Annotated in this window: 54 protein-coding genes (2 of these 54 running past the window's edge); 17 read left to right on the top strand and 37 right to left on the bottom strand. The window is 61.1% G+C overall.

Annotation, left to right across the window (positions count from 1 at the left end):
- The 6 genes from purH to rodA all read left to right on the top strand — a co-directional run.
- Positions 1 to 660, top strand: the 3' portion of a protein-coding gene (purH, locus tag KLP40_RS10180) for a bifunctional phosphoribosylaminoimidazolecarboxamide formyltransferase/IMP cyclohydrolase (protein ID WP_215593664.1). Its footprint begins 921 nt before the window's first position; only the last 660 of its 1,581 coding nucleotides appear in the window; its start codon lies beyond the left edge, outside the window; it ends in the stop codon at positions 658 to 660.
- A gap of 252 nt (positions 661 to 912) precedes the next feature.
- Complete coding sequence (locus KLP40_RS10175; protein WP_215593663.1) at positions 913 to 1,938, top strand: rod shape-determining protein; 1,026 nt, start codon at positions 913 to 915, stop codon at positions 1,936 to 1,938.
- 96 nt (positions 1,939 to 2,034) lie between these two features.
- Positions 2,035 to 2,958 (top strand): rod shape-determining protein MreC, encoded by a 924-nt coding sequence (gene mreC, locus KLP40_RS10170; RefSeq protein ID WP_215593662.1) that lies wholly within the window; start codon positions 2,035 to 2,037, stop codon positions 2,956 to 2,958.
- A complete protein-coding gene (locus KLP40_RS10165) occupies positions 2,955 to 3,491 on the top strand; it encodes a hypothetical protein (protein ID WP_215593661.1) in 537 nt (178 codons plus the stop codon). Before mreC ends, KLP40_RS10165 begins: the two co-directional genes overlap by 4 nt.
- A 234-nt stretch (positions 3,492 to 3,725) precedes the next feature.
- Positions 3,726 to 5,570, top strand: coding sequence for a penicillin-binding protein 2 (mrdA, locus tag KLP40_RS10160; RefSeq protein ID WP_215593660.1), 1,845 nt, complete (start codon positions 3,726 to 3,728; stop codon positions 5,568 to 5,570).
- 120 nt (positions 5,571 to 5,690) lie between these two features.
- On the top strand, positions 5,691 to 6,986 hold the full coding sequence (gene rodA, locus KLP40_RS10155) for a rod shape-determining protein RodA (protein WP_215593659.1): 1,296 nt from the start codon (positions 5,691 to 5,693) through the stop codon (positions 6,984 to 6,986).
- Between the two features lie 37 nt (positions 6,987 to 7,023).
- On the opposite strand, the gene KLP40_RS10150 is transcribed toward rodA, so the two are convergent.
- Together KLP40_RS10150 and KLP40_RS10145 are read right to left on the bottom strand one after the other, a co-directional pair.
- Positions 7,024 to 8,076 (bottom strand): hypothetical protein, encoded by a 1,053-nt coding sequence (locus KLP40_RS10150; protein WP_215593658.1) that lies wholly within the window; start codon positions 8,074 to 8,076, stop codon positions 7,024 to 7,026.
- Positions 8,077 to 8,178: 102 nt separating this feature from the next.
- Positions 8,179 to 9,348 carry a hypothetical protein gene (locus KLP40_RS10145; protein WP_215593657.1) on the bottom strand — a complete coding sequence of 390 codons (1,170 nt, stop codon included), beginning with the start codon at positions 9,346 to 9,348 and terminating at the stop codon, positions 8,179 to 8,181.
- Positions 9,349 to 9,382: 34 nt separating this feature from the next.
- On the opposite strand from KLP40_RS10145, the gene KLP40_RS10140 reads away from it, so the two are divergent.
- The 4 genes from KLP40_RS10140 (at position 9,383) to recO (ending at position 13,914) form a co-directional block, all read left to right on the top strand.
- On the top strand, positions 9,383 to 9,706 hold the full coding sequence (locus tag KLP40_RS10140; protein WP_215593656.1) for a 2Fe-2S iron-sulfur cluster-binding protein: 324 nt from the start codon (positions 9,383 to 9,385) through the stop codon (positions 9,704 to 9,706).
- A gap of 273 nt (positions 9,707 to 9,979) precedes the next feature.
- Positions 9,980 to 10,591, top strand: coding sequence for a thymidine kinase (locus KLP40_RS10135; protein WP_215593655.1), 612 nt, complete (start codon positions 9,980 to 9,982; stop codon positions 10,589 to 10,591).
- Between the two features lie 93 nt (positions 10,592 to 10,684).
- Entirely contained in the window at positions 10,685 to 13,048 is a 2,364-nt protein-coding gene (porZ, locus tag KLP40_RS10130; RefSeq protein ID WP_215593654.1) for a type IX secretion system anionic LPS delivery protein PorZ, read from the top strand.
- 149 nt (positions 13,049 to 13,197) lie between these two features.
- On the top strand, positions 13,198 to 13,914 hold the full coding sequence (recO, locus tag KLP40_RS10125) for a DNA repair protein RecO (RefSeq protein ID WP_215593653.1): 717 nt from the start codon (positions 13,198 to 13,200) through the stop codon (positions 13,912 to 13,914).
- A gap of 93 nt (positions 13,915 to 14,007) precedes the next feature.
- On the opposite strand, the gene KLP40_RS10120 is transcribed toward recO, so the two are convergent.
- The 7 genes from KLP40_RS10120 to KLP40_RS10090 all read right to left on the bottom strand — a co-directional run bounded on the left by KLP40_RS10120 (position 14,008) and on the right by KLP40_RS10090 (position 19,570).
- A complete protein-coding gene (locus tag KLP40_RS10120) occupies positions 14,008 to 14,979 on the bottom strand; it encodes an FKBP-type peptidyl-prolyl cis-trans isomerase (protein WP_215593652.1) in 972 nt (323 codons plus the stop codon).
- A gap of 95 nt (positions 14,980 to 15,074) precedes the next feature.
- On the bottom strand, positions 15,075 to 15,563 hold the full coding sequence (locus KLP40_RS10115; RefSeq protein ID WP_215593651.1) for an FKBP-type peptidyl-prolyl cis-trans isomerase: 489 nt from the start codon (positions 15,561 to 15,563) through the stop codon (positions 15,075 to 15,077).
- Between the two features lie 8 nt (positions 15,564 to 15,571).
- On the bottom strand, positions 15,572 to 16,117 hold the full coding sequence (locus KLP40_RS10110) for an FKBP-type peptidyl-prolyl cis-trans isomerase (protein WP_215593650.1): 546 nt from the start codon (positions 16,115 to 16,117) through the stop codon (positions 15,572 to 15,574).
- 38 nt (positions 16,118 to 16,155) lie between these two features.
- Positions 16,156 to 16,638: an FKBP-type peptidyl-prolyl cis-trans isomerase gene (locus tag KLP40_RS10105; RefSeq protein WP_215593649.1), complete on the bottom strand. Its 483-nt coding sequence runs from the start codon at positions 16,636 to 16,638 to the stop codon at positions 16,156 to 16,158.
- Between the two features lie 26 nt (positions 16,639 to 16,664).
- On the bottom strand, positions 16,665 to 17,177 hold the full coding sequence (locus KLP40_RS10100) for an FKBP-type peptidyl-prolyl cis-trans isomerase (protein ID WP_215593648.1): 513 nt from the start codon (positions 17,175 to 17,177) through the stop codon (positions 16,665 to 16,667).
- 117 nt (positions 17,178 to 17,294) lie between these two features.
- Positions 17,295 to 18,353: an FKBP-type peptidyl-prolyl cis-trans isomerase gene (locus KLP40_RS10095; RefSeq protein WP_215593647.1), complete on the bottom strand. Its 1,059-nt coding sequence runs from the start codon at positions 18,351 to 18,353 to the stop codon at positions 17,295 to 17,297.
- A 173-nt stretch (positions 18,354 to 18,526) separates the two neighbouring features.
- A complete protein-coding gene (locus KLP40_RS10090) occupies positions 18,527 to 19,570 on the bottom strand; it encodes a DHH family phosphoesterase (RefSeq protein WP_215593646.1) in 1,044 nt (347 codons plus the stop codon).
- A gap of 309 nt (positions 19,571 to 19,879) precedes the next feature.
- Here KLP40_RS10090 and KLP40_RS10085 point away from each other — a divergent pair, with 309 nt between their 5' ends.
- On the top strand, positions 19,880 to 20,299 hold the full coding sequence (locus KLP40_RS10085) for a nucleoside-diphosphate kinase (RefSeq protein WP_044014304.1): 420 nt from the start codon (positions 19,880 to 19,882) through the stop codon (positions 20,297 to 20,299).
- 146 nt (positions 20,300 to 20,445) lie between these two features.
- Here the strand turns inward: KLP40_RS10085 and KLP40_RS10080 are convergent, their stop codons facing one another.
- The 9 genes from KLP40_RS10080 to KLP40_RS10040 form a co-directional block, all read right to left on the bottom strand.
- Positions 20,446 to 21,738 carry a nucleoside permease gene (locus tag KLP40_RS10080; RefSeq protein WP_215593645.1) on the bottom strand — a complete coding sequence of 431 codons (1,293 nt, stop codon included), beginning with the start codon at positions 21,736 to 21,738 and terminating at the stop codon, positions 20,446 to 20,448.
- Positions 21,739 to 21,942: 204 nt separating this feature from the next.
- Entirely contained in the window at positions 21,943 to 23,052 is a 1,110-nt protein-coding gene (locus tag KLP40_RS10075) for an alkene reductase (protein WP_215593644.1), read from the bottom strand.
- Positions 23,053 to 23,214: 162 nt separating this feature from the next.
- Positions 23,215 to 23,820, bottom strand: a complete 606-nt coding sequence (locus tag KLP40_RS10070) for a superoxide dismutase (protein WP_215593643.1) — start codon at positions 23,818 to 23,820, stop codon at positions 23,215 to 23,217.
- Positions 23,821 to 23,988: 168 nt separating this feature from the next.
- Positions 23,989 to 24,435 (bottom strand): nucleoside deaminase, encoded by a 447-nt coding sequence (locus KLP40_RS10065; RefSeq protein WP_215593642.1) that lies wholly within the window; start codon positions 24,433 to 24,435, stop codon positions 23,989 to 23,991.
- Positions 24,436 to 24,528: 93 nt separating this feature from the next.
- Positions 24,529 to 25,098 carry a hypothetical protein gene (locus KLP40_RS10060; RefSeq protein ID WP_215593641.1) on the bottom strand — a complete coding sequence of 190 codons (570 nt, stop codon included), beginning with the start codon at positions 25,096 to 25,098 and terminating at the stop codon, positions 24,529 to 24,531.
- Positions 25,099 to 25,236: 138 nt separating this feature from the next.
- Complete coding sequence (locus KLP40_RS10055; RefSeq protein ID WP_215593640.1) at positions 25,237 to 25,695, bottom strand: T9SS type A sorting domain-containing protein; 459 nt, start codon at positions 25,693 to 25,695, stop codon at positions 25,237 to 25,239.
- Between the two features lie 189 nt (positions 25,696 to 25,884).
- Entirely contained in the window at positions 25,885 to 29,514 is a 3,630-nt protein-coding gene (locus tag KLP40_RS10050) for an ABC transporter permease/M1 family aminopeptidase (protein ID WP_215593639.1), read from the bottom strand.
- A 96-nt stretch (positions 29,515 to 29,610) separates the two neighbouring features.
- The gene (locus tag KLP40_RS10045; RefSeq protein WP_215593638.1) at positions 29,611 to 30,498 is read right to left on the bottom strand and encodes an ABC transporter ATP-binding protein; all 888 of its coding nucleotides are present in this window, start codon (positions 30,496 to 30,498) and stop codon (positions 29,611 to 29,613) included.
- Positions 30,499 to 30,848: 350 nt separating this feature from the next.
- Positions 30,849 to 31,565, bottom strand: coding sequence for a hypothetical protein (locus KLP40_RS10040; RefSeq protein ID WP_215593637.1), 717 nt, complete (start codon positions 31,563 to 31,565; stop codon positions 30,849 to 30,851).
- A 642-nt stretch (positions 31,566 to 32,207) separates the two neighbouring features.
- Here KLP40_RS10040 and aspS point away from each other — a divergent pair.
- Complete coding sequence (gene aspS, locus KLP40_RS10035; protein ID WP_215593636.1) at positions 32,208 to 33,971, top strand: aspartate--tRNA ligase; 1,764 nt, start codon at positions 32,208 to 32,210, stop codon at positions 33,969 to 33,971.
- Between the two features lie 63 nt (positions 33,972 to 34,034).
- Here the strand turns inward: aspS and KLP40_RS10030 are convergent, their stop codons facing one another.
- Genes KLP40_RS10030 through KLP40_RS10020 form a run of 3 tightly spaced genes read right to left on the bottom strand, consistent with a single transcriptional unit; the run spans position 34,035 to position 35,514 of the window.
- The gene (locus KLP40_RS10030; protein WP_215593635.1) at positions 34,035 to 34,853 is read right to left on the bottom strand and encodes a hypothetical protein; all 819 of its coding nucleotides are present in this window, start codon (positions 34,851 to 34,853) and stop codon (positions 34,035 to 34,037) included.
- A 20-nt stretch (positions 34,854 to 34,873) separates the two neighbouring features.
- A complete protein-coding gene (locus KLP40_RS10025; protein ID WP_215593634.1) occupies positions 34,874 to 35,260 on the bottom strand; it encodes an HNH endonuclease in 387 nt (128 codons plus the stop codon).
- A 20-nt stretch (positions 35,261 to 35,280) separates the two neighbouring features.
- Positions 35,281 to 35,514, bottom strand: coding sequence for a hypothetical protein (locus KLP40_RS10020; RefSeq protein WP_215593633.1), 234 nt, complete (start codon positions 35,512 to 35,514; stop codon positions 35,281 to 35,283).
- Between the two features lie 118 nt (positions 35,515 to 35,632).
- Here KLP40_RS10020 and KLP40_RS10015 point away from each other — a divergent pair, with 118 nt between their 5' ends.
- A complete protein-coding gene (locus KLP40_RS10015) occupies positions 35,633 to 36,424 on the top strand; it encodes a 3'-5' exonuclease (RefSeq protein ID WP_215593632.1) in 792 nt (263 codons plus the stop codon).
- A gap of 39 nt (positions 36,425 to 36,463) precedes the next feature.
- Here the strand turns inward: KLP40_RS10015 and KLP40_RS10010 are convergent, their stop codons facing one another.
- From KLP40_RS10010 to nuoK, 6 genes are all read right to left on the bottom strand, one after another.
- A complete protein-coding gene (locus tag KLP40_RS10010) occupies positions 36,464 to 37,564 on the bottom strand; it encodes a S41 family peptidase (protein WP_215593631.1) in 1,101 nt (366 codons plus the stop codon).
- 290 nt (positions 37,565 to 37,854) lie between these two features.
- A complete protein-coding gene (locus KLP40_RS10005; RefSeq protein ID WP_215593630.1) occupies positions 37,855 to 39,267 on the bottom strand; it encodes an NADH-quinone oxidoreductase subunit N in 1,413 nt (470 codons plus the stop codon).
- Positions 39,268 to 39,396: 129 nt separating this feature from the next.
- Positions 39,397 to 40,866: a complex I subunit 4 family protein gene (locus KLP40_RS10000; protein WP_215593629.1), complete on the bottom strand. Its 1,470-nt coding sequence runs from the start codon at positions 40,864 to 40,866 to the stop codon at positions 39,397 to 39,399.
- Positions 40,867 to 40,909: 43 nt separating this feature from the next.
- On the bottom strand, positions 40,910 to 41,533 hold the full coding sequence (locus tag KLP40_RS09995) for a hypothetical protein (protein WP_215593628.1): 624 nt from the start codon (positions 41,531 to 41,533) through the stop codon (positions 40,910 to 40,912).
- A 28-nt stretch (positions 41,534 to 41,561) separates the two neighbouring features.
- A complete protein-coding gene (gene nuoL, locus KLP40_RS09990; protein ID WP_215593627.1) occupies positions 41,562 to 43,508 on the bottom strand; it encodes an NADH-quinone oxidoreductase subunit L in 1,947 nt (648 codons plus the stop codon).
- A 131-nt stretch (positions 43,509 to 43,639) separates the two neighbouring features.
- Complete coding sequence (gene nuoK / locus KLP40_RS09985; RefSeq protein ID WP_215593626.1) at positions 43,640 to 43,972, bottom strand: NADH-quinone oxidoreductase subunit NuoK; 333 nt, start codon at positions 43,970 to 43,972, stop codon at positions 43,640 to 43,642.
- Between the two features lie 210 nt (positions 43,973 to 44,182).
- Here nuoK and KLP40_RS09980 point away from each other — a divergent pair, with 210 nt between their 5' ends.
- The 4 genes from KLP40_RS09980 to KLP40_RS09965 all read left to right on the top strand — a co-directional run bounded on the left by KLP40_RS09980 (position 44,183) and on the right by KLP40_RS09965 (position 47,981).
- Positions 44,183 to 46,198: an SWIM zinc finger family protein gene (locus KLP40_RS09980; protein WP_215593625.1), complete on the top strand. Its 2,016-nt coding sequence runs from the start codon at positions 44,183 to 44,185 to the stop codon at positions 46,196 to 46,198.
- Positions 46,199 to 46,236: 38 nt separating this feature from the next.
- A complete protein-coding gene (locus KLP40_RS09975) occupies positions 46,237 to 46,698 on the top strand; it encodes a MaoC family dehydratase (RefSeq protein WP_215593624.1) in 462 nt (153 codons plus the stop codon).
- 189 nt (positions 46,699 to 46,887) lie between these two features.
- Complete coding sequence (locus tag KLP40_RS09970) at positions 46,888 to 47,493, top strand: RNA polymerase sigma factor (protein WP_246558749.1); 606 nt, start codon at positions 46,888 to 46,890, stop codon at positions 47,491 to 47,493.
- A gap of 122 nt (positions 47,494 to 47,615) precedes the next feature.
- A complete protein-coding gene (locus KLP40_RS09965; protein ID WP_215593623.1) occupies positions 47,616 to 47,981 on the top strand; it encodes a hypothetical protein in 366 nt (121 codons plus the stop codon).
- 57 nt (positions 47,982 to 48,038) lie between these two features.
- Here KLP40_RS09965 and KLP40_RS09960 read toward each other — a convergent pair whose 3' ends face one another.
- The 10 genes from KLP40_RS09960 to KLP40_RS09915 all read right to left on the bottom strand — a co-directional run.
- Positions 48,039 to 48,614: a hypothetical protein gene (locus KLP40_RS09960; RefSeq protein WP_215593622.1), complete on the bottom strand. Its 576-nt coding sequence runs from the start codon at positions 48,612 to 48,614 to the stop codon at positions 48,039 to 48,041.
- Between the two features lie 125 nt (positions 48,615 to 48,739).
- Positions 48,740 to 49,252 (bottom strand): NADH-quinone oxidoreductase subunit J family protein, encoded by a 513-nt coding sequence (locus KLP40_RS09955; RefSeq protein ID WP_190784932.1) that lies wholly within the window; start codon positions 49,250 to 49,252, stop codon positions 48,740 to 48,742.
- Positions 49,253 to 49,353: 101 nt separating this feature from the next.
- Positions 49,354 to 49,917 (bottom strand): NuoI/complex I 23 kDa subunit family protein, encoded by a 564-nt coding sequence (locus KLP40_RS09950; RefSeq protein ID WP_044014266.1) that lies wholly within the window; start codon positions 49,915 to 49,917, stop codon positions 49,354 to 49,356.
- A gap of 153 nt (positions 49,918 to 50,070) precedes the next feature.
- The gene (gene nuoH, locus KLP40_RS09945; protein ID WP_215593621.1) at positions 50,071 to 51,150 is read right to left on the bottom strand and encodes an NADH-quinone oxidoreductase subunit NuoH; all 1,080 of its coding nucleotides are present in this window, start codon (positions 51,148 to 51,150) and stop codon (positions 50,071 to 50,073) included.
- 90 nt (positions 51,151 to 51,240) lie between these two features.
- Positions 51,241 to 52,242, bottom strand: a complete 1,002-nt coding sequence (locus KLP40_RS09940; RefSeq protein WP_044000927.1) for a 2Fe-2S iron-sulfur cluster-binding protein — start codon at positions 52,240 to 52,242, stop codon at positions 51,241 to 51,243.
- 119 nt (positions 52,243 to 52,361) lie between these two features.
- Positions 52,362 to 53,702 (bottom strand): NADH-quinone oxidoreductase subunit NuoF, encoded by a 1,341-nt coding sequence (gene nuoF / locus KLP40_RS09935; RefSeq protein ID WP_215593620.1) that lies wholly within the window; start codon positions 53,700 to 53,702, stop codon positions 52,362 to 52,364.
- Between the two features lie 20 nt (positions 53,703 to 53,722).
- On the bottom strand, positions 53,723 to 54,292 hold the full coding sequence (locus KLP40_RS09930; RefSeq protein WP_215593619.1) for an NADH-quinone oxidoreductase subunit NuoE family protein: 570 nt from the start codon (positions 54,290 to 54,292) through the stop codon (positions 53,723 to 53,725).
- Between the two features lie 22 nt (positions 54,293 to 54,314).
- Positions 54,315 to 55,583: an NADH-quinone oxidoreductase subunit D gene (locus KLP40_RS09925; protein ID WP_246558748.1), complete on the bottom strand. Its 1,269-nt coding sequence runs from the start codon at positions 55,581 to 55,583 to the stop codon at positions 54,315 to 54,317.
- 102 nt (positions 55,584 to 55,685) lie between these two features.
- Positions 55,686 to 56,249, bottom strand: coding sequence for an NADH-quinone oxidoreductase subunit C (locus tag KLP40_RS09920; RefSeq protein ID WP_231569784.1), 564 nt, complete (start codon positions 56,247 to 56,249; stop codon positions 55,686 to 55,688).
- Between the two features lie 99 nt (positions 56,250 to 56,348).
- On the bottom strand, positions 56,349 to 56,405 hold the 3' portion of the coding sequence (locus KLP40_RS09915) for an NADH-quinone oxidoreductase subunit B (protein WP_044000931.1). The gene runs 498 nt beyond the window's last position; the window shows 57 of its 555 coding nt (coding positions 499-555); the start codon falls outside the window, past its right edge; it ends in the stop codon at positions 56,349 to 56,351.

Here is a 56,405-nt window from a genome sequence, read left to right as displayed (position 1 = left end):
CTGAGCTGCGACCCGGTGTCGGCTTTCGGGGGCGTGATTATCGTGAACAAGCCCGTGGACGCGGCTACGGCCGAGGAGCTGGGCAAGCTGTTCTTCGAGGTGCTGATTGCCCCCGAGTTTGAGGCCGACGCGTTGCCGATCCTGCAAGCCAAGAAAAACCGCATCCTGCTCCGCCAGAAGCCCGTGGCGCTGCCCGCCAAGCAAGTGAAAACGTTGCTCAACGGCTTTATCGAGCAGGATTTCGACCGCGTGGTGGAAGGCCGGGCCGACTTCAAAACCGTGACCGAGTCGGTGCCGACGGCGGACGAGGTGGCGGCCCTGGAGTTTGCCCTCAAAATCTGCAAGCACACCAAGAGCAACACCATCGTGCTGGCCCGCCCCGGCCAGCTGCTGGCCTCGGGCGTGGGCCAGACCTCCCGCGTAGACGCCCTGCGCCAGGCCATTGAGAAGGCCGGCAGCTTCGGCTTCGACCTGAACGGGGCCGTAATGGCCTCCGACGCCTTCTTCCCCTTCCCCGACTGCGTGGAAATTGCCGGCGCGGCCGGCATCCGGGCCGTGGTACAGCCCGGCGGCTCCATCAAGGACCAGGACTCCATTGACGCCAGCAACCGCCTCGGCATGGCCATGGTCCTGACCGGCGTGCGCCACTTCAAGCACTAGCCAGCCCGGCGTACATCAGCCTGGCCGGCCTGAAAAACAAGCCCTTGCACAAGCCCCGGATGCCTGCCCAGGCGTCCGGGGCTTTCTGTTTCCCGGGCTGAGCTGCTGCCGACCAGATGAATTGGGCGGCATTGCCCGGCGCGCCGCCCGATATGCGCGTCCGACCGTTCAGCCTTACTTAAATCCTGCGTACTTTTGCCCCCACTTTTGATGGGCGCAAGCCGCCCGTTCTCATTTACTTGCCGTTACTCGATGGGTTTCTTTAATTTCTTGACCAGCGACATTGCCATTGACCTGGGCACGGCCAACACGCTCATCATTCACAACGATAAAATCGTGGTGGATGAGCCGAGCATCATTGCGAAAGACCGCACGACCAATAAAGTAATTGCCGTGGGTCGGCAGGCGCAGCAGATGCACGAAAAAACCCACGACAACATCAAAACCATCCGGCCCCTCAAAGACGGCGTTATTGCTGACTTCCACGCTGCCGAGGAGATGATCAAGGGGTTGATCAAGATGATTGACACCCGCAACCGCCTGTTTCAGCCTTCCCACCGCATGGTGATCTGCATTCCCTCGGGCATTACGGAAGTGGAGAAGCGCGCCGTGCGCGACTCCGCCGAGCACGCCGGGGCCAAGGAAGTCTGGATGATTCAGGAGCCCATGGCCGCCGCCATCGGCATCGGCATTGATGTAGAGCAACCCATCGGCTCGATGATTATCGACATCGGGGGCGGCACCACCGAAATTGCCGTCATTGCCCTCTCGGGCATCGTCTGCGACCAGTCGATCAAAACGGCCGGCGACGTGTTCAATCAGGACATTCTCGACTACATGCGCCGCCAGCACAACCTGCTGATCGGGGAGCGGAGCGCCGAGCGCATCAAGATTGAAGTCGGCGCGGCCCTGACCGAGCTGGAAGTAACCCCGCCCGATTTCGAGGTGCGCGGCCGCGACCTGATGACTGGCATCCCGAAGGTAATCAAGGTCACGTCGTCGGAAATTGCCATTGCCCTCGATAAGTCGGTGGCTAAAATTGAGGAAGCCGTGCTCAAGGCCCTCGAAATCAGCCCGCCCGAGCTGTCGGCCGACATCTACGAAAACGGCATCCACCTGACCGGCGGCGGGGCCCTGCTGCGCGGCCTCGACAAGCGCCTGGCCGCCAAAACCAAGCTGCCCATCCACATTGCCGAGGACCCGCTGCGCGCCGTGGTGCGCGGTACCGGCGCCGCCATCAAGAATATCCAGGGCTTCCGCGGCGTACTTTTGACTTAGAAGTGAGATATGAGAAGTGAGAAATGAGACTGACGAACCCAGCATGAGCCCGTCAGTCTCATTTCTCGCTTCTTACCTCTCATATCTCACTCCAGAATGAATAACCTGTTCGCCTTTCTGTTTCGCTACCGGGGTATCCTGGTATTTGCGGTGCTGGAAGTGCTGAGCCTGTACCTGCTGGTGCGCAACAGTACCTACCAGCGGGCCGCCTTCTTCAACTCGGCCAACACCTACGTGGGCCAGGTGCTGGACTGGCGTAATCAGGTGCAGGATTATTTCCGGCTCGTGGACATCAACCAGGAGCTGATGCAGGAAAATGCCCGCCTGCGCCAGCAGTTCTACAAGCCCGACCTGAGCGACCGGGCCCCCGATTCGCTGCCCGTGCGCCAGGACAGCGTAACGCGGGCCCGCCTGGCCCTGCTGGACCGCCCCGATTCGCTGCTGCTGGGCCTGCGTACCCTGGCCGCCCACGACCCCGACTACCCCCTGATTCCGGCCCGTGTAGTGAGCAGCACCAACCGCCCCGTGGATAACTATCTGACCCTGAATGTGGGGCGGGCAGACGGCGTGCGCGAGGGCATGGGCGTGGTATCGGCCGAGGGCGTGGTGGGCCGGGTGAAGGTGTTTTCGGAGCACTACGCCACCATTACCTCGGTGCTGCACTCGCAGTCGCGGACCTCGGCCCGCCTCCAGCGCGACGGCACCATCGGCACCGTCCGCTGGCTCGGCGACGACCCCACCCACGTGCTGCTCGACAACATTCCGCGCCAGAACAAGCTCCTGAAGGGCGATACGGTCGTGACCTCGGGCTACAACGCCGTTTTCCCGGAGGGCGTGCTGGTGGGCACCGTCGATTCGTTCGTGAAGGAGCCGGACAAGAACTTCTGGACGGTACGCGTGCGGCTGGCCGTGAATTTTTCGCGTCTCACCTACGTGTACCTCGTCACGAGTGGCCCCAAGCCCGAGCGCGATACGCTGGAAGTGCGCGCCGGCGTCCATATCGAAACCAAACGGCCATGAGGGGAGGGATTTTTGAAATTCTGTGGCAGGCACTGCGCGGGGGCATCTACCTGGCCCTGTACGTGCTGCTGATCAGCGGTTCCGACTTCGTGCTCTTCGACCTGGCCTGGTGCTTCGTGTACCTGGGCTTTCTGCTGTTTCTGCCCATCGGGACGCCCATTGTGGTGCAGCTGCTGCTGGGTTTTGGGGTGGGCATTTCCCTGGACATGGTCTTCGATACCGGCGGGGTGCACGCCGCCGCCGCCGTGCTGGTGATGTATCTGCGGCCCTGGGTGCTGCGCCTGCTCACGCCCCGCGACGGCTACGACGCCCAGGATTCGGTGAATATTCACCAGATGGGCTGGCAGTGGATGGTGGTGTACCTGACCCTGCTCACGGCCATTCACCACGTGGCGTTTTTCGTGCTGGAGCTGGGCTCGTTCCGGGCCCCGGGCCTGATGCTGGCCAAAATTCTGCTCAGCACCCTCTACACCGGCCTCACCCTGCTCATCATTCAACTGGTGTTCTTCCCTACCCGGCGGCGCAAGCGGTAGGGGAGGAGGTGAAATGGCTCAAGGTGGGCTAGTGAAATAGTGAGATGGTGAGTTAAGGTTCAGTGGTCCTGGTGGCGCCCCTTGCGCAGTTAGGACCACTGAACCTCAATGCACCATTTCACCACCTCACTATTTCACCAGCTCACCGCCGCGCACTATTTCGCCGCGGCTGGGGTTATCTTTGTCTTTCGACCGCTAACGGGCGGAACCCTTTCCTTTTCAGATTCTTCTGCTTTGCAATACCTCGAAGGCCGCAAGTACGTAGTCCAGGCAATTTTCCTGGCCGTCGCGTTGGTTTTTGCGACGCGCCTTTTCTACATCCAGGTGCTGGATGGCAGCTACAAGCTGGCCGCTGACCGCAACACGCTCCAGCGCATCGTGCAACCTCCCTACCGGGGCCTGATTTACGACCGTAAGGGCCAGATTCTGGTGCAGAACACGCCCGTGTACGACCTGATGGTGGTGCCCCGGGAAGTGAAAAACCTCGACACCCTGCGCTTCAGCGAGCTGCTCCAGCTGCCGCTGGCCGATGTGCGCGAGGCCCTGCAGGCCGCCCGCAAGTTCAGCCGGGTGAAGGCCTCGCCGCTGGTTCAGAACCTGAGTACGCCCGAGCTGGCCGCCATTCAGGACAACCTGATTGACTTTCCCGGTTTCAGCGTGAAGGCCCGGATGGCCCGCTCCTACAACACCCACACCATGGCCCACGCCCTGGGCTACGTGGGCTCCATTACGCCCAAGCTGCTGGAGCGGCCCCAGTACGCCAAGTACCAGCCCGGCGAGTTTCTGGGCATTACGGGCCTGGAATCCTACTACGAGAAGCAGCTTATGGGCCGGCGCGGGGTGCAGTACCGCATGGTGAACGTGCGCGGCATCGAGAAGGGCGCCTTCCGGGGCGGCGAGTACGACACGCTCTCGGTGGCCGGGCAGGACCTGCACCTGAGCCTCGACTCCGACCTGCAGGCCTACGCCGAGCAACTCATGGCCGGCAAGCGCGGCTCCGTGGTGGCCCTCGACCCCAAGACCGGCGAAATACTGGTCTTCGTCTCGGCCCCGATGTTCGACCCCGAGATGCTGTCGGGCAAGGGTATGGGCAACCGCTACATGGAGCTGCTCAACAACCCCGAGCAGCCGCTCTTCAACCGCCCGCTGATGGCTACCTACCCGCCCGGCTCCACGTTCAAGCTGGTGAACGAGCTGGTGGCCCTGCAGGCCGGCGTGGTGACGCCCCAGACGCCGTTTCCGTGCAACTGGAAGCTGGTGCGCTGCACCCACCGCCACGAGTATCCCAGCAACGTGGGCATTGCCATCAAGCAGAGCTGCAACCCCTACTTCTACCAGGTGATGCGGGCCACCGTGCTGCGCGGGCGTTCCACCAACCGCTTCGAAGATGCCCGCCTGGGCCTGGGCGAGTGGCGGCGCAAGGTGCGGCAGTTCGGCCTGGGCGAAAAGCTGGGCGTAGACATGGGCCAGGAGAAGAAGGGCCTGATTCCCTCGCCCGAGTTCTACGACAAACGCAACGGCTACCACCGCTGGAGCTTCCGCACGGTGTATTCGCTCAGCATCGGGCAGGGCGAAATCGGGATTACCGGCCTGCAGATGGCCAACATCATGGCCACCATTGCCAACCGGGGCTGGTACTATACGCCCCACTTCGTGAGCAGTGTGGGCCAGAGCGGTCCGCTGCCCGAGTACAAGGTGAAGCACACCGTGGGCGTCGACCCCATCCATTTTGAGCAGATAATTCCCGGCATGCAAAGCGTGGTGGATGGCAAGGGCGGCACCGGCAACAACGCCAGCCTGCTGGATATGGGCATTTCAGTGGCCGGCAAAACCGGCACCGTGCAAAACCCCCACGGCGAGGACCACGCCACCTTCGCCGCCTTCGCCCCGGCCCAGGACCCTAAAATTGCCATCGTCGTCTTCATCGAAAACGCCGGCTTCGGCGGCAGCTCAGCGGCCCCGCTGGCCGCCCTCATCATGGAGAAATATCTGCGTGGCGAAGTAGCGCCCTGGCGGAAGCGCTGGGAAGCATGGCTGCCCGGCTCCGCCGACCGGTTTATCGTCCGCCGCCGGCATTAGAAGTAAGAACATCCTTTGACTGCCTTGAAAGAGTCCAGCATGAAGTAAGACGGAAGATTGGGCGCAGTGAACGACTGGCTTGCAATTCTTACTCCTTACTTCTTAATTCCTAATTCCAAATTGAACACTCCCGCCCGCTACAACCGCAGCATCGACTGGGTGACGGTCCTGCTCTACCTGCTCATGGTGGGCGTGGGCTGGCTCAACGTGTACGCGGCCAGCTACTCGCCCGACGCGCCCGATAATCCGCTCAGCAGCCTGAGCTTTTCGCAGCTCATGGGCTACGATTGGTTCAAGCAGATTATCTGGATTGGAACGGCTTTGCTGCTGCTGGTGATAGTGCTCGTCATTGACCCCAAGGTGTACGATACGTTTGCCTTCGGACTGTACGGGGTGATGATTGTGCTGCTCATCGTGACGCCCTTTATTGCCCGGCCCATTGCCGGGTCGCGCTCCTGGCTGGAGCTAGGGCCGGTGCGCCTGCAACCGGCCGAATTTGCCAAGTTCATCACGGCCCTGGCCGTGTCGCGCTACCTGGCTTCCATCAACCTGCGCCAGCAAAGCTTCCGCGACCAGCTCGTGCTGGCCGGTCTCACGCTGCTGCCGCCACTGCTCATTATTGCGGCCAACGAAACGGGGCAGGCACTGGTGTTCGGCGCCTTTCTGCTGGCGTACTTCCGGGAAGGCATGTCGCCGCTGATGCTGGTGATTCTGGCCGCCGGCGGGATTATTCTTATCCTGGCTTTGCTCGTGCCCAAGCTCTGGCTGGTGCTGGCCCTGACCGGCATCCTGGTCGCCGTGCTGGTGGCGAACCGCCGGGCATTGCGTCATCATTTGCCGCTGTCGGTGGGCGTGTGGGCAGTTGTGGTTGGCATGGTGTTCGGAGTGGATTTCTTCTTTAACAACGTGTTGCAGGACCATCAGCGCAAGCGCATCGAAGTGCTGATCAATCCCTCCGCCGACCCGCTGGGCGTGGGCTGGAACGTAACCCAGTCGAAAATTGCCATTGGGTCGGGCGGTCTGGCCGGCAAGGGCTTTCTGCAGGGCACGCAAACCAAGTTTGATTTCGTGCCGGCCCAGAGTACCGACTTTATTTTCTGCACCGTGGGAGAGGAGTGGGGCTGGGTGGGCACCACCGTAACCATTGTGCTCTTCATGGTGCTGCTGATGCGGGTGGTGTACGTGGCGGAGCGCCAGAAATCGGTGTTCGGGCGCACCTACGGCTACTGCGTGGCCAGCATCTTCTTCTTCCACTTCTGCGTCAACATCGGCATGACCATCGGGCTGGCCCCGGTAGTGGGCATTCCGCTGCCCTTTTTCAGCTACGGCGGCTCTTCGCTCTGGTCCTTTACCACCCTGCTGTTCATTCTGCTGGCCATTGATGCCGCCCGCAAGCAGGACCTGGAACGGTACTAGGCCGAGCAGGGCGGGAAAAACAGGCGCGGGCCGGGAACTAAGCAGGCGGTGAAGCCGGGGTGATTCGCAGCCAGGCGAAAAGTGAATCCCGGCTTAGAATCAGGGAAAACGCCACGGCGAAAACCGGGGCGGCCAGATAGCCCATGCGGCCCAGATCCCCCGACAGCAGCATGTGTACGCCCACAATCATAACCAGCCAGGTGCCCGCGGCGCCCAGGACCGGCAGCCAGTTGCGACGGGCCGCCCGGTTGCGCAGGCCCACCAGCATCACCAGGCTGAAAAACCCGAAAATGCTGAAGATTTCGCCCCCGCCCTTGACCGAAAGCAGCCGCCGCAACGAGTAAATCAGGTTTTCGGAGTGGCCCAGGGCATTGCTGACGCTTTCGGCGGCCGTGGCCCCGGCCTGCCCGTCAATCCAGTGGCGCAGGGCCAGGGTAGCCGCGCCCCCCGCCGCCAGCCAGGCCAGCTGGGCCGGCCAGTCCAGGGCCCGCCGCCCGTACACCAGCAGCCAGGGCGCCAGCAGCAGCCCCGATTCCTTGGCCGCAAACCCCAGCAGCAGCGCCGCTGCCACCGCCGCTGCCGAGCCACTCCGGGCCCCGTACCAAGCCAGTGCGAAAACCAGCAAGTAAAGGCTATCGACCAGGGGCAGTCCGGCCGTATACACGGCCCAGCGGCTGGTGAGCACCCCGGCCACGGCCAGCGCGGCCGCGGCCGGGGAGGCCCCGTAGAGCAGGCAGGTGCGAAACAGCAGCAACCCCACTCCGGCCAGCAACAGGCAGTTCACGGCGTAGAAACCCAGCCGCAGGGGCCACTCGCTGGTGGCGCGCTGGGGCCAGACGCGGGCGTATACTTTTTCCAGTGGCCAGGCCAGGGCGGCGGCGGCGGCGGGCACCAGCACCCGGTAGCGCCGCGTTACGTTCACGCCCGCAAACTTCCCCTGGGCCAGGCTCAGGTAGCTGAGCGTGTCGCGGGAGTGCGTGAAATCGTAGTGCAGGTACATGGGATAGGCAGGCCCGGCCACCAGCCCCAGCGCCAGCAAGTACACCAGCAGCCACCGGGGCCAACGCAGGGAAAGAGGAGGAGAAAGCATAGGCGCAAAAAAGTCAGGAGGAAAAAAGAGCGTCACTCCCCGCCTATGCGCGGAATGACGCTCTTCTGTGCACCAAAGCACGCGGGATATGCGCCCGCGCCATTATCCGTTGAATTTGCGGTCGATCAGGCGCAGCAGTTTGTTGATGTGCTCGTCCTTGCGCACCCATTGGTACTGGGCGGCCAGGTTATCGGTCACGTACTGCCTGGCCGTTTCGGCGTCGGGCAGCGAGTCGAGGTGCTGGATGGCGGCGTGGTACTGCATGTTTTCGCCGTTGAACAGCTCGTTGATGAAGCTGAACCGCTGGTTGATGGAAATGGCTTCCCGCAGCGTCTCCACCTTGGGGCCCTTGTCGGCCAGCGTGGCGCTGCGGTCCTGACGCAGGGTTTCGCTCAGGGAAGGGGCGGCGGCGTGCTCGGCCTTAAGCTTGGCGTAGAGCGGCACTGCCCCGGCCGGTTCCGATTCGGTTACTGACTGCGGTGCCGGCGCGGGTTTTGGGGTAGGAGACGGAGTAGGAGCCGCAACCGGAGCCGGAGCCGGAGCCGGAGTGGGGGCCACCGGTGCCGGCGTGGCAGAAACAGGAGCAACAGGGGCCGGTTCCGACGGCCCGGTGGCGGCTGGCTGCTCCGGCTCGGCGGGCCCGCCTTCGTACAACTCCTGCTCGGTGAGGGGCAGCAACTCGTTGAACTGGGCCACCAGTGTCGCTATCGGTTCCAGGGGTTGACCGGCGCTGCTCTGGTGCATGCGGAACCGGCTCACCAGGTAGTCGCGGGTTTGCTCCTGGCCGGCGGGCAGCGCGTGGATAAAGCTTTCAAACACCGCCTTGTTGGTATCGAGGTAGCGCAGGGCTTCGCGCAGCTGCTCGGGCGTGCGGGGGCCGGGCTCGCCCAGCAGCTTGCCGGCAAACGTATCCGAGGGGTCGAGCACGCCGGCCAGCGTATCGGTAATGGCCTGGGCCAGCAGGGGCTCGTAGGCGGGCCGGCTGAGCTTGATGCGCCGCGAAAGCACGTTCATGAACTGGGTGAGGGCCTGGCGTACGTCGGCATCCTCAAAATCGAAATAGGGGCTGCGCAGCTGGGCCATTTCGGCCGTCCACTTGGTCAGCAGCTGCTGCACCACGAACAGGTTCACCTGCCGGATAGGGGTGAAGCGCAGCACCGCCGGCCCGTCGAGGGTGGTGGTGGGGCGGGCCCCGAAGTACTGGTCGCAGAGCAGCGCCGCCAGCAGGCGGCCGTATTGTTCACGCTGGGCGTGGCTATATTTGGTTTTCATCGAAAGCCTGGTTCAAGGGGCAATTTAGGGAAAGATGCCCACTCTGATTATTGAAAATATGGGCCCCACGGCCATTCCCGTGCCCGCCGGGGCCACGCTGCTGGCCGCCATTCAGGCCGCCGGCCACGACTGGCCGCACGCCTGCGGGGCCCGGGGCCGGTGCGTAACGTGCCGGGTGCGGGTGTGCGCCGGATGGGCTCTGCTAACGCCGCCCACCGAAGCGGAGTTGCGCTACCGGGCCGCCGGCCGCCTCCGCCCCGATGAACGCCTGACCTGCCAGTCTCGTCTGTCCGCCGGCGAAGTTAGGGCCCGCGTGCCCCGCGCCACCCAGCTCCCGCACGTGCAGTACGGTGAATGAGTGACTCGGTGAAGGCGTTACTGTTCGTTGTTGTGGGGCGCGGACGGCTGGCCCGGCTCTGCCGCTGCCCGCTGCGGGCCCGAAGGCGAAGCCCGGGCGGGCCGGCGGCGGCGAATTTTGCGCGGTCCGTATCGGGTTGAAGATGTGGGCGGTAGCGTAAGAGAACGAAATTCGGTTCGGGCAAGCCGGAGTAAAACCGTAATTTCGGTACGCTGCTGGCCGGCTGACTTGCTCCCCGAGTCACTCATTTCCTCATTCCCTCATTCACCGATTGTGTTTATTGAACCCCGCGTTGGTACGGGTCCGGGTGCGGTGCGCCGGGGCTGGATTGAAGTCGTGTGCGGCTCCATGTTTTCGGGCAAAACCGAGGAGCTGATCCGCCGCCTCAACCGGGCCAAAATTGCCCGGCAGCGGGTCGAAATCTTTAAGCCCGCCCTCGATACCCGCTACCACGTGGCCGATGTGGTGTCGCATAACCAGAACAGCATCCGCTCCACCCCCGTGCCGGTGGCCCAGGAAATCCTGCTGCTGGCCGCCGGCTGCAACGTAGTGGGCATTGATGAGGCCCAGTTTTTCGACGAATCCCTGGTCGACGTGTGCGTGCAGCTGGCCAACCGGGGCTCCCGCGTCATCGTGGCCGGCCTCGACATGGACTTCCTGGGCCAGCCGTTCGGGCCCATGCCGGCTCTGATGGCCGTGGCGGAGTTCGTGACCAAGGTGCACGCCATCTGCGTGTGCTGCGGCGAGCTGGCCTCCTATTCCTTCCGCGTCACGGCCTCCGCCGATAAAATCCTGCTCGGCGAAACCGACGCCTACGAGGCCCGCTGCCGCGTCTGCTTCCAGGAAGGCATGAAGGGCAAAGCGGTAAAGGGCCTGGATGGTTAAACGGTTGAATGGGTGAACTGTCATCCCCGGCACGAAAGCCCGGAGGGAGGCGTTATCTTGCCAGTCCATCCACCGCGCCGTTTGTTTCTTTCGATGATAGCACTTCTCCGCCTGCGTTACGGGGCCGCCCTGCTGGCCCTTCTGCTGCTGACTACCGGAATTCGGGCCCAATCAACGGCCGGCTACGGCGACTGGCAGCTGCATCTGCCCACCAACCAGGCCCTGGCCCTGGCCGAGGCCGATGACCGGGTGTACGTGGTAGCGGAGGATGCTTTCTTTTACTTCGATAAAACGCTCAGCACTACCCGCCTGCTGTCCCGCCGGGACGGGCTCAGCGACGTGGACGTGAGTGGCCTGGCCTACGACTCGGTGGGGCAGCAGCTGCTGGTAGTGTACCAGAACACCAATCTGGATTTGCTGCGCCGCCAGGATGGCAAAATTGTGAACCTGCCCGACATTGCCCGCAAGGAAATCAGCGGCCTTAAAGTCATCAACCAGGTTCAGATCAGCGGGCGGCGGGCCTATCTGGCAGCCAGCTTCGGCATTGTGGTGGTGGATCTGGACCGGCTTGAGATTCGGGATTCCTACACCAATATCGGCCCCGGGGGCACGGTGGTGCAGGTATTCGCCACGGCCGTGGCCAACGGTACCCTGTTTGCTGCCACCTCCAACGGCCTGATGCGCACCGCCCTCAACGGCAACCCCCTCGACTACCGCAACTGGATCACCGACCTGCCCGCCCGCGCCGACAACCCCTACCGCACCCTGGCCGTGCAGGACGGGCGGGTGGTGGCCGGCGTCAACGGCGACCGGCTGTATGCCTACGTGGCGGGTGCGGGCTGGCAGCCTTTCGTGGGCGACGCGCCGTTCTGGGTGAATTTCCGGCAGCTTACCCCTTCCCGGGCCGGGCTCATTGTAACCGATAACGAGCGCGTAACCGTGTTCAACGTGACGACGGGAGCGGCGGTGCTCCGCCTGAAGCCGGCCCAGCTGGTAGTTCCCATTGCTGCTCTGCGGGCCCGCGACGGCCGCTACTACCTGGCCGATTACACCAACGGCCTGCTGCGGACCACCGATGGCCAGCAGGTAGAGCAGTTTCTGAGCAACGCGCCCGCTTCGGCCCAGGCCTTCAGCGTGCTGGCTGATGCCCGTACCAACACCGTGAACGTGTTTACGGGCGGCTTCACCGACCGGTACTTGCAGCGGGGATTCTTCAACGGCTTCTTTGAATACAAGGATGGGCGGTGGACCAGCTTCACGCCCCTTACCCAACCCGACCGCACCCAGTATCCCAATCCCCAGGACCTGTCCCGCGGGGCCCGTACGCCCGATGGCACCCTCTATGTGGGCAGTTACGGCAACGGGTTGCTGGAGTGGAAGGGGCTGGGCGAGTTCCGCCTTTTCAACCCCACCACCAACCTGCCCAACCCCCTGCGCAGCGCCATCGCCCGCCCGGAGTTTACCCGCGTGACGGAGGTGGCCACTGATGCCGAGGGCCAGGTGTGGGTGGTAAACCGCCACCAGATTGCCGGGCAGTCGGGCCTGTACGTGTTCAACCCCACCGACAGCAGCTGGCGCATCATTGAGTACTTTGCGGGCAGCGAAAACCTCGACCGGATTGTGCTCGACGGGTTCGGGGGGGTGTGGGTGTCAAGGGCCCGGGCCGGGGGCAGCGGGCTGGGCATGATAGCCTACCAGCCCGAAACCCGCACGGCCCGCTACTACACCCAGGCCCTGGGCCGCGACGGCACCAGCTCCGATATCAACGAGATATACGACGTGGTGCAGGACCGGCTGGGCGACATCTGGGTGGCCACCATCAAGGGCCCCGCTTACTTCAGCGACCCGGCCAGCGCCTTCGACTCCAGCCAGGAGCTGGTGTTCCGGTTACCCTACCTGGCCAAGGGCAGTGAAAGTGAAGTCGGGTTTCCGACCCTGGCCAACGAAAAAATCAACGCCATTGCCGTGGACGGGGCCAACCGCAAGTGGCTGGCCACCGACCAGGGCCTGTGGCTGTTCAACAACGATGTATCGGAGGCCCTGCTCCACTTCACGACTGCCAACAGCCCGCTGCCCTCCAACCGCATCGTGGACGTGGCCGTGAACGACAAAACCGGGGAGGTATTTGCCGTAACGGATGCGGGGGTGGTCAGCTACCGGGGCGATGCTTCCGTGACGGAAGGCAAGCCCAGCTGCGCCAAAGTGTATCCCAACCCGGTGCGCCCTGCCTATGCCGGTCCGGTGGGCATTTCGGGCCTGGCCAACAACGCCTCCGTCAAAATCACCGACGTCACGGGCAAGCTCGTGTACCAGACCCAGGCCAACGGTGGCACCGTGAGCTGGAACCTGCAGGACTACAACGGCCGCCGCGTGAACACGGGCGTGTACCTGGTGCTTTCCTCGGATGCCGACGGCAAGAACGGCTGCGTAAGCAAAATAGCCGTGCTGGGAAATTAGGGAGTGTGGAGTAGGTGGTATGGGCGTTGAGTAAGGCGAAATTCTCAGCCAGAGCGTAGGGGAAGGGACGTTCTCCTGCTTTGCACCCCTACTCCGTCAGTTCCAGCTACTCAGTACTCAATACCAACTACTCCATACTCCATCAACTCATGCTGATTAAATCCCGGGGAATCGTTCTGAGCCATATCCGGTACCGCGAAACCAGCATCATTGCCCGGGTGTACACCGAGCGGCTGGGGTTGCAGAGCTACCTGGTGAACGGGGTGCGCAAGGCCAAGCCGCCGGGCCGCATTGCCCTGTTTCAGCCCCTCACGCCCCTGGATCTGGTGGCCTACACGTCCCGCAACGGCGGCCTCACCCGCCTTTCGGAGTTTCGCTGTTCCGAGCCCTTCCGCACCCTGCCCTACGATGTGCGCAAGAGCAGCATTGGGCTGTTTCTGTCGGAGATGCTCAACCGGGTGCTGCTGGAAGAGGAGGAAAACGAGCCCCTGTTCACCTTCCTCCACGATTCCATCCTGGCCTTCGACCGCCAGGCGGAGGGCTTCGAGAATTTTGCCCTGATTTTTCTGCTGCAGCTGAGCCATTACCTGGGCTTCGGGCCCGAAACCGGCGCCGAAATCACCTCCCAGGTAGCCTTTGCCACCGATGTGCCGGGCGCCGCTACGGCGCCCACCGCCCTGCGTTTCCGGGAGTTTGATGCCCATTTCGACCAGCTGATGCGCACCCCGGCCACGGCCACCATCCCCAACGGCCGGGTGCGCCGGGAACTGCTGGGCGTGCTCATTCGCTATTACCAGCTCCACGTCGAGCGCCTCGGCGACATCCGCTCCCTGGCCGTGCTGTCGGAAGTGCTGGCCGAGCTGTAGTTTCTGGTTGTTGGTTTTTGGTTGATGGTTATCAGAACAAGAGCTGACAACCATCAACCAATAACCAGAAACCAACAACCAGAAACCAACAACTCACTTCACGTCCACCAGCTCCACGTCGAAGCGCAGGATGCTGTTGGCGGGGATGTCGGGGCCGGCGGCGCGGGGGCCGTAGGCCAGGGCCGAGGGAATGAGCAGGATGGCTTTGGCGCCCTTCGTGAGCTGGGCAATGCCCTCATCCCAGCCGGCAATTACCTGGCGGCGGCCCAGCGGGAACTCGATGGGAACATTGCCGTGCTGAGCCGAGGAGTCGAATTCCTTGCCGTCGAGCAGCTTGCCGCTGTAGCGTACGGCCACGGTCTGGCCCGTCTGGGGCTTGGCGCCGGTGCCGGCCTGGGTGATAGCGTAGTACACGCCCTGGGGCGATTTGAGCACTTTTAGCTTGTTTTGGGTGGCGTAGGCCAGAATCCGGGCTTCGTCCTGGCGGGCCAGCTCGGCGGCTTGCTGGCGGGCCGCTTCCTGGGCCCGGGCGGCCTGCTGCTCCAGTTCCTGCTGCACTTCGGCCGGGGTCTGTACCTTCTCAGCCTTGGCCAGCACCGTCAGCGTGGGGCCGGCCTTGCGAACAAAGCCGGGCACGGGCTGCTGAAACGACTTGCGGAACACCGTGTCCAGGTTCAGGCGGAAGACGCCCGAGTCGCCGGGCTGAAGCAGGGCCAGGGCTTCTTCCACCGCGCCCCGCTGGGCCGCCCGGATGGTGTCGAGGGGCACGCGCACGGGCTGGTTCTGATTCTGGCGGCGGGAGTGCATGAGCACCGAGTCCTGGGCCGTGCGGAACTGCAGGTGCAGACTCAGAATGCGCCCGATACGGGCGGGGTAGGCGGCGTCGCCGGTGGGGGGCAGAGCGGGCTGGAGCACGTAGCGTCCGTTCTGAGGACGGTAAATGCGGTATTCCAGCCCGGATTTCAGCCGGTTAAACGGCGTGGGCTTACCCTGAAACGACAACAAACCGGCCACTCCGAGCAGGGCCGGAACAGCAAAACGCAGGTGCAGGAAGGCAGAAGACATACGACAGCAAAAAGACGCCCCAAGATACGGCCCTGGCGCGGGTAGCAGGCAGGGCAGCAAAACGGCCCGCCCGGACAAGTGCCGGCGGGCCGCAATTATTTTACTTTCAGAATTTCCAACTCGAAAATCAGGTCGGTGTTGGGCGGAATCAGGTAGCGCTTACCGGCGTCATCATCCGGGTCGAGGCGGCCCTTGCGTCCGTAAGCCAGGGCCGCCGGAATCCAGACCCGCGCCCGGCTGCCCTGGGGCAATAACAGCAGGGCCTCATCGAAACCCTTGATGACGGCCCGCCGGCCTGCCCGCACCTTGAGCGGCCCGCCCTGCTGCACGGAGGTATCGAAAATGTGCCCATCGGCGGCCAGAAAACCGGTGTAGTGCACCGTCACCCGGCTACCTACCTGGGCCCGGGGCCCGGTACCGGCCTGCCGGATGGCGTAGCGCAGCCCCGACGCGGTGGTGCTGGCCCGCAGCAGCAGGCTGTCGGCCGTGGGGGGCACGGCGTTGGTGAGGCTGCGCTGGGCCCAGCCCGTCAGCGGGGAACTGCTCAGCAGCAGTATAAACCCGCTTAGTACCACGTGCCGCATAGCTCCGCTTACTGAACGTCCAGGATTTCCATGTCGAACAGCAGGGGCGTGTTCGGCGGAATGCTGCCCGAGCCCTGCGCCTTGTAGGCCAGATACGAGGGAATCAGTACCAGCTTCCGGTCACCTTTGCGCATTTGCAGCGTGGCCGTGCTCCAGCCCGTAATCAGGCCCGAAGTCGGGCCGTTCACAAAAGCCAGGCAGCCGCAGGCCGTGCGGTTGTTGCTGGACGCGTCAAATACCTGCCCGTCGAGGGCCTCGCTGATAAACCGGCCCACGTAGTTCACCGTCACCGTCTGCCCGGGCTGGATGAGCGGGTTGCCCGTTGGGCCTTCCGTCACCGGAACCAGGTAAATGCCCGACTCCAGGCGCTCGGCGTTGCTGATGCCGTGGCGGGTCAGGTAGGCTTTGATGGCGGTATCGTCGAGGGTTTTCTGCGCGTCATCGAACTCACGCTGCTGCTTTACATAGGAAGGCTCCTTGTTGCAGCTGGTGAGGGCCGGCGTGGTGCTCAGGGCCAGGGCCAGCAGGGACAGAATCAGGGGAAACTTTTTCATCGTCAGCAGAAAAGGCCGCCAGCAGCGGGCCCGTAAAATTACTTAATATCCACTACCTCCACATCGAAGCGGAGTACGGCGTTGGGGGGAATGGAGCCGCTGCCCGAGGCCCCGTAGGCCAGGGCGGAGGGAATGAGCAGAATGGCCTTGCTGCCCTCGTTGAGCAGCTTAAAGGCCTCATCCCAGCCGGCAATTACCTTGCCCTTGCCCAACTGGAACGGAAAGCCCAGGGTAGTGGGGTTCGAGTCGAACACGTTGCCGTCGAGGGTAGTGCCCTTGTACATCACTTTCACGACCTGCCCGTCCTTGGCATTGTCGCCGGTGCCGGGCTGGGTGATGGCCACGTACAGGCCGGAGGTCTGGCGCTGGAAGCCCGTGAGGTTGTTGGCCTGAATGTAGGCCTGAATGGCGGCCTCGTCGAGGGCCGCCTGGGCGGGGGCCGTGTCTTTTTCGTCGTCCTTCTTGCAGGAGCCCAGCAGCGTGAGCAGGAAAAGGAAAAACAGGGGCAAAGAGTATTTCATCGCAGAGGAAAGCAAAGGAAGGCGTACTACTTGATGTCGGTTACCTCCACGTCGAAGCGCAGCACCGAGCGGGGAGCAATCGGGCCCACGCCCTGCGAACCATAGGCCAGATCAGACGGAATGAGCAGAATGGCTTTGCTGCCCTTGTTGAGCAGGGCAAATCCCTGGTCCCAGCCGGCAATTACCTGGCCCCGGCCCAGCGTGAAGTCCAGGGGCGTATTGTTGCGGTTGGCCGTTGAGTCGAACACTTTGCCGTCGAGGGTGAGGCCGGTATACCGGGCCGATACTGTCTGGCCCGCCTGGGCGGTAGCGCCGGTGCCGGGCTGGGTGATGGCCACGTACAGGCCCGATTCCTGGCGCTGGAAGCCGCTGAGGTTATTATCCTGGATGTAGGCCGTAATCAGGGCTTCGTCGCGGGCGGCGTAGTCGGTGTTGTCCACATCCTCTTTCTGGCAGGCCGAGAACAGCAGGGTGGCCAGCGTCAGCAGGAGGGTGGTGAGGCCGGCGGAGCGGCGGAAAAGGGAAACGGAGCGGAACATAAAAAGGCAAAAACGAAAGAAGGAAAACCTTGGGTTACCCCGAAGATACAAAAGCCCCCGGCCAGGTTGCACCGGACCGGGGGCTTGCACGTGGCGGCTCAGCGCATCGGCCCGGGCTTACTTGCCCTGCTGCTGCTGTTGCTGCATGGCCTGAATCTGACGGCGCAGCTCGGCTTCGTCCATCTGGCCGCCGGCTGGCTGGGCAGGAGCGTTCTTGATGTCCACCAGCTCCACGTCGAAGCGCAGGATGGCATCGGCCGGAATATCGGCCCCGGCCCCGCGCTGCCCGTAGGCCAGCGACGAAGGCACCAGCAGCATGCCTTTCGAGCCCTTGGTGAACTGGGCAATGCCCTTGTCCCAGCCCGGAATTACCTGGCCCTGGCCCAACGGGAAATCGAAGGGCTTATTGCCCATTTTAGCCGAGGAATCGAACTCCTTGCCGTTTTCGAGCAAGGTGCCCTTGTAGAGTACCGAGACTACCTGACCCGCCTTGGGCTTTACGCTGGAGCCGGCATTGGTAATCACGTAGTACACTCCCGACTCGTCCTTGGTGGCCTTCAGGTTATTTTTCTTGATGTATTCCTGGATAACTACGTCATCCTTCTTGAGCTGCTCGGCGGCGTGGGCCTCCATTTTCTGCTGCTGCTCCACCTGGGCCTTCTGCACGTCGGCCATGGCTTCCTCGCGGCTCTGCACCTTGTCCACTTTCACGAACATGGTCATGGTTTTGCCGGCTTTCTGCATGAAGGGCGGCACGGGCTGGCGGAACGACTTGGCGAAAATGGTGTCCACATTGAAGCGGAACACGGCCGAGTCGCCGGGCTGGAGCAGGCTGATGGCTTCTTCGAGGCCGCCTTTCTGCACTTTCCGCACGGTATCGAGGGGCACGCGCACCGGGAAGCCCATCTGCTGCTTGCGCGAGTTGAACAGAATCGAGTCCTTGCCGGTGCGGTATTCCACGTGCAGGGCCATGATTTTGCCGATGCGCTCCTTGTAGGTCGCGTCGCCCTCGGCACCTACCTCGCGGGAGTCGTACTTGCCGGTGCCGGTGCTCTTGAAAATCTTGTATTCAATCCCCGAGGATGTCTTGCTGAATTCGCCGCCTTTGTTGCAGGAAGCCAGACCCAGAATGCCGGCCACCAGGGCCAGGCTCAGAAAGTTGCGTTTAAAGAACATGAAGGGGTTGAAAGGTTTTGAAAAAGGAGGGAAGGTGGAAATTCCGGCAATCCAGTACCCGACAGAAGCGCGCAACTGCCCGGTGACAAACGATGCGCAGCCTTGCAGGACCTGTCGGCCGGGTTTTCTAGCCAGTTAAAACAGCGGCCAAGTTACACCGAATTATGCCGCCGCTAAGCGGCCGGGGGGGCGGTAGCCAACGGGGCGGCCACTAGCTGGGACTGGTACTCGGGCAGCAGACCCAGGAAACGCTCCACCGTGGCGTCCAGCGAATCGTGGCTGATGCCGCCGGCGGCGTTGTGGTGGCCGCCGCCGCTGAAGTTCTGGCGCGAAAACTCGCTCACCGAGAAGCTGCCCACCGAGCGGAAGGAAATCTTGACGGCCTGGGTGCGGTCGATGAGAATGGCGGCAAACACGATGCCCTCAATGCTGAGCGCGAAGTTCACCAAGCCTTCGGTGTCGCCGGTTTTGGAGTGGTACTGGCGCAGCTCCTCGGCTGTAATGGCAATGTAGGCCGTGTTGTATTCGCGCAGCACCGTGAGCTTGTCCTTGAGCACGAAGCCCAGAAAGCGCAGGCGCTCCTCCGAGTGCGAGTCGTAGATGCGGCGGTGCACATCGGAGAGGTTGATGCCCGCGTTGAGCAGCTCGGCAATAATGAGGTGCACGTTGCGCGAGGTGCTGGGGTGGCGGAACGAGCCCGTATCGGTCATGATGCCCGCGTAGAGGCACTCCCCGATGCCGGTGTCAATCAGCTCCTGGTCGCCCAGGTCACGGATGACTTCGAACACCAGCTCGGCCGTGGCGGCTGCCTTGGGGTTGGAGAAATCAAGCTGGGCGAAATCCTCGGGCTCCTGGTGGTGGTCGATGAGTACCTTAGTCCCGGGCGCCTGGCGCACGTACTCGCCCAGTTCGCTGATGCGACCCAGGCAGGAGAAATCGAGGCAGAACAGCACCTCGGCCCGGCTGATGATGTCGCGCACCTGGGCGTCGTTCTGACGGGGCTCGTACACCACCACTTCGTCGTTGCCGGGCATCCAGGCCAGGAAATCGGGGTAGTCGGAAGGCGTCACCACCGTTACGCTGTGGCCCTTCTTGCGCAGGTAGCCGGCCAGGCCCAGCGAGGAGCCCAGCGCGTCGGCGTCGGGCTTGTGGTGGGTGGTGATAAAAATCTGCCGGGGCTGCGCCAGCAGCTCATTTAGCTCAGCTATTGTGGACATTGCCTACGGGGTAGGTGACTGAATTTCGGTCGGTTAGGCCGCGTACAAAGGCGGCAAAAGTCGGAAATATTCCGCTCTCCAACAAACCCGGCCCGGGAAAGGTGCGCAAGGTACGGGAATGTCGGCTGTTAGTTCCGGAGTCCCAGGGCTGAAGCCCTGGGCTACGTAGCGTTTTTGTTCTTCTTCCCTGATTAGCCCAGGGCTTCAGCCCTGGGACTTCGGAACAACCCATCACTCATTCAACTAATTCCCCCTACTTTTGCGGCCGCAAACTCCGCGCAATTCATTTCAACCTAACCATACTGCCCCATGGCCACGAACCGCACGTTCACGATGATTAAGCCCGATGCTACCCAGGACAACCACATTGGTGGCATCCTGAGCATGATCGAAGAAGGAGGCTTCCGCATCGTTGCCCTGAAAAAAGTACAGTTGACGCCCGAGCGCGCCGGCAAATTCTACGAAGTACACAAGGAGCGCCCCTTCTACAACGACCTCGTGTCGTATATGTCGTCGGGCCCGATCGTAGCCGCCATTCTGGAGAAAGACAACGCCGTAGCGGATTTCCGCACCCTGATTGGCGCTACCAACCCCGCCCAGGCCGCCGAAGGCACCATCCGGAAGAAGTACGCCAAGAGCATCGAAGCCAACGCCGTACACGGTTCCGACTCCGACGAAAACGCCCAGATCGAAGGCGACTTCTACTTCTCGGCCGACGAGCAGTTCTAATAGTTGAGCTGTTAGCCATCAGCTGCTGGCTAACAGCTTTCCGGTCTGAACCAAAAATAAACCCGCCGTGCATCAGCACGGCGGGTTTATTTTTTAACCTCAGTATGAATGCTGGAAAAGCCAGCGGCTATCCGCGTAGCCATCAGCTAGGCATTCTCCACGCTTAGCAGGGGTTCGGTGTGTTCCAGGTCCTCGGTTACCTGCTGCGGGGTGTGCTTGTGCTTGAACAGGACAACAAAGAGCACGGCAATAACCAGGGCGTAGGCGGCAAAGGCCAGCCAGATGTTGTGCCAATCTTTCACGCCGTTGGCATCGGTGAAGAAACGCTCAATCACGATGCCGCTCACGGAGCTGCCCAGCACCGCGCCAAAGCCGTTGGTCATCATCATGAACAAACCCTGGGCACTGGCCCGGATGCTGGAGGCCGTCTGGGTTTCCACGAACAGGGAGCCCGAGATGTTGAAGAAGTCGAAGGCCATACCGTACACAATGCACGAGAGGATAATCAGCCAGATGCCGGGCGAATCGGGGGTGCCGAAGGCCAGCAGCCCGAAACGCAGCACCCAGGCTATCATACTGAACAGCATCACCTGCTTGATGCCAAAACGGCGCAGAAAGAACGGAATAGCCAGAATGAACAGCGTTTCCGACACCTGCGAAATGGACATGATGATGGCCGGGTACTTCACGGCAAACGTGTCCTGGTAGGCCGGCACTTTGTCGAAATCGTGCAGGAAGGTGTCGCCGTAGGCGTTGGTGAGCTGCAGGGCCGCGCCCAGCAGCAGGGCAAACAGGAAGAAGGTGAGCATCTTGGTGTCGCGCAGCAGGGCAAACGACTTGAGACCCAATACATCCACCAGCGAGCGGCTGGGCGTGTCCTTGGCCGTGGGCGGGCAGGCCGGCAGCGTGAAGGAATAGATGCCCAGCGCGAAGGCGGCGGCGGCGGCAATGTAGAACTGGCTGGCCGACTTCTCGAAGCCCAGCAGACTCACCGTCCACATAGCCACAATGAAGCCGATGGTGCCCCAGACCCGGATGGGCGGGTAGTCCTTCACCACATCCAGGCCCTGACGCTTGAGCACCGAGTACGACACGGCAATGCTCAGGGCCAGCGTGGGCATGTAGAAAATCATGTTCAGCAGAATCACCCAGAAGAAGGTGCTCGGGTCGGCTACCAGCGGGATGGTACACAGCACCACGCCGCCCAGGATGTGCAGAATGCCGTAGAGTTTCTCGGCATTCATCCATTTATCGGCCACGATGCCCATGAGCGAGGGCATGAAGATGGACGCAATGCCCATGGTGGAGAAAATGGCCCCGAACTCCGAACCCGACCACTGCTTGGTCTGAAACCAGTAGGCCCCGATGGTAATCAGCCACGAACCCCAGATAAAAAACTGTAGAAAGCTCAGAATGATGAGCCGCAACTTGGTACTCATGTAGGTTCGGGTTTGAAAGAAGGGGGGAACACAATTTTGAACCTAAAGATAGAGAAATCTAGCCGGTGCCATACGCCTCCGACTCTGCCTGCGGCCCCCCGGCCCGGCCCCGTGGCAAACCAAAACCCTGATGCCCACACGCAAAACGCCCCCCGGCCACCAAGGCCGGGGGGCGCCAATACCGGCCGGAAAGACCGCTCGAGGCTAGGCGTTGGCAGTGGTTGCGGCCAGCGCGGGGTAATCGGTGTAGCCTTGGTGGAAGCCCTCGGGGCCGGGGGCATAGAAGGTGCTCGGGTCGGCTTCGGCCAGTTCGGCGCCGGCCTGCATGCGTTCCACCAGATCGGGGTTGCTGATGAAGGGGCGGCCGAATGCCACGAGGTCGGCACGGCCGCTCTGCAGGTCGGCTTCGGCCCGCTTCGCATCGTAGCCGCCGCTCAGGATAAGGGTGTTGGTGAATTTTTCGCGGATGAGGTCCACGGTTTTGGCGGGCACGGCGGGGGCGCCCATGCTCTCGTGGTTCACCAGGTGCAGGTACACCAGGTTGAGCTTCTGCAGCTCGGTGGCCAGGTAGCCGTAGAGCTCGTCCACGCCGTCGTAGGCCTGCATGTCGTTGAACACGCCCCAGGGCGAGAGGCGGATGCCGGTGCGCTCGGCCCCGATGGCGGCCACGGTGCCGGCGGCCACTTCCAGCACGAAGCGGGCCCGGTTCTCGAGGCTGCCGCCGTACTCGTCGGTGCGCTGGTTGCTGTGGGGGTTCAGGAATTGCTCGAGCAGGTAGCCGTTGGCTCCGTGCAGCTCCACGCCATCGAAACCGGCCTCCATGGCCAGCTTGGCAGCTTTTACAAAGTCCTGCACCAGCGCTTTTACCTCTTCCGTGCTCAGGGCGCGGGGTTCGGGCTGGTCCTGCATCTGCTGCTGGTCGGTCCACATCTGGCCGGCGGCGGCCACGGCCGAGGGGGCTACCAGCTCGGAGCCTTCGGGCAGGTTCAGGGGGTGAGCCACCCGGCCCGTGTGCATGAACTGCACGAAAATGCGGCCGTCTTTGGCGTGCACGGCGTCGGTGGTCAGCTTCCAGCCGGCCACCTGCTCCTGGTTGAACAGGCCGGGAATGCGGGCGTAGCCCAGGCCATTGGCCGAGGGCGAGGTGCCTTCCGTGATGATGAGGCCGGCGGAAGCCCGCTGGGCGTAGTACTCGGCCACCAGCGGGCCGGGCACGTTGCCCAACGAGCGGCTGCGCGTCATGGGAGCAATAACGACGTGGTTGCGGAGGGTAATAGCGCCGAGTTGGGCGGGCGAAAAGAGCTTATCAGCCATGGGTGACATCCGGTTACATTCAGTGTAGCTACACGAACGGAGGCTAAAGCCGCGAAGTTGCCAAAAGGTTTCGGCGGGCGGGTGGCACGCATCGGCGGCAGCCACAAAAAAACCTCCACCCTAACGGACGGAGGTTTTTCTTGTGACTTAGATGGAAGCCGGTTAGGCGGCCTGGAAGCGCTTGTTTACTTCCTCCCAGTTGATGAGGTTGTAAAAAGCCGCGATGTAGTCGGGGCGCTTGTTCTGGTACTTCAGGTAATAGGCGTGCTCCCACACGTCGAGGCCCAGCACGGGAGTGCCTTTGCAGCCGGCGTCGGGCATCAGGGGGTTATCCTGGTTGGGGGTGGAGCAAATCTGCACCGAGCCATCGGCCTGCTTGCAGAGCCAGGCCCAGCCGGAGCCGAAGCGGGTGCTGGCGGCCTTGGTGAATTCTTCCTTGAACTTCTCGTAGCTGCCGAACGCCTTAGTAATGGCTTCGCCCACGGCTCCGGTAGGTTCGCCGCCGCCGTTGGGGCCGAGTACCGTCCAGAACAGGGAGTGGTTGAAGTGGCCGCCGCCGTTGTTGCGCACCGCCGCCGGAGCCGAAGCAATGTTCTGCATCAGGTCCTCGAGGCTCTTGCCTTCCAGCTCGGTGCCGGCAATGGCATTGTTGAGGTTGGTGACGTAGGCCTGGTGGTGCTTGCTATGGTGAATCTCCATGGTCTGGGCATCGATGTGCGGTTCCAGGGCGGAGTAGTCGTAGGGCAGTTGGGGCAGTTCGAAAGCCATAGTAGAAAGGGTTGGGGTGAAGGTTAGTACTGAGTAATGGGTATGGAGTAGTGAGAAGATGTTGCGCTAAGCTGTAAAAGACCGCAAAACGGCAGCTCGCTACTCCATACGCTATCCTATTCAACCGCCGCAGCCCGCATAGGGTTACGGCAGCCGGCCAAAAGTAGCCTATTTCCGCTTTTGGGCGAAAAACTCCCGCATCAGCTCCTCGCTTTCCGGAGCCAGGATGCCGCTCACTACTTCGGCCCGCGGATGCAGCAGCTGGCCGTGGCGGCGGTAGCCGAATTTGGGCTCGGCGGCCCCGTACACCACCCGCCGCACCTGCGCCCAGGCGCTGGCCCCGGCGCACATCACGCAGGGCTCCACGGTTACGTAGAGAGTGCACTCGTGCAGGTACTTGTTGCCGAGGTGGTTGGCGGCGGCCGTCAGGGCCAGCATTTCGGCGTGGGCCGTCACATCCTGGAGCTTCTCGGTCTGGTTGTAGGCCCGGGCGATGATGCGCTTGTCGAGCACGACCACGGCCCCGATCGGAATTTCATCTTCCTCAAACGCGTACCGCGCCTGCTTGAGCGCCTCCCGCATGTACTGCTCGTCGGAATACAGGGAAAGAGTCATGGCGAAATGTGGGCGAATGTGAGAAGTGTGGGCAAATGTGACAAATGAATTGCAGTCTGCTTGCGCGTGCGGCACATTCCGCACATTCCCCGTCTACTTCAGCACCACGCTACTCATGATTTCGCGGGCGGTGGGCTGCCACTGGGCCTGCTCCTCGGCGGGGGCGTCGAAGGTGAACACGTAGAGTTGGTCGCCCTCGATGGCGTACTGCACCAGCTGGTACTTGCGGATGGGCGCCAGCGTGCCGCCCCCGCGGCGGTTATCGGTTACGGTCGACACGAATTCGAGGACCACGAAGTCGCGCTTGTTGACGGTCTGGATGTCTTCGCGCAGGAACTGCACCTTGCCGTACATGTTCTGGATGCTGGCCTTGTAAATCTTGAGCAGCAGGGCGTAGTCGCGGTTGCTGAAAGTGGTGGGCTTCTGGGCCACACTCATATCCACGCGGCCGTTGGGGCTGCTGAACACGGCCAGGGGGCGGCGCTGGGCGGGGTATTTGGCCGCAATGCCGTCGTCGGGCAGGGCCGCGAAGCCCTCGGGAACCCCGATGGTGAGGTTTTTGGCAACGGCAGTTTTCTTGAGCTTCGGCCCCGCGAAGGCGACCAAAGCGGCCAGCAGCAACAGGAGCGGGGCAAAGCGGAACAGGCGGAACGTAGCGGACATGGCAGGTAAAACGGGAAACGAAACCGGCCCGAAAAGCAGCCGGCGGAAAACACAAAGCTCCGAAGTCGGGACGACTTCGGAGCCAGGGCCCGGCCCGAAGCCCGGCAGGCGGGGCCGAAGCAGCGGCCGGACCGGAACTTAGCGGCGCTTTCTGCGGCTGGCAGAGGCCACGGAGGGGTATTTAATCATCACCTTCTTCCAGTACACGTAGTTGCCGGTTTTGGCCTCTACCAGGTAGGTGCCGGCCGGAATGCGGCCCAGATCCACGGGCGCGCCGGTGTTGGTCTGCGGGTCCAGGGCGGTGGTGTACACGGCCTGCTTCTTGTAGTTGGTGACGGTGAGCGTGCCGGGCTTGGTAAACTGCTGGGTGAAGCTGAGCATGATGCTCTGCCCCCCCGAAGCCGGGAAAATATCAATGCCCGACAGCGTCTCGACGCGCTTGATGGGGCCGTTGAGGGTAACCGGCTCCACGTCGCTCTTGGACTTTACTTCGGTACCGTTGGCCGCTTTGGCCTTGGTCTTGATTTTGGTCTGGGCCTGGGCGGCCGGCAAGGAAAGCAGCGTGGCGGAAAGGGCGAGTAGAAGAGCGCGTTTCATATCGAAGAAAGAAGGCCGAAAGTCAGGGAAAAGTACCGTACTGACTTTCCCTTTACAGAAGTCAGGCCAAATATGTTGATCGAACTAAAAAACGGCGAATCTGTGGCGGAGGGGCCGATAAATAGAACGTCAGGCCGAATGCAGCCTGACGTTCTATTTATTCCCTTTGGCCTGCGCGCTATGTGCCGGCTACTTCTTCTCCAGCGTCACCGTTTTCAGGTTGTCGTCGGGGGTGCGGTCGATGAGCAGGTTGTAGGGGTCGATGCCGGCTTTTTCGGGCTTTTCGGGCACGAGGACACTCAGGCGGGTAACGCCCGGGCGGAAGCGGCGCTTCTGGCGGTAAAGCACCACGTCCTGCCACTGGCCCCGGATTTTTTTGCGGGCCAGCACGCCCACGTCAATCAGGTCGTTCATTTTTTGGGCCGGGGTTTCGTTGCCCAGGCTGTCGGCATACACCTTTTTGGCGCTGAGCACCATGTCCACCCGGTAGCGGCCGTCGGGCAGCTGGCGGGCCGTCACGGAGTCGGCCTTGTTCTCGTAGAGGGCGATGCGCTCGAACATATCCGTGAGCAGGTACTGCAGGGAGTCGGGCGTTACCTGGCGGAACTCACGGAGCAGGTCCAGGGAGGTCGTGTAGGGCGGCTGCTGGAACTTCACTTTGTTCAGGTAGCTACTCAGCGCCTGGTTCACCTTGTCTTCGCCGAGGTAGTCGGCCAGGGCATACATTACCACCGAGCCCTTGCGGTAGTGGATGTACTGCTGGTTTTCGACGCGGTAGAGGGGCTGCTCGGCCACGCGCTCGGTGCTGCGGCCGCGCAGGTAAGTGTCGAGCTCGTACTTGAGGAACTTACGCATGCGCTCCGCTCCGTACTTCTGCTTCATCACCATCAGGGCCGCGTACTGCGAGAGGGTTTCCGAGAGCAGCGTACCGCCCTGGGCATTGGCCCCGATAACCTGGTGGGCCCACCACTGGTGCGCCACTTCGTGGGCCGTCACGTAGTAGGGGTAGTCCACGTCCTTGGGGTTGGCGGTGTCCACTTTGGCAATGAAGCCGATGTTTTCCGAGAACGGAATGGTGTTCGGGAACGACTGGGCGAAGGCCGAGTAGCCCGGGAACTCCACGATGCGCACCTGCCGGTGCTGGTAAGGCCCGAAGTTTTTGGTGAAATAGCTCAGCCCATCCTGCACCCCGCGCACCATGCGGTCCAGGTTGTACTCGTGGCCGGGCTGGTAGTAAATCGTGATGTCCACGTCGCGCCATTTGGCGTGGCGCTCGGCGTAGCGGGCCGACTGGAACGAGTAGAAATCCAGGATGGGTGCGTCCATGGCGTAGCGGAAGTAGCGGCGGCCGTTTTCGGTCCACTCTTTTTGCAGGTAGCCGGGGGCCAGGGCCAGCTGGTCGGGCACGGTGCTCACGGTGGCGGCGAAGCGCACCCAGTCAGCGTCGGAGGCAATGTAGGTGTTGGCGCGGGCGGTGGTGTCTTCGAGGCGGGCCATGCGCAGCTTGGGCTTGAGGCCGAACTTCTTGCGGGCACTTTCCTCGCTCAGCTCGCCGCTTTCACTGTAGCCCAGGTGGGGCAGGTTGTCGTTGTTGACGAACGTGCCATTGGCCACGATATTGGTGCGGGCAGTCTGCTGCTCGAAGCCGGGGGCATCGTAGTACAAATCAAACGTGAGGGCCAGCGAATCGCCGGGGGCCAGGGATTGGGGCAGGCGCTGCACGTAGAAGCCCAGCACGGAATCGGCCAGCACGGCGGCGCTGCCGCCCGCCCCGAGCTGCAGCTGCCGGATGCGCACCTGCTCGTTGGAAGGCATGTTGAGAATGACGGTGTCGAGGGCGGCGCGCGTTTTGTTGCGCAGCCAGTACTGGCCCCGCACGTGCGCCTCCTGCTGCTCCGGAAACAGGTCTACCTGCACCTCCACGGCCACAATGCGGGGCTGGGGCGTGCGGCGGAAGCGGCCGTATTTCTGCTCATACTCCACGGTGAGCTGCTGGCGGGCCTTGCTGCCGCGGTAGGTGTTGAGCACGTTGGTGTTGTAGAAAATCCAGCTGCCCACGGCCGCGAAGCCCAGCAGCGCCACCAGCAGGGCCGCCCGGGCGGGGCCGGTAAAGCGGCGGCCGGCCAGGGCGCGGCGGGTAGTCCAGTCGGTTTCCGAGCCGCGCACCCACAGCAGGTTGGCCCCAATGGCCAGGGCCACGGCCAGCAACGCCCAGTAGAGCTTGAACCAGAGGTAGGGCCCCACAAAGTGGCCGAAGCCGTTCATATCGGAGTAGCGGATGCCCGAGTCGGAGCCGAACAGCAGCAGGTTGTGCTCCAGGCCCAGCTGCCCGGCAAAGAGCAGGAACACGTAGTAAAGCACCATCACGAAATGGCCCAGGTACTTGTGGTTGACCACCACGTGCACTACCACGGCCAGCACCACCACCAGCCAGTAGTCTACCAGCCGGAGCCCGAACAGCCAGCGCAGGTAGAGCCCGAGCTCGAGGTGGGTGTAGCCCGACACCAGCTGGGTGAGAATACCAAACACCATCACCACCACCAGCAGCACCACCGGCACCAGCAGCAGGGCCGTGAGCTTGCTGGCAAACGGCACCCAGTTAGGGATGGGCAGCGCGTCGTGCAGCTGGTGGAGGCGGGCGTCGCGCTCCTTCCACACCAGCTCGCCGGCGTAAAACGTGACGATGGCCAGCACGAACAGCGAGAACGAGCCCGACAGAATCTCAATCACCTGGGCCGTTATCGGGTAGGTGGTGGTATCAAAAATCTTCCCGATCTGCAGACTCGCCGCCAGCAGAAACGCCAGCCCGGCCGCCACAATGGCAATAAAGTAGGGACTGCGCAGCACGTCGCGCAAGCTCAGCCAGGTCAGGCGCAGGTACTGCCGGAAGTACTGGGCAAAGCCAAAGTGCTGCTCCACGGGCGGCAGCAGCACCGGGGCGGCGGGGGCCACCACCACGCCGGGCGCGGCCTGGGGCCGGCTCCGCTTGGCACTGCCGGTAGCGCCCTGCTCGAAACGGAAGCGCAGGAAGCAGAACCCCAGCAGCAGCAGGCCCACAAGCAGCCACAGCAGGCGGTTGAGGCCCAGCAGGCCGGTGGGCAGGACCAGCCGCGCGTTTTTCTCCACCGGCGTCCAGTACTTGGTCAGCAATGCCGTAGCGCCGTTGCCCATGGGGTCGAGCAGGCCCGCTAGGGTCTGGTTGTCGAGGTCGGCGAGCTGGGCCTGGGCCACGAAGTAGAGCACTAGGAACACGATGCTGCCCACGTAGGTGCTCAGGGCCTGGCGCGTGAGGGTGGCCAGGGCGAAGAAGATGGCCCCCGTCAGCAGCACGTTGGGCAGCACAAACGTCAGGTAGGGCGCCAGGTAGTAGCTGAGGTGAAAGGGCCCCAGCCGGTCGGCCGGAATGCCCGGAAACAGGGACCCGATAAACAGCCCCAGCCCGATGCCGCCCATCATGAGCAGGGTCACCACCAGGGTCCCAAAAAACCGCCCGCCCAGGTAGCCCCACCGGCTGATGGGCGTGGTGAAGAGCAGCGGGTGCATCTGCGAGCCGAAGTCGCGCAGCACGGCCGGCCCGAACATGGCCGACACCAGCAGCACGCCCGGCAGTAGCGTCAGCACGCTGGTCAGCCCATTGATGGTGAAGGGCGAGTTCAGGTGGACCTTGCTGCTGCCCACTACGGCCGTGATGCCCTCGAAGAAGCCCCCCGTCAGCAGGGCCAGCAGCACCGACAGCACCAGCAGAATGCCGAAATAAATGTACGTAGCCGGCCGCCGCAGCCGGTACCAAAGCTCAAATTTGAATATCTGTAGAAACATGGAGGAGAAGTTAGGAGCTGAGGGAGCTAGGAGGGGAAGCGGAAGGCGTTGAGTTAGGCAGAGACTTAATTAGCTGTCAACTCACTCATTCACCACTCACACATTCACCGCCTGCTCCGCCTGTTTGATGCGGGCGAAGTACACGTCCTCCAGGGTGGGTTCCACGCCGTCGTACTCCGGGCCGGGCTGGCTGCCGGCTACCACGTGCACGATGGTGCGGCCGGCAAACAGGCGGGTGGAAATCACCTGCTGCTCCTGCTGGAGCGCGGGCAGCAGCTCCTTGTCAATTTCGCGCCGCCACACCTGGCCCCGCAGCTCCTGCATCACCACCAGCGGGTCGCCGGTGAGCAGCACCTGGCCTTTGTTGATGATGGCCATGTTGCGGCACAAGTCACTCACGTCGCCCACGATGTGGGTGCTCAGAATCACGATGATGTTCTCCCCGATTTCGGCCAGCAGGTTATGGAAGCGGTTACGCTCGGCCGGGTCGAGGCCGGCGGTGGGCTCATCCACGATAATCAGGCGGGGGTTGCCCAGCAGGGCCTGGGCAATGCCGAAGCGCTGCTTCATGCCGCCCGAGTAGCCGCCCAGGTTCTTCTTGCGCACCTCATACAGGTTGGTGCGGTGCAGCAGCCCCGCCACAATGTCGCGGCGCTGCTTGCTGTCCGAGATGCCCTTGAGCACGGCGAAGTGGTCGAGCAGCTCCTCGGCCGAAATCTTAGGATACACCCCGAACTCCTGGGGCAGGTAGCCCAGCACCCGGCGCACGGCGTCTTTGTCGCGCAGCACGTCCAGCTCGCCCAGCGTAATGCTGCCGCTGTCTGCCTCCTGCAGGGTGGCAATGGTGCGCATCAGACTCGATTTGCCCGCCCCGTTGGGGCCCAGCAGGCCGAACATGCCGGTCGGAATGGTGAGCGTGACGTCGCGCAGGGCGTGGGTGCCGTTGGCGTAGGTTTTGGAAAGGTGCTCGATGCGGAGTTCCATAGAAAAAGGATGAAGGACAGAGGCGAAGGCTGCCGGAAGAGGCGCCAACAAACATAGAAGAACCTGCATGAACAACCGGTGCTTTTCAACCAACCCGGCTTCCTGAGGGGGCAACGGGCTTACGGAGGCTGTATCGTTGGCAAAGGGCTGGCATTACACGAGGGGGCGTAAAGTTTTCTCGCGGATGACTGCGGAGGTCTGCACGCGGCAAGATGAATCTGTCATTGCCATGAGCGTTGTCTGTGTCTTGGTCCGGGGGCTGCCGACAATTACACACACACTCTCTCAGGCGTATAGCCAAAACGCCCGCCGAGATGATTCAGCGGGCATTTTTCATTGATGAAAATACTTTATCTGGTAGTAAACTCCTGTTCGTGATTCGGTTTTTTAGCGAAACCAAAACGATACCGGACTCCCAGTCCCAGGCTTCTGGTTATGCCATTGCGCGTCCCGGCCAGAGTATATACAAAGTCATCTACCGGTGCTATATTCCGACTAAGAGTCCAGTCAAACACTGCCTCCCAGCGTGGCGAAAATACCCAGCGCCCACCCAGACCAACTGTGATATAGCTGCTACTGAGCTTAGACTCCGTTACAATTTTCTCAACAACTTGACCATTAATTAGGCGAATTCTGGTAAGACTAGGGTTACTATACCCAAATGTTAGCCCACCTATTGCATCGAATTTCAGCTTTTCAGACGGCTTCTTAGTGAAACAATAGCGAATGAGAACGGGGGCTGCGAGTTCTATTCCACCATCTTTTTCAGTTATGTCCGTGCGTTGGCCGGGAGCAAAGCCAGTACTTGAAGATTCGCCGTTTGGCCTGGAAGCCATAAATCCTGCTTGCAGGGCTATTCTGGAAGTCAGATCCAAACCAATATCTACTCTCCAAGGCCGTATTGAACGTACCTGGGGAACCGTTTGAAAATTAAATAAATAGTTACTGGAACTCAGATAAACAGTCGCATAGAAACGCATCGTATCGGAGGGGCGGTTCAGATTCTGCGACAATGAAATACTCGGCCAACAGATCAAGGTGATGGCAAGTAGAATGAAATTTACCATATGATTTGTCTTGTTTTATAGGGAAGCTGTTTAAAAAATCGAAAATTCTGTCATCCTGAGCGCAGCGAAGGACCTTATCATGACTGAGCCGCCATTGTGCAGCCATGAAAAGATCCTTCGCTACGCTCAGGATGACAGACTCGTAAAAAAGCCGACTTTGTAGACAGCTTCGATAGTTTTTGGTATTCGCAATACTCGGCCAATGGATACAATCAGATGCTGAATTTATGTATTTGCTCGGTGAGCAATCCCTGATCGAATTTCTTAGTCTACTCGAAAGGCATCTAAACTCATAAAATCCGCCGGCATCCTTAGTAGTAGGCTGTCCGTGGCGCAAGGAGGAGCGGCAGATTGGTGTCGCGGGCCAGCCAAAGTTGCCTGGGTCGGCCAACAGGACTTGGCAAACCACATCTGTGAAAGTTACCATAACCAAACCTAAGCTATAGCTGGGTAGGTTCTTGGTGTCGCTCACACCTTCCTGCTTGCTCCACATTGCACCTGCCTTCTATTCTCTACGCAACTCTCCGCGAACCGCCGCGGGAAAGCTAATCGGGACTTATCCGAAAGAAAGCGGGGCCGTCTCAGGTCTCACTTCTCCCTACTCACCGCTCCATAAAGTATCTTCGCCAAAAATATAGACCTATGCTCCGAACCCACACCTGCGGCGAACTGCGCCCTGAACATATTGGCCAAACCGTTACGCTCTGCGGCTGGGTACAGCGCACCCGCGACAAAGGCGGCATTCTGTGGGTGGATTTGCGCGACCGGTACGGCCTCACCCAGCTGGCCCTGGAAGAAGGCGTAGAAACGGCCGAAGTGCGCGAGCAGGCCCGCCAGCTGGGCCGCGAGTTCGTGCTCTGCGTAACCGGCAAAGTAGCCGAGCGCCACTCCAAAAACGACAAAATGCCCACCGGCGGCATCGAAATCCGGGTGGAGCAGCTCAACGTGCTGAACCCCGCCAAGCTGCCGCCCTTCCTGATTGAAGACGACACCGACGGCGGCGACGACCTGCGGATGAAGTACCGCTACCTCGATTTGCGCCGGGCCCCCGTGCGCCAGAACCTGATGCTGCGCCACCGCGTGGCCCAGGCCACCCGCCGCTACTTGGATGGCCAGGAGTTCATCGAAGTGGAAACCCCGGTCCTCATCAAGAGCACGCCCGAGGGCGCCCGCGACTTCGTGGTGCCCTCGCGCATGAACCCCGGCGAGTTCTACGCCCTGCCCCAGAGCCCCCAGACCTTCAAGCAGCTGCTGATGGTGTCGGGCTTCGACCGGTACTTCCAGATTGTGAAGTGCTTCCGCGACGAGGACCTGCGCGCCGACCGCCAGCCCGAGTTCACCCAGATCGACTGCGAAATGTCGTTCGTGGAGCAGGAGGACATCCTCAATACCTTCGAGGGCTTGGTGCAATACCTGTTCCGCGAGGTGAAGAACCTGGAAATCGGGACGCTGCCCCGCATGACCTACCAGGACGCCATGCGCTTCTACGGCAACGACAAGCCCGACACGCGCTTCGAGATGAAGTTCGTGGAGCTCAACGACGTGGCCAAGGGCCACAACTTCCCGGTGTTTGAGGCCGCCGAACTGGTAGTGGGTATCTGCGCTACCGGCGCGGCCAGCTACACCCGCAAGCAGCTCGACGAGCTGACCGACTACGTGAAACGCCCCCAGATTGGCGCCACCGGCCTGGTGTACGCCCGCGTGGAGGCCGACGGTAACGTGAAGTCGTCGGTCGATAAGTTCTACGGCCAGGAGCAGCTCCAGCAGTGGAAAGCCGCCTTCAACGCCCAGCCCGGCGACCTGCTGCTGGTGCTGGCCGGTCCGGCCGATAAAACCCGCAAGGCCCTCTCGGAGCTGCGCCTCGAAATGGGCCAGCGCCTCGGCCTGCGCGACAAAGACACCTTCTCGGCCCTGTGGGTGGTCGACTTCCCCCTGCTCGAGTACATCGAGGAGGAAGGCCGCTACTTCGCCATGCACCACCCCTTCACCTCGCCCAAACCCGAGGATATGGCCCTGCTGGACAATCCGGAAACCATCGGCCAAGTCCGCGCCAACGCCTACGATATGGTGATTAACGGCGTGGAAGTGGGCGGCGGGTCCATCCGCATCCACGACCGCGCGGTGCAGGCCCGCATGTTCAGCCTGCTGGGCTTTAGTGAGGAAGAAGCCAAAGCCCAGTTCGGCTTCCTGCTCGACGCCTTCGAGTACGGCGCGCCCCCCCACGGCGGCATTGCCTTCGGCTTCGACCGCCTCTGCAGCCTCTTCGGCGGCGCCGACTCCATCCGCGACTTCATCGCGTTCCCCAAAAACAACTCCGGCCGCGACGTGATGATCGACTCGCCCTCGGAAATCTCCGGCGCCCAGTTGAAGGAGCTGAGCATCAAAACGGACGTAGTGACGAAATAAGCGGCACTTCTTTTCTTGAACCACAACGGCGGCCTTTGAGGAATCAGGGGCCGCCGTTGTGGTTTAGTGCTTCATGGTGTCTGTAATGGCAAGACCAACTCTCTGGTGGTCGTTGGATGTTGCAAGGTATTGATAGTGATTGGTGAATTCTTGGAAATCAGTAGCGTAACAGTAGGATGAATAACGCATAAGATCCGGTTCAATAGTTATGGTGCCTATTCGCTCAAACTCCTGAGCGTAGGCGCGAAGCGGTTTAGGGCCAGCGAGTATGAAATCGAGACCCCACATCGCGTCAGTTGAGCTCCGAAGCCATCTGCCTACTGCTTTTGATGTCATAATGTCCTCCATAGTTGGCCGTTTTATGCCGTGATAAGTGGTCGTAATGAATTGGTACATATGCCTGTTTCGGCGCGACTCAAGCTGCGCCATGATGGTAGCCCGGTAACTGCCATCAGGCAGCTGAAAAGCCAGCACGTCGCCGTCATTGAAAATGAAAGTCTTGGCTGGTTTGTAGTTTCGGCGTTTGCGAATCCTGGGGTTGGGCTGATTGATTTTCTGCCAGAACCGCTCCAGCACTTTGTAGCGCCGCCGCCCTTCTGCGGGTAAGCCTTCCTGCTCGGTTAAGTAGGTGGCAAAGGCGCCTCGCTCGATGACTTCTGCTACTCCGGCGCGCACTGCTTCGTTCAGTTCCCCGATTTCCCATAACGCCAGCGCGTATGCCGTCACGAAGATTTCGGTGTCAACATCATCCCCAACATTCAACGGTTCAACAGCCGCGGCTATTTCGGGCAGCGAGGCACCCGCATCATATAAATCCATGAACGTGTGGTACACGTCGTGGGCGTGGTCGCCGTCTATAATTTTAACGCCGTCAGTTGCCATTAGCTTGTCGAATAGTGGAATTAAGGGAACCTACCTGTTTCGCGTAGTGATTCCCGCTCCAATAGCCGCTCTGGGACATTGAAGCCCAGCAGTTGTGCCGTGACCTGCCCGACGGTAGAGCGGCCTTGGATGGTATTGCCTACGACCACGAAATGCGTGGACCAGTCGTCAATACGGGGATGGAAAAGCCGGGTCAGCGTCCCATCAGCCGCCAGTGAGGCAATATCGCTGCCCTTGTTACGGTTGCAGAAAGCGCAGGCATAGGCCAGGTTTTCAGCCGTCGTGGGTCCACCATGCTTCTCGCTGATAACGTGGTCAATCTGGCAGCCCAGGAAGGTGTCGTCTTCGTGAATCCGACAGTATTCGCAGCGGTTGTTTGCCCGGGTGGCAACCAGGCGGCGGAGCACGGTCCCAATGTAGGAACTGCTCACGCGGCCAAGCGGTGGCGGGCGCGGGCCTTGGCCAGGCGCAGAAGGTGCTCTAGTTGCAGATAATGCCCCAGTTCCGCCGTTTCTGGAGCTGGCAGCCCTTCGGTTTTTTCCTGTCGGATAAGCTCCGCTACCCGCTGCTGAACAGTTTCCGAAGGACGATACGCCACTAAATCGGCGGGGGTGAAGCCACCGGACAGCCACTCAATAACTTCCTCGTATGCTCGGTTCATAGAACCAAGATAATGGAGTCGTCCTGAAAAAGAAAGACGTAGGCGGGCAGCAGCTTGACGGCCAATGACGCCAAAACCCCTATATTCCCTTATCCGCCCCGTTTTACCGCTGCCCGCCATGCGTCTGCTCCGTGACCTGAAGCTTGAGGAAGTCTTCGTGCTCGATATCGAAACCGTCCCCTGCGTGGGCTGCCACGACGACCTGCACGAGATGCTCAAGGAGCTCTGGGAGCATAAGTGCCACGCCCTGCGCCGCGAGAAAGGCTGGATTTCCCACCACGACCACATTGCGCCCCTGCCCGATACCCTGCACGCCGCGGCCCTGTTTGAGCAGGCCGGCATCTACGCCGAGTTCGGGCGGGTAGTGTGCATTTCGGTGGGCCGGTTCCGGTACGCCGCCGACGGGGCGCTGCGCTTCAGCGTGAAGTCGTTCTACGGGCACGACGAGCGGGAATTGTTGCGCGAGTTCAGCGCCGTCATCAGCCACCGGCCGCAGTTCCGGCTCTGCGGGCACAACGGTAAGGAGTTCGACTTTCCCTACCTCTCGCGCCGCCTGCTCATCAACGGCCTGCCCCTGCCGCCCCACCTCGATACAGCCGGCAAAAAGCCCTGGGAAGTGCCTCACCTGGATACCATGGAACTCTGGAAGTTCGGTGACCGGAAGTCGTTTACGTCCCTAAGCTTATTGGCGGCCATGTTCGGCATCCCCACGCCCAAGGACGACATCCAGGGCAAGGACGTGGCCCGGGTGTACTACGAGGACAACGACTTGCCCCGTATTGCCCGCTATTGCCAGAAGGACATCATCACCACCGCCCGCCTGCTCCAGAAATTCCGCGGCGACGAGCCCTTCCCCGACGAGGCCGTGGTGTACGCCAGCGAGGAAACGGTGCTGAAACGCGTGAGCTAGCCCCGGCCAGCCGGGCGGGGCGGGCGGGTTGCGGGCGGGCTAGCGGGGAGCCCGCTGCCGGGCCATTGCCAGGGCCTGCTGTAGCACCGGGTCCTGGCCCTGAGCCAGGGCGGCGGCCGTATTTTCGATAACCACATCCGGCTGCACGCCCACGTCTTCCAGCAGCTGGCCGGCGGGAGTGGTATAGCGCTGATGGGAGAGGGTCACATCGAGGCCGTTGGGTAAGGTCACGCTGTACATGTCGGAGAGCATGCCTTTAGTGGCGGTGCCTATGTGCGTCACCTGGGGCAACGTGCTCAGGGCAATGGTCAGATCCTCGGCGGCGCTGGCGGTTTGGTCGGAGGTGAGCAGGATGACCGGCCCGGTGAAGCGCGGGCCGGCGGCGGGCGTCACGTACACGGGCTGCGGCGCCGTGAACCGGTCGTAGCCGCCGGGCTGGCGCAGGGCTTTGTAGCTGGTGAGCTGCCGCTCGGTGGCGAAGTGGCCGGCCAGCTCCACGCCGCTGTGCCCGCCGCCGTCGTCGCGGATGTCGAGCAGCAGTACCTGGCAGCCACTCAACTGCTTCAGCGCCTGCGAAAACAGCTTCTCCAACCGCTGCTGGTCCTTCTTCTCCTGCGCGTCGGTGCCGATGGCCCCGCTGATGTCAGCGAAGTTGCGGGTTAGGTGCAGGTAGCCAATGCCGCCGCTGCGGCTGACGTAGAGCGGCTGCTTGCCTTTGAAATCGGGCCCCAGTCCTTTTAGCGGCCCGAAGCCGGCCGCCCGCAACTGCTGCGTGGCTACCCGCCAGAACTCGGGCTGCACGGCCTTAAAGGTTTGCTTGAACGTGTTGCGGCGGCTTTCCCCCTTGAACAGGATGGTTTCGCCCCGGCTGATGGTGATGTGCCCATCCTGCAGCGGCGCCACCATCAGGCCGAACACCTGCACCAAGGAATCCGGCGGCGTCTGGGCCGTAATGAGGGGGCGGTAGGCGCGGTAGGTGGCGTCCCAATCCACTTGCTTCAGTGGGAAGAAGGCGTAATGGTCGCGGAAGGTCTGCCAGAACTGCTCGAAGCTCTGCTCGGGCAAGCTGGGGGCAGACGCCGTTTGAGCAGGAGCAGCAAATGGGAATACCAGGCAAAACAGAAAGCCGACGCGTTTCATAGCACAGATAAGGAACGGTGAATATTGGCGCAAGTAAGGCAAACTGCCGGTAACGGTTCGGTGCGCAGTACAGTGCGGAAACGATGTAGAGACGCAATATTTTGCGTCTCTACGTTGAACGATGGGGTGGGGCACGGACGCAACAACATCAGCAATGATGAGACGCAAAATATTGCGTCTCTACAACTCACGACGGAATATTCACCAGCATTTTGGCAGAGGTTGGCAACAAAAAAGCGTCTCCGCCGGAGAGGCAGAGACGCTTTTGAAGCTTGTGGAAGCGTGGTGGTTTACAGCGCGCCGGCTACCAGACCGGGCAGCACGCCCAGCAGCACTGTGAGGGCCACCAGCAGCAGCAGCGCGCCGGCCTGGAAGGTGGTAACGGGCACGGCTTCGGCGGTTTCGGCGTCGATGTCGCGCATGTACATGGCAATGATGGGGCGCAGGTAGTAGTAAATGCTCACCATCGACATCACCACGGCAAACACTACGAGGCCGATGTAGCCATTCTCCACGGCGGCCGAAAACACGAAGAACTTGCCGAAGAAGCCACCCGTGAGCGGAATGCCGGCCAGGCTCAGCATGGATACCGTGAGCGAGAAGGCCAGCAGCGGGTTGGTTTTGGCCAGCCCGTTCAGGCCGTTGTAGTCCTCGCGCATGCGGGCATCAGCCACCAGCTTCACCACCCCGAAGGCGGCTACTGTGGCTACCGAGTACGCCAGCGAGTAGAACAAAATGCCGTTGGCCGAAGCGCCTTCCAGCTGACCGTTGTAGGCTACCAGTGCAATCAGCAGGTAGCCGGCGTGGGAGATGCTGGAGTAGGCCAGCATGCGCTTGATGCTGGTCTGGGCCACGGCGCCTACGTTGCCGATGAGCAGCGTGAGCACGCACATGGCGGTGAGGGTGGGCAGCCAGATACCCTGGGCGTTGGCGGCCGGGAAGGCCTGCACCAGCAGCTTCAGGAAGGCGGCGAAACCGGCCGTCTTCACAATGGTGCTCATGAAAGCGGCGAAGAACGTGGGCGTACCCTCGTACACGTCGGGCGTCCAGAAGTGGAACGGCGCGGCCGATACTTTAAAGCCGATACCAATCAGCATCAGCAGCATGCCAATGTAAAGCATCGGCTTCAGCGACTCGAAGCCGGGAGCCGGGTTCTGCACCGCGAAGCTGATTTCGCTGAGCACGAACGTGCCGGTAGCGCCGTACAGCAGCGCCATGCCAAAGAGCAGGATGCCGGTGAAGAAGGCGCCCATGAGGAAGTACTTGAGGGCGGCCTCGTTGGAGCGCAGGTTGCGCTTATCGGAGCCGGCCAGCACGTACATGGCCACGCTCAGGATTTCGATGCCCAGAAACAGCATCAGCAAGTGGTTGTAGCTCACCAGCATGATAGCCCCCACCAGCGAGAACAGCAGCAGCGAGTAGTACTCGGCCAGGTTGCTTTCGCCGTCGAGCACGTATTTCTGGGAGAAGGGAATCAGCACCAATGCCGTGAGCAGCACGATGCCGGTGAAGGCCACCGAGAAGTTGTCGATGGTGAGCATGCCGTGGAAGAACGACTCAGACGTGCCCCAATCGAGGAAGTTCACCGTCAGCACCAGGCCCAGGATGAGCATCATCACGGGCAGCAGCAGCCGGTTGGAGCGACGGAACCCCAGGAAGAGGTTACCCAGGCCCAGAACGGAAAGTAGAATGATGGAATTCATATGGTCGGCTGGAGTTCCCAGGGCGGAAGCCCTGGGCTATGGAGCGTGTACAAATGCGGCCCGAATAGCCAGAAGTAGAAGCAGAACCGCTGCGTAGCCCAGGGCTTCCGCCCTGGGACGCGGGTGGGATTACCGTTTTACTACCTCGTTCAGAATGTTCATCACGCTGCCTTCCGACAGGTGCAGGAACGTGTTGGGGAACAGGCCAATCCAGAACACCAGCACGATGAGCGGCACCAGCAGGGCCAGTTCCGAGCCGGTGAGGTCGGTGAAGGTTTCGGTGAACGAGGAATCGGGGCCGAGCATCACGCGCTGAAACATGCGCAGTAAATACACCGCGCCCAGGATGATGGTGACGCCGGCTACCGCGCCCATCCAGTGGTTGAACTGGTATACGCCAGCCAGCAGCAGGAACTCGCCCACGAAGCCGTTGGTGAGCGGCAGGGCCACCGTGCCCAGCAGCAGCACCAGGAAGCACACCGTCAGGACGGGGGCTTTGCGGGTGAGGCCGCCCAGGTCGGCGATGTGGCGGGTGCCGGTGCGGCGCTCAATGGCGTCGGCAATGAAGAACATGCCCACCACGTTCACGCCGTGGGCCAGCATCTGAATGGCGGCGCCCTGCAAACCCATCTGGGTGAGCGAGAACACGCCGGCAATCATCAGGCCCACGTGGGAGAGGGAAGAATAGGCAATCAGGCGCTTCACATCCTGCTGCCGGATGGCAATGATGGCGCCGTAGATGATGCCGATAATGGCCAGAATCAGTACCAGGTTCTGCCAGTAATCCGTGCCAGCGGGCACCACTGGCAGCAGCCAGCGCATGCAGCCGTAAATGCCCATTTTCAGCATGATGCCCGAGAGCAGCATGGTGGCCGGGGCCGGGGCCTCGGTGTAGGTGTCGGGCTGCCAGGTGTGGAAGGGGAAGATGGGCATCTTCACAGCGAAGGCCGCGAAAATCAGCCAGAATACCCAGATCTGGGTTTCCACCGGCAGGTTGAGGGCGTAGAACGAGGCCAGGGCCGAGTTATGGGCCGAGAGGCCATCGGCGGCGGGGCCGGTCTGGAAGTAGAGGTACACGAAGCCGGCCAGCATGAACAGCGAGCCGATGATGGTGTACAGGAAGAACTTGAACGTAACGCGGGCCCGGTTTACGCCGCCCCACACGCCAGCCAGGAAGTAAATCGGAATCAGGGCCACTTCCCACATGAAGTAGAACAGAAAGGCATCCTGAGCCGTGAACACGCCCACCAGACCGGTTTGCATGAACAGCACCAGCGCGTAGAACACCGACTCGTTCTCGAAGTTGCGGCGGAAGGCGCTCAGCAGAATCACGGGCACCAGCACGGCCGTCAGCAGTACCAGCAGCAGGCTCAGCCCGTCCATGCCCACCGCGAACTGAATGCCGGCCGAGGGAATCCAGTTCAGGTCGAAGCTGAATTGGCCGCTGTTGTTGGTGTTGAAAGTGAAGGCCGCGTAGGCCGCCAGCGCAAATTCAACCAGGGCCGCGCCCAGCGCCGGAACCCGGGCCGCACGGCCTTTGAAGAAGTGCAGCAGCAGGGCGGCCGCCACGGGCCAGAGTAGAAGAAGGACAGTCAGCATGCTTTACTGTGAGGGTGCGGTTTGGGGCAGAAGTGTAAAATAGTTATATGCCCAAGTCTTTTTTTAGGGTGCTATAGTCCATATTTTGTATGAATGGTAATGTTACATTCTGAGTTATGATATCATAAATATGAGCAAAAGGCATTTTATATGAATCTATATTCTCAATACCTAGTCCAGTTGTCTTTTCTAAAGCAGCTGTTCTCTTATCACCTAGAAAACCTGATGCCAGCCAGAGCATCACTAAATGATTAGTTATGTAGTTTGCTATGTAACCTATTGCAATCTGTTCATATGCATCCTCAGCTGTTTCTTTATCATAGCTATTTGATGCGCTAATGAATTGCTTAAAACCGCTGTACTGTATACCAGCGTAATTTTTACTCGGATTAGATTCGAGTAAATTTTGAAAATTTATGGCTGCAAGCTTTTCAGATTCTTTTGAGTATCTGATGTGAACATCAGTAAAAGCTTCGTTGATTGACTGATGTCTTTGCTTTTCTTCAAATCCTTCATTCATGCTGGCAAAAGCATTTTCCATAGATGCTTGCCTGTAAAATGTATTTAATACTATTTTCTCACAAAGAATATTTTTAGGATAACGTTTGCGCCATTTTTTTAAAAAATCAATGGCTTGCGAATAGTGTTGATTGATGAATGCTGACATTTTTTAGTAATTATTATTTTGAGAAAAATTAAAACTTCACAAAGTTCAGCGCCATCACCAGCACGATACCCACCACCATCAGGATGAGGTAGGTTTCTACGGAGCCGGTTTGCACGTAGCGCAGGAGCTGGCCCCCGCCCATGGTCAGGCGGCCGAAGCCGTTCACGATTGGGTCGATGATGCCGTTTTCCACGTAGCGGAACAGGCCGCGCGAGAGCCACATGATGGGGCGCACGAACAAGGCGTTGTACAGCTCGTCGATGTAGTACTTGTGGTAAATCAGGTTTTCGAGAAAGCCGCGCGACTCGCCGTCTTCCACCGGGCGCACCCCGCGGCTCACGTACTGCACGTAGGCCAAGATAATGCCCAGCACGCCCGCACCCACCGAGAGACCGATGAGCATAAGCTCGGTGGCGTGGTCGGCGTGTACGCCGAAAGCGGCCGGGTTCAGCTGCTTGGAGTAGGTGAACAGCGGCGCGAGGTAGTTGGCGAGGTAGGCGTTTTCCTCACCCAGGAAGAAAGGCGCGTTCATGAAACCACCCACGGCGGCCAGAATAGCCAGCACGATGAGCGGCAGCGTCATGGAAGCCGGCGACTCGTGCAGGTGGTGCTTCTGCTCCTCGGTGCCGCGGAACTCACCGAAGAAGGTGAGGAACAGCAGGCGGAACATGTAGAAAGCCGTCAGGAAAGCCGTGAACAGGCCCACCGCGTACAGCACTTTGCTGTGCTCGAAGGCGTGCAGCAAAATTTCATCTTTGGAGAAGAAGCCTGAGAAGGGCGGGATGCCGGCAATGGCCAGACAGCCTACGAAGAAGGTGATGAACGTAATGGGTAGCGACTTGCGCAGGCCGCCCATGCGGCGCATATCCTGCTCGTTGCTCATGGCGTGAATCACGGAGCCCGCGCCCAGGAACATCAGGGCCTTGAAGAAGGCGTGCGTGAGGACGTGGAACAGGGAAGTGCTGTAGCCCATCACGCCCAGGGCCAGGAACATGTAGCCCAGCTGCGAAACGGTGGAGTAGGCCAGCACTTTCTTGATATCGTTCTGAGCCAGGCCTATGGTGGCGGCAAACAGCGCGGTAGCCGCGCCGATGATGGCAATAACTTCGAGGGTATCGGGGGCCAGCGTGAACAGCACGTTGGCGCGCAGAATCATGTAGATACCGGCCGTTACCATGGTAGCAGCGTGAATCAGGGCCGAAACCGGGGTGGGGCCGGCCATGGCGTCGGGCAGCCAAGTGTAGAGCGGCAACTGGGCCGATTTACCAGTAGCGCCTACGAACAGCAGCAGCGTAATGGCCGTTACCACGCCCGTGCCAATCTGCAGCGTGCTGGCTTTCTGGAACACCTCGGCGTACTGTACCGAGTCGAAGGTCAGGTAAATCAGGAAGATGCCCAGCAGAAAGCCCAGGTCACCGACGCGGTTGATGATGAAGGCTTTCTTGGCGGCGTTGTTGTAGGCGGTGTTCTTGTTCCAGAAGCCGATGAGCAGGTAGGAGCAGAGCCCCACGCCTTCCCAGCCGATGAACAGAATCACGAAGTTGGCGCCCAGCACCAGCACCAGCATGCTGAACACGAACAGGTTCAGGAAGCTGAAAAACTTGCCCACGTTCTCGTCGTGGTGCATGTAGCCGATGCTGTACACGTGAATCAGGAAACCCACGCCCGTCACCAGCAGCAGCATAATCAGGCTGAGCTGGTCGATCTGATAGGAGAAGGGAATCTGCATCGAGCCGACCGTAATCCAGTCGAACAGCGTGACGGTGTACTGGTACTGGAAGTTCAGGAACAGGAACACCGAAATGGCGAACGAGCCCAGCACCGCCAGGCTGCTGATGGCGCCGGCCACCGTGCCCGAGAGCTTGCGGTTGAGCAGCCCGTTGATCAGAAAGCCCAAAAACGGCAGCAGCGGAATAAGCACGTACAGAAACGTGGAGTACGGCGCGCCGGCAGCGGGGATTACAGTTTCTTGCATAAGTCAGGGATGCAGAAGTACGTCTGTCATCCTGAGCGCAGCGAAGGACCTTATCACGTTAGAACGGTAATCGTTCAGAAATAATCCAGACGTGATAAGGTCCTTCGCTGCGCTCAGGATGACATGGCAAATCAGAACTTCAGGCGGTTGAGCAGAGTGACGTCGGTATTCTGCAGGTTGCGGTAGATCATCACGATGATAGCCAGCCCGACCGCCACTTCGGCGGCGGCCACGGCCATGATGAAGAACACGAAAACCTGCCCGTTGGGGTCGGCGCGGTAGGCCGAGAAGGCCGTCAGCAGCACGTTCACGGCGTTAAGCATCAGCTCCACGCACATGAAGATGATGATGGCGTTGCGCCGGGTAAGTACGCCCACCACGCCAATGGAAAACAGGGCAGCGGCGAAGAAGACGTAGTACTGAAGAGGAACCGTTTGGATAACCTGCGGTATGTTCTGGTCCATGCGGTAGCGTTGACGGCGGAACGAAGCCCCGGCCGGTAAAATCGGGCAGGGGCAAGTAGGGGGCAAAGGTATCCTGAAAATCGGAAAACGCCACCCTTTAAATTGGACTGATTGCAGCGGTTTGGAGGGCGAAGATTCGCTGCGGAAATGCCCGGGATGGCAGATGACAGGCTGGCTTTGTACTTTCGCTCATCTTCACTCTTCGCTTCTATGCTCACGCTCGAGGACATCCGCCAGCAGGCCACGGCCGCCAGTTTCAGTCGGGGACGGGCCTACTTTGAGGAGGGCGCGGTGGGCCGGGTGCGGCACCGGCCGGCAGACAACGCCTTCTCCGCCACCGTCAGCGGCACCGAGGACTACGACGTGGAACTGACCGTGGACGACGAGGGGCCGGAATTCTGGTGCAACTGCCCTTACGACTACGAGGGCATCTGCAAGCACAGCGTGGCGCTGGGCCTGGCCGTGCTGGAAAAACTGGAAGCTGAGGCCGCGCCGCCGAACAGGATAAAATCAACTCCGAAAAACGGGGCTGAACCAGCCGGAGCAACCACGGCCGGAGTGGAGGCGCGGGCAGAAACCGTGTCGGCCTCGGAGCTGGAAGCGGCCCTGCGCGACGTGCCGAAGCCCGAGCAGCTGAAGTTTCTGGCCCGGCAGCTGCGCGAGAACCCCCGGCTGGCGCGGGCATTTCTCACCCAGTTCGTCGGTCCGCCGCTGCCGCCCGACCCGCTCGATGCCGACCCCACCCTGCCCCGCCTGGAAGACCTGCGCGACGAGCTGCGCCGGAACCTGAGCCGCCTGCGCTTCGACTACAACAGCCTAGCTGACGATGACGGCACGGCGCCGCGCATCCTGTACAAAGAAGGCATGAAAGGTCGGTTTCAGCCAGCGCTGGAACAGCAGATTGGGCCGGTGCTGCAACCCGTGCTGAGCCCCGTGGCCGACGCTATCCAGTACGCGCTGGTGCAGGGCCGACTGGCCGAGGCGCTGCGCCGCTGGCACGGGACGTGGCTGGGCATTGCAAGTACGAAAAAGCCGTCCGCCGACGCGTACAACCTGTTTTACGGCAATTACTACCCCCGCCACGTGGCGGAAACCTGGCTGGCGCTGCTCACTGAGTCGGGCGTGACGCAGCGGCTGGGCCGGCAGGCATTTGCGCCCGAAGAAGTGGCCCGCTGCCTGCCGGTACTGGTGCGGGCGGTGCTGGAGCCGGCGCGGCCGGGCGCGGCATTTTTTCCGCCCGTCAGCTTCGCGCCGCCGCTCGTGCTGCCCGACATAGATATGGAGCTGCTGCTGGCCGTGGCCGTGAACCCCACGGTGGCCCCCGCCCTGCGGGAGGTGCTGCAGCCTCATCCGCACCGGCTGCCGCTGCCTCTGCAGCTGCGTCTGGCGGAAGGCTGCCGCGACTGGCAGGCCTGGGAGCCGCTGGCCGCGCAGCTGGCCCCTACCGATGCGCAGGTGCTGCTGGAGCTGCTGCAGTTCTACCGGCAGCAAAACCGCCCCGCCGAGCTGGTGGCCCTGGCCGAAAAGCATTTCACCAAACACCTGTTTCTGCTCAGCGACTTTGTGCTGGAGCACCTCACGCCCGAGGTCAGCCGCCCGCTTTACGTGCGCGCCCTGACCGTGCGCCTGGAAAAGCGCGCCGATTTCACCGATTTCGAGGCCCTGACGGCGCTCTGGACTAAAAAGGAGCGGGCAAAGTTTGTGGCGCGGGTGCTAACCCTGAAGCAGCCGCCGTTTCCGGTCCCGTTGAAAGCCCGGGTGCTGGTAGCCGAAAACCGGGCCGGCGAGGTGCTGCCGCTGCTGCTGTCTTTGCCCTGGCACACCAAAACCCACTACTCCTACTGGCGCCCGCCGGTGCCTAGGCTTGACCTGAGCACGCTGCCCGAGCTGCTCCAGCTCTCCGCCCGCTTTCAGCCCGAGGCCACCCTCGATGCCGTGATGGAACGCATCGAAAGCTACCTGGAACAGACCAGTCTGCGCTCCGTAGAGCTCTACCAGCACGCGGCCCAGTGGCTGAAAGCCCTGCACGAAGTGCTGCTGCTGCAGGAGCAGACCAGGCTGTTTGCCGAAGGATTATATGTCAAATTCAGTCGCCTGAGTTACCTGCGCCGGGAGCTGCGCGCGGCCGGCCTGCTGCCCGAGCCTGAGTTGAAACCCACTCTGCCGGCCCGGAACGGCTCCGCGCCGCGCCCGGGTCGCAAACCGAAAAACCCGTTCGGCCGCTAACCTGTATCTTCGGGCACCTCTTTCCTTTTCTCTTATTCATGAGCATTATCATTGGCAGCCTAGCCGAACTGCAGCAGTACGAGGGCCAGGAGCTGGGCATCACGGCCTGGCACACCATCACCCAGGAGCAAATCAACCAGTTCGCGGCCGCCACCCTGGATTTCCAGTGGATTCACACCGACCCCGCGCGGGCGGCCGCGGAGTCGCCGTTCGGCGGCACCATTGCCCACGGCTACCTCACGCTCTCGTTGCTGCCCTACTTCTGGCACCAGCTGGTGCAGGTGGAAAACCTAAAGATGCAGGTGAACTACGAAATTAGCGAGTTCCGCTTCAACCAGCCGGTGCTCGTGGATACGCCCGTGCGCCTGCACGCCACCCTGCTGGCCGTGAAGGATTTGCGCGGCATCGCCAAGGCCAACATCGGCGTGAAAATGGAAATCGAAGGCAACAAGAAGCCCGCCTACACTGGCGTCATTACGTTCCTGTATCACTTCTTGTAAGGACGGAAACCACCTGTCATCCTGAGCGCAGCGAAGGACCTTATCACGTCAGCATGAATCGGTGAAACGATTATTGAGCCGACGTAATAAGGTCCTTCGCTGCGCTCAGGATGACAAGTGGTTGGCTTACCGATAAAATTTCGCTCGCCAGTAAAGTATCTTCCGGCACTTCCCGTCTGTGTCAGCAGAATGGAAACTCTTGCTTTATCACTCGACGCTGCGCGGATGACGGCCGGCCACCAGGACCTGCAGATACAGGAAGCTGTGCGCACCCAGCGCAAGCGGCTGCTGGCGTTTATCCGCCGCCGCATCCCCAATGAGGCCGAGGCCGAAGACGTGCTGCAGGACGTGTTTGCCGAGCTGGTGGAAAGCTACCGGCTGATGAAGCCCGTGGAGCAGGCCGCCGCCTGGCTGTTCCGGGTGGCCCGCAACAAAATCACCGACCTCTACCGCCGCAAAAAGCCCGTTTCGCTGGAAAACGAACTGGCCGCCCACGCCTCCGACGGCGACGAAAACACGCTCCTGCTGGCCGACATTCTGCCCGCCACTGACGACGCACCCGAAAACCGCCTGCTGCGCGAAACCCTCATGGAAGCCCTCAGCGACGCGCTGGCCGAGCTGCCCGCCGCCCAGCGCCAGGTATTCATCTGGCACGAGTTGGAAGACAAAACCTTCCGCGAAATGGAGGAGGAAACCGGCGTCCCGCTCAAAACCCTGATTTCGCGCAAGCACTACGCCGTGCAGCACCTGCGCAAACGCCTCCGCACGCTCTACACCGAGCTGTTTACGGATTAACCAGAACGTCATGCTGAGCTTGCCGAAGCATCTCGCGTGCTGACGTTGCAATGCTATTCTTACATCAGCACGCGAGATGCTTCGGCAAGCTCAGCATGACGTGCTTCTAAAAACCACCCGAAATGAACCGCTCCTTCCGCCTGTTACACGGCCTCAAAATACTGCTCCTGATTACGCTGTTCCTGGCCGTGGCCGGCTACGTGACCATGCGCCTCTGGAACTGGCTGCTGCCCGACCTGTTCAACCTGCCCCTCATCAGCATCTGGCAGGCGCTGGGGCTGCTGGTGCTTTCGCGCATCCTGTTCGGGGGCTGGGGCGGCCGCGGCTACCGCGCCGGCTGGGCCCGCAAGCGCCGCCAGTGGAAGCAGCAGATGGAAAGCCGCCTGGAATGCCTCACGCCTGAGGAAAAGGAAAAATTCCGCCAGAAAATGGAAGGCGCCTGCACCGGCCCCGCCTGGATGCGCCGCCGCAGCCCGGAAACGGAGTAGGCGGTTTTGGAGAAGTAATAAAGCAGCAGCGGCACCTTAAGAATCAAGTGCCGCTGTTTACTTCAGGTAGTGTGCCGCCAGTAGAATGGTGTATAGCCATGAGGTATACACAATGGTGTAGGTAAGAGCGTAACGCACGCTCAGGCCAAGCTGACCTCGGCACTCGCGCCCATGTCGCAACGCGAAACGTAGGGCCCTGAAGAAAACCCAATACAGAACGGCACTGAGCACCAAGAATACTGCCCAAGCAACGGCGGCGAATACCCATAGCAACGCCACCGCGAGTACGGCTACCACCAGCCACGCCAGAATTCCCAGTATAAGCGCTCCGTAGCCTTCATCAGCTTCAAAACTCAGATCCAAGTTGCCAGTGCTTAGTTCCGGAAAATCGTCCGGGAAGGGTACGCGCTTGATGTGGTCTATCAACTTGCCGAAGTTGTCGTGCATCCAGACACCTTGAAACAGGCTTACGGTGAGGAAAGACGAGAAGGCCGCCGACAGAATGGTAAGAGAAATGAGGGAGTCTTTAAACAAGCTCCAATCCTGCCGCAGCCCCAGAAACCATACTGCCAGAACGGTGGCAGTGGAAATAAGCACAGTATAAATGAACGGTTGGCGAGCTGGGAGCTTCATAGCAGTTGTTATAGCAGGCTCAATCTAACAGGTGTAGCCTAATACCTCCTATGCTACTATAAAAAAGCGCGGCGGCTGATGCATCAGCCGCCGCGCTTGGTTTCCACTGAAGCCAGCGGATAAAACTAGAAGTTTCGCTCGCCTACTTCGCGCTTACCGAGCATTACGGCACCTACCATGGCTACCAGAAACAGCACGGAGGCCAGCTCGAAAGGCAGCAGATAGTCGGTGTAGAGCTTCATACCCAGCTGGTCTACCATACCGATCTGCGAGTTGAACGCGGTGCCGGCCGCTACGCCGGTGGGCGTTACGTCTTTCAGGGCCGCCACGAGGATGAGCAGAAGGGAGCCACCGGCTACGGCCGCGGCAATCTTGGCCAGGGCCGGCTTGTGCGGCTCCGTGTCTACGTTCAGGTTCAGGAACATAATCACGAATAGAAACAGCACCATGATGGCCCCGGCGTACACGATGATGTTCACGGCCGCCAGAAACTGCGCGTTCAGCAGCAGGTAGTGCCCCGACAGCGAGAAGAACGTCAGAATCAGGAACAGCACGCTATGCACCGGGTTTTTGGCGAACACCACACCCAGCGCGCTCAGCAGCGCCACGAAGGTCAGAAAAAGAAAGATTGGAGACATGGAGTGAGTTGTCAGTTGGTGGTTGTCAGTTATCAGTTTGAAAGGCGATAATCAGTTATGCAGCGCAAGAGCCCTGACAACTGATTACCAGCAACTGACAACTAGCCAATGCGGGCCCGCAGCGTGGTAGCCTGGTCGGCGGTGAGCTGGATGCCGCGTACGGAACGCTCGTCCGGCGACACGGGCTCTACCAGGCGGTCCTTGCCGTAGATGAACTCGTCCCGCTCGTAGCGCGGCGGAGCCATCTTGTCGGGCTGGAGGTAAACGGCAGCTTTGGGGCAGGCTTCCTCGCAGAGGCCGCAGAAGATGCACCGCAGCATGTTGATTTCGTAGCTGATGGCGTACTTCTCCTCGCGGTAGAGGCCTTCCTCGCCCTTTTTCCGCTCGCCGGCCACCATCGTAATGGCCTCGGCGGGGCAGGCTACGGCGCAGAGGCCGCAGGCGGTGCACCGCTCCCGGCCCTGCTCGTCGCGCTTGAGCACGTGCAGGCCGCGGAACGTGTTGGAGAAGGGCCGTACTTCCTCGGGGTAGCGCACGGTGGCCTTCTTCATGAAGAAGTGGCGCATCGTGATGCTCAGGCCCTGGAAGATAGCCGGTAGGTACGCCCGCTCAGCCAGCGTCATCGGCTTTTTTTCTAGCTTCTTGGCTCGGTTGGTGAGTTGCATATAGTCAGTTACGAAAACTGTCGAGTGTCATACTGAGCGAAGGCGCAGCCGTAGCCAAAGTATCTCTACCGCAGCAGTAATCAGATTACTCTGGCGACGAAGCGGTAGAGATGCTTCGGCAAGCTCAGCATGACAAGAGGTATTGAAAGGTACTTAAATCACGCCGGCCAGAATGAGGCCACCGGTGAGGACGATGTTGAAGACGGCCAGCGGGATGAGGATGGTCCAGCCCAGGCGCATCAGCTGGTCGTAGCGGAAGCGCGGCAGGGTCCAGCGGATCCACATGAAGAAGAAGATGAAGGCGAAGATCTTTAGGAACAGGCCCACGGTGCCCAGCAGCGTAATCAGGTTCTGGGCCGAAGCCAGCTCCCAGCCCTGGCTGCTCACGAACCAGTCGCGCAGCTCGTACTGGAAGGGGAAGTTGAAGCCGCCGAAGTACAACACGCTCATCACGGCCGACACCACGAAGATGTTTACGTACTCCGAGAATAGGTACAAGCCCAGCTTCATCGACGAATACTCGGTGTGGTAGCCGCCCACCAGCTCGGTTTCGCACTCGGGAAGGTCAAAGGGCGTGCGGTTGGTTTCGGCAAAGGCGCACACCAGGAAGATGATGAAGCCCAGCGGCTGTTTCACGATGTTCCAGACGTGCCACTCGCCAGCTACCGACTGCTGCAGCGTGATATCACGCAGGCTGAGCGTACCCGAAATCATCAGTACCGCAATCAGGGCCATGCCCATGGCCAGCTCGTAGCTGATGTTCTGCGAAGCGGCGCGGATGGCACCCAGCAACGAGAACTTGTTGTTGGAAGCCCAGCCGCCAATCATCACGCCGTACACGCCCAGCGACACCACGCCGAACACCCACAGCATGCCGATGTTCACCTCAATGCCTTGCAGGAAGAACAGGTTGTTGCCGAAGTTCATGATGTTGCCGAACGGAATTACCGCCGACGACATCAGGGCCGTAATCATGGCCAGGCAGGGGCCGAACACGAACAGCGCCTTGTTGGCACCGCCGGGGAAGAATTCTTCCTTCGTGAACATCTTCACGGCATCGGCCAGCGGCTGCGCCAGGCCGTAGGGGCCGGCGCGGTCGGGGCCCACGCGGTCCTGCAGAAATGCGGCAATTACGCGTTCCGCGTAGGTGCAATACGTCGCAATCAGCAGCGAAAGCGCGAATACGACGAAGATGACAATGGATTGCCAGCCTAGTGCGGGTAGTTCAATCATTGGGGGTAGTTGTCAGTTGTTGGTTGTCAGTTGTTAGTGCAGGCTGCCTTCTTTATTCAAGACTGACAACCGGCAACTAACAACCAACAACTAGTTACCTAATTTCAGCGGTGGGTTCTTCTGCAGGTCGCGCTGGGTGCTTTCGGGCAGGTCGGCTACTACCGATTGGTTGAGGACCGGCAGCTCGTAGTGGTTGGCCGAAATAACCGAAGAACGGTCGATGTGGGCGGGGCCCTCGATGGTCCAGTCGGAAGTTTCCTTTTTCTCGAAGCGGCACTCGTTGCAGATCCACTCCTTCACCTCGCCATACTGATCCTTGCGGGCCGTGGTGCGCAGCACGTCGTTGCCTTTGTACCAGAGCACCACATTGCCGGAGCACTTGGGGCAGTCACGGTGGGCGTTTACGGGCTTCGTGAACCACACGCGCGACTTGAAGCGGAACGTCTTATCGGTGAGGGCGCCTACCGGGCACACGTCAATCACGTTGCCGGAGAAGTCATTGTCGATGATGTTCTCGATGTAGGTGCCGATTTCGGCGGCGTCGCCGCGGCCCAGCACGCCGTGCACGCGGTTGTCGGTAATCTGGTTGGCCGTGTACACGCAGCGGTAGCACAGGATGCAGCGCGTCATGTGCAGCTGAATCAGCGGGCCAATGTCGATTTTCTCGAAGGTGCGACGCTCTTCCTGGTAGCGGGTGGTGCTCACGCCGTGCTCGAAGGCGAAGTTCTGCAGATCACACTCGCCGGCCTGGTCGCACACGGGGCAATCCAGGGGGTGGTTGATGAGCAGCATCTCCACGATGCCCTTGCGCACGTCCAGCACCTGCGGGTTGGTGGTGTTTTCCACCACCATACCGTCCTGCACCGGCGTTACGCACGAGGCCACCAGCTTGGGCATGGGGCGCGGGTCCTTGGCCGAGCCGGCCGCCACGCGAACGAGGCAGGCGCGGCACTTACCGCCCGAGCCTTTCAGCGGGGTGTAGTAGCACATGGCCGGGGGCACAATGCTGCCGCCAATCTGGCGGGCCGCATTCAGGATGGTGGTTCCGTCCGGAACTTCCACCTCGATGCCGTCGAAAGTAATTTTAGCCATTATCGAAAATCGTCTGTCATGCAGAGCGGAGCGAAGCATCTCGCGTGCTGACGTTGTGGTACTATTGATTACTACACGAGCGAGATGCTTCGGCTGCGCCTCAGCATGACGTTCTGTTATTACACCAGTACACCGTTTGCCCGGTACACCGCGCCGGGCTGGGCGGCTTCCTTAGCGTGGGTCACGTGCCACTCAAACTCGTGGCGGAAGTGGCGCACGGCGGCGGCTACGGGCCAGGCGGCGGCTTCACCGAGGGGGCAGATGGTGTTGCCCTCGATTTGCTTGGCCACGCTCACCAGCAGGTCGATGTCCTCCATGTGGCCGTGGCCGTGCTCGAGGCGGTGCAGCACCTTCTCCATCCAACCCGTACCCTCACGGCAGGGCGAGCATTGCCCGCACGACTCGTGGTGGTAGAAGCGCGAGAAGTTCCAAGTGTTGCGCACGATGCAGGTCGTCTCGTCCATGGCAATGAAGCCACCCGAGCCCAGCATAGTACCCGTCACAAAGCCCCCGTCGCTGAGCGACTCGTAGGTCATCAGGCGGTTTTCGCCGGCGGCGGTTTTTAGGATGAGCTCCTTGGGCAGAATCGGCACGGACGAACCGCCGGCTACTACGGCCTTCAGGTCGCGGCCTTTCCAGATGCCGCCGCAATACTCATCGGAGTAGATGAATTCCTCGACGGGCAGACCCAGCTCGATTTCGTAGATGCCGGGCTTGTTGAGGTGGCCGCAGGCTGAAATCAGCTTGGTGCCAGTGCTCCGGCCCACGCCAATTTTGGCGTACTCGTCGCCGCCCTCGTTCACAATCACCGGCACAGCAGCAATGGATTCCACGTTGTTTACCACCGTGGGGCGGGCGTAGAGGCCCTGCACAGCCGGGAATGGCGGCTTATTGCGCGGGTTGCCACGCTTGCCTTCCAACGATTCCAGCAGGGCGGTTTCCTCGCCGCAGATGTAAGCGCCGCCGCCGGGGTGCACGTGCAGGTCCAGGTCGTAGCCCGAGCCCAGGATGTTCTTGCCCAGGAAACCGGCCGCGTAGGCCTCGGCAATGGCTTTTTCCAGGATGCGCAGCACGTACAACAACTCGCCGCGGATGTAGATGTACGAGGTGTTGGCGCCCAGCGCGTACGAGCTCGTAATCATACCTTCGATGAGCAGGTGGGGCAGCTTCGACATCAGCTGGCGGTCCTTGAAGGTGCCCGGTTCCGATTCGTCGGCGTTGCAGACCAGGTAGCGCGGCACGCCCTCGGGCTTGGCCAAAAAGCTCCACTTCATGCCCGTGGGGAAGCCTGCGCCGCCGCGGCCCCGCAGGCCCGACTTCTTCACTTCTTCCACCACCTCATCGGGCGTCATCGTTTTCAGGGCCTTCTCCACCGAGCGGTAGCCGCCGTGTTTGCGGTACACCTCCAGGGTGTCAATGCCTTCAACGTTAATATGTTCGGTCAGCAGTTTGCGTCCCATAGGTTCAGAGCTGAAAGACGTTAGTTGTTGGCCACTGCGTTCGGGAGGCCGTTTTCTTCCCAGGGCAGGGCGGGGCGGTGCACTTGGTTGCGCAGCTCCGTGAGCATGGCGTCCACGGCTTCCGGGGTATCAAGCTGCTCGTAGTATTTCTCGCGTACCTGCACGATGGGAGCAAAGCCGCAGGCAGCCAGGCACTCCACTTCCTTCAGGGTGAACAGACCATCTTCAGAGGCCGGACCGCCTACTTTGGCGCCCGTGATGCGCTCCAAGTGAGCCGTTAGCTCATCGGAGCCGCGCAGCATGCAGGGGCCCGTGCGGCAGATTTCCAGTACGTGCTTGCCGACTGGCTTGAGGTTGAACATGGTGTAGAACGACGACACCTCGTACACCTCAATTGGCTTCACGCCCAGCACTTCGGCCACCAGATCCTGCACTTCGGGGCTTACCCAGCCGCCAAATTCGGCCTGGGCAATGTGCAGTACCGGCAGCATGGCCGATTTGCGGCGCTCCTCCGGGTATTGCTTGCAGATGCGCGCAATTTCAGCCTGGGCGGCTTCGGAGAATTGCGGCTTGGTAGCAGTCGATTCCATATTAGTTGTATTCAGCAAAAAACTACGCGTCGAGCTCCCCGGCAATGACGTTCATCGACGACAGCGTCACGATGGCGTCGGAGAGGGTCTGGCCCACCACCATTTCGGTATAGGCCTGGTAGTAGATGAAGCAGGGCCGGCGGAAGTGCAGGCGGTAAGGCGTGCGGCCGCCGTCGGACACGAGGTAGAAACCCAACTCGCCGTTGCCACCTTCCACTGAGTGGTAGACCTCGCCCACGGGAGCATCAATCTCGCCCATCACAATCTTGAAGTGATAGATGAGGGCCTCCATATTCTGGTACACGGCCTGCTTGGGCGGCAGGTAGAAGTGCGGCGCATCGGCGTGGTACGGACCTGCGGGCAGGTTTTCCAGCGCCTGCGTGATGATGCGCAGGCTCTGCCAGATTTCCTCGTTACGCACCATGAACCGGTCGTAGGTGTCGCCCTTGGTGCCCACCGGAATTTCGAACTCGAAGTCCTGGTAGCTGGAGTAGGGGTTCATCACCCGCACGTCGTAATCGACGCCGGCGGCGCGCAGGTTGGGGCCGGTGAAACCGTAGTTGAGGGCGCGTTCGGCCGAGATGCCGCCCACGTCCACCACGCGGTCCATGAAGATGCGGTTGCGGTTGAACATCTTCTCGAACTCGGCCATCACGGCCGGGAAGGTCTTCAGCCAGGCGCGTAGCTTGGCAATGGCCACGTCGGAGAAGTCACGCTCCATGCCGCCCACGCGGCCCATGTTGGTGGTGAGGCGGGCGCCGCTTACTTCTTCGTAGATTTCGTACACCTTCTCCCGCTCATCCATGAGGTAGAGGAAGCCGGTGAAAGCGCCCGTATCCACGCCCAGAATGCCGTTGCAGATCAGGTGGTCGGTGATGCGGGCCAGCTCCATCAGGATAACCCGAATGTACTGGGCGCGCTTCGGAACTTCCACGCCCAGCAGCTTTTCCACCGTCATGTGCCAGCCCATGTTATTGATGGGCGACGAACAGTAGTTCATGCGGTCCGTCAGGGGCGTAATCTGGTAGAAGGGCCGGCGCTCGGCAATCTTCTCGAAAGCCCGGTGGATATAGCCGATGGTGGGCACGCCGGAAATGATCCGCTCCCCATCCATCTGCAGAATATTCTGGAAGATGCCGTGGGTAGCGGGGTGCGTGGGACCCAGGTTCAGCGTGGTGAGCTCCTGGTTGAAGTCGTTGACGGTCGGGGCCAGCGGGTTCAGCCGCGGCTCCTGCTCCCGGGCCGACTCAATGATTTTATGGGTGCCTTCCAGCGTGTCGTTTACTGCCATTCTAGTAGTGAGTAGGAAGTATTGAGTAGTGAGTAAGGGCGAAAAGATGGAAAGCAGTTCGGAGTACTAGGTACTCAATACTCTCTACTCGGTACTAACAGGTTAGCGGCCAAAGAACAGGTCGGTTTTGTCTTCGCGGGTGCCGTCTTCCAGGGCGTACTCCTTGCGCATGGGGTGGTAGTCCATGTCCTCCACGTTGAGGATGCGCATGAGGTTGGGATGACCGGGGAAGATAATACCGTAGAAGTCGAAAGCCTCGCGCTCCATCCAGTTGGCGGTAGCGTAGAGGTCGGTCAGGGTCGGGGCAACCGGGTCGGCAATCGGGAAGAAGATCTTCAGACGCAACCGGATGTTCTGGGTGAGGCTGTGCAGGTGGTACACCATGCCCAGCTCCTGGCCGGGCCGGTCGGGGAAGTGCATGCCGCACATCGTGGTCAGGAAGTTGAGCTGCAGCTCCTCGTCCTTCTGCAGGCCTTCAATGATGTCGTGAATCCGCTCCCGGGTGGTGGTGGCGGTCAGCAGGCCGTAGGGCTCCTCCACGTCGGTGAAGGCGTCGGCCCCGAACAGGCGGTGCAGCAGAGCCAGCAGCTGCGCGTTTTTCTGCGCGGCCGGGTCCTGGGCGGCAGCCTGTTCCTGAGCCGGGATGGATTCGTTCTGGTCAGCCATGTTTTTGAGAAGCTAGGAGCTAGAAGTTAGGAGCTGGAATATTGATGAGCGAAGCCAGAAGCTCAGAACGAATTCTAACTCCTAGCTCCTGTCTCCTAACTACTTGATGTTGTACGACGCCAGCAGCGCCTGATACTCGGGCGAGTTGCGGCGGCG

The organism is Hymenobacter piscis, from assembly GCF_018760735.1.
Taxonomy (GTDB): Bacteria; Bacteroidota; Bacteroidia; order Cytophagales; family Hymenobacteraceae; genus Hymenobacter; species Hymenobacter piscis.
Note: the sequence above shows the minus strand (reverse complement) of the source record. Positions and strands in the feature narration are given on the sequence as shown.

Coding starts and splice junctions, on each gene's coding strand:
- KLP40_RS10175 (WP_215593663.1), top strand. CDS start 913: ATGGGTTTCTTTAATTTCTTGACCAGCGACATTGCCATTGACCTGGGC.
- mreC (WP_215593662.1), top strand. CDS start 2,035: ATGAATAACCTGTTCGCCTTTCTGTTTCGCTACCGGGGTATCCTGGTA.
- KLP40_RS10165 (WP_215593661.1), top strand. CDS start 2,955: ATGAGGGGAGGGATTTTTGAAATTCTGTGGCAGGCACTGCGCGGGGGC.
- KLP40_RS10150 (WP_215593658.1), bottom strand. CDS start 8,076: ATGCTTTCTCCTCCTCTTTCCCTGCGTTGGCCCCGGTGGCTGCTGGTG.
- KLP40_RS10145 (WP_215593657.1), bottom strand. CDS start 9,348: ATGAAAACCAAATATAGCCACGCCCAGCGTGAACAATACGGCCGCCTG.
- KLP40_RS10140 (WP_215593656.1), top strand. CDS start 9,383: ATGCCCACTCTGATTATTGAAAATATGGGCCCCACGGCCATTCCCGTG.
- porZ (WP_215593654.1), top strand. CDS start 10,685: ATGATAGCACTTCTCCGCCTGCGTTACGGGGCCGCCCTGCTGGCCCTT.
- recO (WP_215593653.1), top strand. CDS start 13,198: ATGCTGATTAAATCCCGGGGAATCGTTCTGAGCCATATCCGGTACCGC.
- KLP40_RS10120 (WP_215593652.1), bottom strand. CDS start 14,979: ATGTCTTCTGCCTTCCTGCACCTGCGTTTTGCTGTTCCGGCCCTGCTC.
- KLP40_RS10115 (WP_215593651.1), bottom strand. CDS start 15,563: ATGCGGCACGTGGTACTAAGCGGGTTTATACTGCTGCTGAGCAGTTCC.
- KLP40_RS10110 (WP_215593650.1), bottom strand. CDS start 16,117: ATGAAAAAGTTTCCCCTGATTCTGTCCCTGCTGGCCCTGGCCCTGAGC.
- KLP40_RS10105 (WP_215593649.1), bottom strand. CDS start 16,638: ATGAAATACTCTTTGCCCCTGTTTTTCCTTTTCCTGCTCACGCTGCTG.
- KLP40_RS10100 (WP_215593648.1), bottom strand. CDS start 17,177: ATGTTCCGCTCCGTTTCCCTTTTCCGCCGCTCCGCCGGCCTCACCACC.
- KLP40_RS10095 (WP_215593647.1), bottom strand. CDS start 18,353: ATGTTCTTTAAACGCAACTTTCTGAGCCTGGCCCTGGTGGCCGGCATT.
- KLP40_RS10090 (WP_215593646.1), bottom strand. CDS start 19,570: ATGTCCACAATAGCTGAGCTAAATGAGCTGCTGGCGCAGCCCCGGCAG.
- KLP40_RS10085 (WP_044014304.1), top strand. CDS start 19,880: ATGGCCACGAACCGCACGTTCACGATGATTAAGCCCGATGCTACCCAG.
- KLP40_RS10080 (WP_215593645.1), bottom strand. CDS start 21,738: ATGAGTACCAAGTTGCGGCTCATCATTCTGAGCTTTCTACAGTTTTTT.
- KLP40_RS10075 (WP_215593644.1), bottom strand. CDS start 23,052: ATGGCTGATAAGCTCTTTTCGCCCGCCCAACTCGGCGCTATTACCCTC.
- KLP40_RS10070 (WP_215593643.1), bottom strand. CDS start 23,820: ATGGCTTTCGAACTGCCCCAACTGCCCTACGACTACTCCGCCCTGGAA.
- KLP40_RS10065 (WP_215593642.1), bottom strand. CDS start 24,435: ATGACTCTTTCCCTGTATTCCGACGAGCAGTACATGCGGGAGGCGCTC.
- KLP40_RS10060 (WP_215593641.1), bottom strand. CDS start 25,098: ATGTCCGCTACGTTCCGCCTGTTCCGCTTTGCCCCGCTCCTGTTGCTG.
- KLP40_RS10055 (WP_215593640.1), bottom strand. CDS start 25,695: ATGAAACGCGCTCTTCTACTCGCCCTTTCCGCCACGCTGCTTTCCTTG.
- KLP40_RS10050 (WP_215593639.1), bottom strand. CDS start 29,514: ATGTTTCTACAGATATTCAAATTTGAGCTTTGGTACCGGCTGCGGCGG.
- KLP40_RS10045 (WP_215593638.1), bottom strand. CDS start 30,498: ATGGAACTCCGCATCGAGCACCTTTCCAAAACCTACGCCAACGGCACC.
- KLP40_RS10040 (WP_215593637.1), bottom strand. CDS start 31,565: ATGGTAAATTTCATTCTACTTGCCATCACCTTGATCTGTTGGCCGAGT.
- aspS (WP_215593636.1), top strand. CDS start 32,208: ATGCTCCGAACCCACACCTGCGGCGAACTGCGCCCTGAACATATTGGC.
- KLP40_RS10030 (WP_215593635.1), bottom strand. CDS start 34,853: ATGGCAACTGACGGCGTTAAAATTATAGACGGCGACCACGCCCACGAC.
- KLP40_RS10020 (WP_215593633.1), bottom strand. CDS start 35,514: ATGAACCGAGCATACGAGGAAGTTATTGAGTGGCTGTCCGGTGGCTTC.
- KLP40_RS10015 (WP_215593632.1), top strand. CDS start 35,633: ATGCGTCTGCTCCGTGACCTGAAGCTTGAGGAAGTCTTCGTGCTCGAT.
- KLP40_RS10010 (WP_215593631.1), bottom strand. CDS start 37,564: ATGAAACGCGTCGGCTTTCTGTTTTGCCTGGTATTCCCATTTGCTGCT.
- KLP40_RS10005 (WP_215593630.1), bottom strand. CDS start 39,267: ATGAATTCCATCATTCTACTTTCCGTTCTGGGCCTGGGTAACCTCTTC.
- KLP40_RS10000 (WP_215593629.1), bottom strand. CDS start 40,866: ATGCTGACTGTCCTTCTTCTACTCTGGCCCGTGGCGGCCGCCCTGCTG.
- KLP40_RS09995 (WP_215593628.1), bottom strand. CDS start 41,533: ATGTCAGCATTCATCAATCAACACTATTCGCAAGCCATTGATTTTTTA.
- nuoL (WP_215593627.1), bottom strand. CDS start 43,508: ATGCAAGAAACTGTAATCCCCGCTGCCGGCGCGCCGTACTCCACGTTT.
- nuoK (WP_215593626.1), bottom strand. CDS start 43,972: ATGGACCAGAACATACCGCAGGTTATCCAAACGGTTCCTCTTCAGTAC.
- KLP40_RS09980 (WP_215593625.1), top strand. CDS start 44,183: ATGCTCACGCTCGAGGACATCCGCCAGCAGGCCACGGCCGCCAGTTTC.
- KLP40_RS09975 (WP_215593624.1), top strand. CDS start 46,237: ATGAGCATTATCATTGGCAGCCTAGCCGAACTGCAGCAGTACGAGGGC.
- KLP40_RS09970 (WP_246558749.1), top strand. CDS start 46,888: ATGGAAACTCTTGCTTTATCACTCGACGCTGCGCGGATGACGGCCGGC.
- KLP40_RS09965 (WP_215593623.1), top strand. CDS start 47,616: ATGAACCGCTCCTTCCGCCTGTTACACGGCCTCAAAATACTGCTCCTG.
- KLP40_RS09960 (WP_215593622.1), bottom strand. CDS start 48,614: ATGAAGCTCCCAGCTCGCCAACCGTTCATTTATACTGTGCTTATTTCC.
- KLP40_RS09955 (WP_190784932.1), bottom strand. CDS start 49,252: ATGTCTCCAATCTTTCTTTTTCTGACCTTCGTGGCGCTGCTGAGCGCG.
- KLP40_RS09950 (WP_044014266.1), bottom strand. CDS start 49,917: ATGCAACTCACCAACCGAGCCAAGAAGCTAGAAAAAAAGCCGATGACG.
- nuoH (WP_215593621.1), bottom strand. CDS start 51,150: ATGATTGAACTACCCGCACTAGGCTGGCAATCCATTGTCATCTTCGTC.
- KLP40_RS09940 (WP_044000927.1), bottom strand. CDS start 52,242: ATGGCTAAAATTACTTTCGACGGCATCGAGGTGGAAGTTCCGGACGGA.
- nuoF (WP_215593620.1), bottom strand. CDS start 53,702: ATGGGACGCAAACTGCTGACCGAACATATTAACGTTGAAGGCATTGAC.
- KLP40_RS09930 (WP_215593619.1), bottom strand. CDS start 54,292: ATGGAATCGACTGCTACCAAGCCGCAATTCTCCGAAGCCGCCCAGGCT.
- KLP40_RS09925 (WP_246558748.1), bottom strand. CDS start 55,583: ATGGCAGTAAACGACACGCTGGAAGGCACCCATAAAATCATTGAGTCG.
- KLP40_RS09920 (WP_231569784.1), bottom strand. CDS start 56,249: ATGGCTGACCAGAACGAATCCATCCCGGCTCAGGAACAGGCTGCCGCC.